The organism is Bacillus sp. YKCMOAS1 (assembly GCF_030268125.1).
GTDB lineage: Bacteria > Bacillota > Bacilli > Bacillales > Bacillaceae > Bacillus > Bacillus safensis.
On the sequence record NZ_BSEI01000005.1, the window covers coordinates 57,672 to 114,520 of the forward strand.

The 56,849-nt window shown below is 40.3% G+C and carries 60 protein-coding genes (2 of these 60 cut by a window edge); 31 read left to right on the forward strand and 29 right to left on the reverse strand.

Annotation, left to right across the window (positions count from 1 at the left end; all coding sequences use genetic code 11):
* The 4 genes from QSJ46_RS15220 to QSJ46_RS15235 all read left to right on the forward strand — a co-directional run.
* Positions 1–1,314 carry the 3' portion of a phospho-sugar mutase gene (locus tag QSJ46_RS15220; RefSeq protein ID WP_285604949.1) on the forward strand. 432 nt of this gene lie to the left of the window's left edge, so the window shows 1,314 of its 1,746 coding nt (coding positions 433–1,746); its start codon lies beyond the left edge, outside the window; its stop codon occupies positions 1,312–1,314.
* Between the two features lie 156 nt (positions 1,315–1,470).
* Positions 1,471–2,616: a GAF domain-containing sensor histidine kinase gene (locus QSJ46_RS15225; protein ID WP_285604950.1), complete on the forward strand. Its 1,146-nt coding sequence runs from the start codon at positions 1,471–1,473 to the stop codon at positions 2,614–2,616.
* Entirely contained in the window at positions 2,613–3,263 is a 651-nt protein-coding gene (locus tag QSJ46_RS15230) for a response regulator (protein ID WP_039177456.1), read from the forward strand. Before QSJ46_RS15225 ends, QSJ46_RS15230 begins: the two co-directional genes overlap by 4 nt.
* Before the next feature lie 250 nt (positions 3,264–3,513).
* Positions 3,514–4,323 carry a GNAT family N-acetyltransferase gene (locus QSJ46_RS15235; RefSeq protein ID WP_285604951.1) on the forward strand — a complete coding sequence of 270 codons (810 nt, stop codon included), beginning with the start codon at positions 3,514–3,516 and terminating at the stop codon, positions 4,321–4,323.
* 51 nt (positions 4,324–4,374) lie between these two features.
* Here the strand turns inward: QSJ46_RS15235 and QSJ46_RS15240 are convergent, their stop codons facing one another.
* Positions 4,375–4,623: a YhdB family protein gene (locus QSJ46_RS15240; protein ID WP_024425297.1), complete on the reverse strand. Its 249-nt coding sequence runs from the start codon at positions 4,621–4,623 to the stop codon at positions 4,375–4,377.
* A gap of 191 nt (positions 4,624–4,814) precedes the next feature.
* On the opposite strand from QSJ46_RS15240, the gene QSJ46_RS15245 reads away from it, so the two are divergent.
* A complete protein-coding gene (locus QSJ46_RS15245; protein ID WP_390273615.1) occupies positions 4,815–5,135 on the forward strand; it encodes a YqzG/YhdC family protein in 321 nt (106 codons plus the stop codon).
* Between the two features lie 144 nt (positions 5,136–5,279).
* Here the strand turns inward: QSJ46_RS15245 and QSJ46_RS15250 are convergent, their stop codons facing one another.
* Together QSJ46_RS15250 and QSJ46_RS15255 are read right to left on the reverse strand one after the other, a co-directional pair.
* The gene (locus QSJ46_RS15250; protein WP_039177466.1) at positions 5,280–6,755 is read right to left on the reverse strand and encodes a catalase; all 1,476 of its coding nucleotides are present in this window, start codon (positions 6,753–6,755) and stop codon (positions 5,280–5,282) included.
* Positions 6,756–6,915: 160 nt separating this feature from the next.
* The gene (locus QSJ46_RS15255; protein ID WP_047202875.1) at positions 6,916–7,347 is read right to left on the reverse strand and encodes an Rrf2 family transcriptional regulator; all 432 of its coding nucleotides are present in this window, start codon (positions 7,345–7,347) and stop codon (positions 6,916–6,918) included.
* A 183-nt stretch (positions 7,348–7,530) separates the two neighbouring features.
* Between QSJ46_RS15255 and QSJ46_RS15260 the strand changes: the two genes are divergently transcribed.
* Entirely contained in the window at positions 7,531–8,730 is a 1,200-nt protein-coding gene (locus QSJ46_RS15260; protein WP_285604952.1) for a globin domain-containing protein, read from the forward strand.
* A gap of 67 nt (positions 8,731–8,797) precedes the next feature.
* A complete protein-coding gene (locus QSJ46_RS15265) occupies positions 8,798–10,222 on the forward strand; it encodes a SpoVR family protein (RefSeq protein ID WP_483298740.1) in 1,425 nt (474 codons plus the stop codon).
* Between the two features lie 48 nt (positions 10,223–10,270).
* On the opposite strand, the gene QSJ46_RS15270 is transcribed toward QSJ46_RS15265, so the two are convergent.
* A complete protein-coding gene (locus QSJ46_RS15270) occupies positions 10,271–11,635 on the reverse strand; it encodes an alkaline phosphatase (RefSeq protein WP_285604954.1) in 1,365 nt (454 codons plus the stop codon).
* Between the two features lie 353 nt (positions 11,636–11,988).
* Between QSJ46_RS15270 and QSJ46_RS15275 the strand changes: the two genes are divergently transcribed.
* Entirely contained in the window at positions 11,989–12,819 is an 831-nt protein-coding gene (locus QSJ46_RS15275; protein WP_025093318.1) for a C40 family peptidase, read from the forward strand.
* Positions 12,820–13,270: 451 nt separating this feature from the next.
* Positions 13,271–14,671, forward strand: coding sequence for a branched-chain amino acid transporter BcaP (bcaP, locus tag QSJ46_RS15280; RefSeq protein ID WP_024425289.1), 1,401 nt, complete (start codon positions 13,271–13,273; stop codon positions 14,669–14,671).
* 63 nt (positions 14,672–14,734) lie between these two features.
* Here the strand turns inward: bcaP and QSJ46_RS15285 are convergent, their stop codons facing one another.
* The 3 genes from QSJ46_RS15285 to QSJ46_RS15295 are packed head-to-tail and all read right to left on the reverse strand — an operon-like array spanning position 14,735 to position 16,555.
* On the reverse strand, positions 14,735–15,025 hold the full coding sequence (locus tag QSJ46_RS15285; protein ID WP_024425288.1) for a hypothetical protein: 291 nt from the start codon (positions 15,023–15,025) through the stop codon (positions 14,735–14,737).
* Positions 15,013–16,071 (reverse strand): anti-sigma factor, encoded by a 1,059-nt coding sequence (locus QSJ46_RS15290; RefSeq protein ID WP_039177486.1) that lies wholly within the window; start codon positions 16,069–16,071, stop codon positions 15,013–15,015. The genes QSJ46_RS15285 and QSJ46_RS15290 overlap by 13 nt, the downstream gene beginning before the upstream one ends.
* Positions 16,064–16,555, reverse strand: a complete 492-nt coding sequence (locus QSJ46_RS15295; protein WP_024425287.1) for a sigma-70 family RNA polymerase sigma factor — start codon at positions 16,553–16,555, stop codon at positions 16,064–16,066. Before QSJ46_RS15295 ends, QSJ46_RS15290 begins: the two co-directional genes overlap by 8 nt.
* A gap of 370 nt (positions 16,556–16,925) precedes the next feature.
* On the opposite strand from QSJ46_RS15295, the gene QSJ46_RS15300 reads away from it, so the two are divergent.
* Positions 16,926–17,528: a lysophospholipid acyltransferase family protein gene (locus tag QSJ46_RS15300; protein ID WP_285604955.1), complete on the forward strand. Its 603-nt coding sequence runs from the start codon at positions 16,926–16,928 to the stop codon at positions 17,526–17,528.
* Positions 17,529–17,567: 39 nt separating this feature from the next.
* On the opposite strand, the gene QSJ46_RS15305 is transcribed toward QSJ46_RS15300, so the two are convergent.
* Together QSJ46_RS15305 and QSJ46_RS15310 are read right to left on the reverse strand one after the other, a co-directional pair.
* The gene (locus QSJ46_RS15305; protein WP_048238362.1) at positions 17,568–18,899 is read right to left on the reverse strand and encodes a hemolysin family protein; all 1,332 of its coding nucleotides are present in this window, start codon (positions 18,897–18,899) and stop codon (positions 17,568–17,570) included.
* A 58-nt stretch (positions 18,900–18,957) separates the two neighbouring features.
* Entirely contained in the window at positions 18,958–19,398 is a 441-nt protein-coding gene (locus QSJ46_RS15310; RefSeq protein ID WP_034667702.1) for a MerR family transcriptional regulator, read from the reverse strand.
* Between the two features lie 337 nt (positions 19,399–19,735).
* Between QSJ46_RS15310 and QSJ46_RS15315 the strand changes: the two genes are divergently transcribed.
* Positions 19,736–21,118 carry a hemolysin family protein gene (locus tag QSJ46_RS15315; RefSeq protein ID WP_285604956.1) on the forward strand — a complete coding sequence of 461 codons (1,383 nt, stop codon included), beginning with the start codon at positions 19,736–19,738 and terminating at the stop codon, positions 21,116–21,118.
* Between the two features lie 90 nt (positions 21,119–21,208).
* Positions 21,209–21,601 carry a transcriptional regulator gene (locus tag QSJ46_RS15320; protein WP_107163810.1) on the forward strand — a complete coding sequence of 131 codons (393 nt, stop codon included), beginning with the start codon at positions 21,209–21,211 and terminating at the stop codon, positions 21,599–21,601.
* Here QSJ46_RS15320 and crcB (QSJ46_RS15325) read toward each other — a convergent pair.
* Genes crcB (QSJ46_RS15325) through QSJ46_RS15335 form a run of 3 tightly spaced genes read right to left on the reverse strand, consistent with a single transcriptional unit; the run spans position 21,598 to position 23,081 of the window.
* A complete protein-coding gene (gene crcB, locus QSJ46_RS15325; RefSeq protein WP_047202882.1) occupies positions 21,598–21,963 on the reverse strand; it encodes a fluoride efflux transporter CrcB in 366 nt (121 codons plus the stop codon). The genes QSJ46_RS15320 and crcB (QSJ46_RS15325) overlap by 4 nt on opposite strands.
* Positions 21,964–22,359, reverse strand: a complete 396-nt coding sequence (gene crcB, locus QSJ46_RS15330) for a fluoride efflux transporter CrcB (protein ID WP_224927881.1) — start codon at positions 22,357–22,359, stop codon at positions 21,964–21,966.
* 5 nt (positions 22,360–22,364) lie between these two features.
* Positions 22,365–23,081: a glycerophosphodiester phosphodiesterase gene (locus QSJ46_RS15335; RefSeq protein WP_224927883.1), complete on the reverse strand. Its 717-nt coding sequence runs from the start codon at positions 23,079–23,081 to the stop codon at positions 22,365–22,367.
* 305 nt (positions 23,082–23,386) lie between these two features.
* On the opposite strand from QSJ46_RS15335, the gene QSJ46_RS15340 reads away from it, so the two are divergent.
* The 3 genes from QSJ46_RS15340 (at position 23,387) to QSJ46_RS15350 (ending at position 25,502) form a co-directional block, all read left to right on the forward strand.
* Positions 23,387–23,488 (forward strand): YhdX family protein, encoded by a 102-nt coding sequence (locus QSJ46_RS15340; RefSeq protein WP_264009245.1) that lies wholly within the window; start codon positions 23,387–23,389, stop codon positions 23,486–23,488.
* Positions 23,489–23,652: 164 nt separating this feature from the next.
* Entirely contained in the window at positions 23,653–24,741 is a 1,089-nt protein-coding gene (locus QSJ46_RS15345; RefSeq protein ID WP_285604957.1) for a mechanosensitive ion channel family protein, read from the forward strand.
* A 29-nt stretch (positions 24,742–24,770) separates the two neighbouring features.
* Positions 24,771–25,502: an NAD-dependent protein deacylase gene (locus QSJ46_RS15350; protein WP_064498568.1), complete on the forward strand. Its 732-nt coding sequence runs from the start codon at positions 24,771–24,773 to the stop codon at positions 25,500–25,502.
* Between the two features lie 40 nt (positions 25,503–25,542).
* On the opposite strand, the gene QSJ46_RS15355 is transcribed toward QSJ46_RS15350, so the two are convergent.
* Positions 25,543–26,397 (reverse strand): polysaccharide deacetylase family protein, encoded by an 855-nt coding sequence (locus QSJ46_RS15355; protein WP_285604958.1) that lies wholly within the window; start codon positions 26,395–26,397, stop codon positions 25,543–25,545.
* A 296-nt stretch (positions 26,398–26,693) separates the two neighbouring features.
* Between QSJ46_RS15355 and dat the strand changes: the two genes are divergently transcribed.
* The gene (gene dat, locus QSJ46_RS15360; RefSeq protein ID WP_107163815.1) at positions 26,694–27,551 is read left to right on the forward strand and encodes a D-amino-acid transaminase; all 858 of its coding nucleotides are present in this window, start codon (positions 26,694–26,696) and stop codon (positions 27,549–27,551) included.
* 45 nt (positions 27,552–27,596) lie between these two features.
* On the opposite strand, the gene QSJ46_RS15365 is transcribed toward dat, so the two are convergent.
* Positions 27,597–28,103 carry a universal stress protein gene (locus tag QSJ46_RS15365; protein ID WP_039177520.1) on the reverse strand — a complete coding sequence of 169 codons (507 nt, stop codon included), beginning with the start codon at positions 28,101–28,103 and terminating at the stop codon, positions 27,597–27,599.
* A gap of 556 nt (positions 28,104–28,659) precedes the next feature.
* Between QSJ46_RS15365 and bmrC the strand changes: the two genes are divergently transcribed.
* On the forward strand, positions 28,660–30,417 hold the full coding sequence (bmrC, locus tag QSJ46_RS15370) for a multidrug ABC transporter ATP-binding protein BmrC (protein WP_285604959.1): 1,758 nt from the start codon (positions 28,660–28,662) through the stop codon (positions 30,415–30,417).
* Complete coding sequence (locus QSJ46_RS15375; RefSeq protein ID WP_047202889.1) at positions 30,414–32,429, forward strand: ABC transporter ATP-binding protein; 2,016 nt, start codon at positions 30,414–30,416, stop codon at positions 32,427–32,429. Before bmrC ends, QSJ46_RS15375 begins: the two co-directional genes overlap by 4 nt.
* 117 nt (positions 32,430–32,546) lie before the next feature.
* Here the strand turns inward: QSJ46_RS15375 and QSJ46_RS15380 are convergent, their stop codons facing one another.
* From QSJ46_RS15380 to QSJ46_RS15410, 7 genes are all read right to left on the reverse strand, one after another.
* A complete protein-coding gene (locus tag QSJ46_RS15380) occupies positions 32,547–33,164 on the reverse strand; it encodes an NAD(P)-dependent oxidoreductase (protein ID WP_047202890.1) in 618 nt (205 codons plus the stop codon).
* A gap of 285 nt (positions 33,165–33,449) precedes the next feature.
* Entirely contained in the window at positions 33,450–33,653 is a 204-nt protein-coding gene (locus QSJ46_RS15385; protein WP_039177528.1) for an alpha/beta-type small acid-soluble spore protein, read from the reverse strand.
* Positions 33,654–33,889: 236 nt separating this feature from the next.
* Positions 33,890–34,996 (reverse strand): ABC transporter ATP-binding protein, encoded by a 1,107-nt coding sequence (locus QSJ46_RS15390; RefSeq protein ID WP_047202891.1) that lies wholly within the window; start codon positions 34,994–34,996, stop codon positions 33,890–33,892.
* Between the two features lie 145 nt (positions 34,997–35,141).
* Positions 35,142–36,017, reverse strand: coding sequence for a helix-turn-helix domain-containing protein (locus QSJ46_RS15395; RefSeq protein ID WP_107163817.1), 876 nt, complete (start codon positions 36,015–36,017; stop codon positions 35,142–35,144).
* Positions 36,018–36,037: 20 nt separating this feature from the next.
* Positions 36,038–36,247, reverse strand: coding sequence for a YheE family protein (locus tag QSJ46_RS15400; protein WP_003211787.1), 210 nt, complete (start codon positions 36,245–36,247; stop codon positions 36,038–36,040).
* 152 nt (positions 36,248–36,399) lie between these two features.
* Positions 36,400–37,758 carry a YheC/YheD family endospore coat-associated protein gene (locus QSJ46_RS15405; RefSeq protein WP_285604960.1) on the reverse strand — a complete coding sequence of 453 codons (1,359 nt, stop codon included), beginning with the start codon at positions 37,756–37,758 and terminating at the stop codon, positions 36,400–36,402.
* On the reverse strand, positions 37,715–38,827 hold the full coding sequence (locus tag QSJ46_RS15410; protein WP_285604961.1) for a YheC/YheD family protein: 1,113 nt from the start codon (positions 38,825–38,827) through the stop codon (positions 37,715–37,717). Before QSJ46_RS15410 ends, QSJ46_RS15405 begins: the two co-directional genes overlap by 44 nt.
* Before the next feature lie 215 nt (positions 38,828–39,042).
* Between QSJ46_RS15410 and QSJ46_RS15415 the strand changes: the two genes are divergently transcribed.
* The 5 genes from QSJ46_RS15415 (at position 39,043) to QSJ46_RS15435 (ending at position 44,932) form a co-directional block, all read left to right on the forward strand.
* On the forward strand, positions 39,043–40,176 hold the full coding sequence (locus QSJ46_RS15415) for a DUF445 domain-containing protein (protein WP_212040215.1): 1,134 nt from the start codon (positions 39,043–39,045) through the stop codon (positions 40,174–40,176).
* A gap of 121 nt (positions 40,177–40,297) precedes the next feature.
* A complete protein-coding gene (locus tag QSJ46_RS15420; RefSeq protein ID WP_024425750.1) occupies positions 40,298–40,654 on the forward strand; it encodes a YlbF/YmcA family competence regulator in 357 nt (118 codons plus the stop codon).
* A 448-nt stretch (positions 40,655–41,102) separates the two neighbouring features.
* Positions 41,103–41,969 carry a Cof-type HAD-IIB family hydrolase gene (locus tag QSJ46_RS15425; RefSeq protein WP_039177545.1) on the forward strand — a complete coding sequence of 289 codons (867 nt, stop codon included), beginning with the start codon at positions 41,103–41,105 and terminating at the stop codon, positions 41,967–41,969.
* 113 nt (positions 41,970–42,082) lie between these two features.
* The gene (locus tag QSJ46_RS15430) at positions 42,083–43,582 is read left to right on the forward strand and encodes a coproporphyrinogen III oxidase (RefSeq protein ID WP_285605032.1); all 1,500 of its coding nucleotides are present in this window, start codon (positions 42,083–42,085) and stop codon (positions 43,580–43,582) included.
* A 75-nt stretch (positions 43,583–43,657) separates the two neighbouring features.
* Positions 43,658–44,932 (forward strand): lysine N(6)-hydroxylase/L-ornithine N(5)-oxygenase family protein, encoded by a 1,275-nt coding sequence (locus tag QSJ46_RS15435; protein WP_285604962.1) that lies wholly within the window; start codon positions 43,658–43,660, stop codon positions 44,930–44,932.
* A 37-nt stretch (positions 44,933–44,969) separates the two neighbouring features.
* On the opposite strand, the gene QSJ46_RS15440 is transcribed toward QSJ46_RS15435, so the two are convergent.
* The 3 genes from QSJ46_RS15440 to QSJ46_RS15450 form a co-directional block, all read right to left on the reverse strand.
* The gene (locus QSJ46_RS15440; protein WP_039177552.1) at positions 44,970–46,193 is read right to left on the reverse strand and encodes a cation:proton antiporter; all 1,224 of its coding nucleotides are present in this window, start codon (positions 46,191–46,193) and stop codon (positions 44,970–44,972) included.
* A gap of 3 nt (positions 46,194–46,196) precedes the next feature.
* Positions 46,197–46,694 (reverse strand): cation:proton antiporter regulatory subunit, encoded by a 498-nt coding sequence (locus QSJ46_RS15445; protein ID WP_047202899.1) that lies wholly within the window; start codon positions 46,692–46,694, stop codon positions 46,197–46,199.
* 64 nt (positions 46,695–46,758) lie between these two features.
* Positions 46,759–47,085, reverse strand: a complete 327-nt coding sequence (locus QSJ46_RS15450) for a potassium:proton antiporter (protein WP_228285953.1) — start codon at positions 47,083–47,085, stop codon at positions 46,759–46,761.
* Between the two features lie 184 nt (positions 47,086–47,269).
* Between QSJ46_RS15450 and QSJ46_RS15455 the strand changes: the two genes are divergently transcribed.
* The gene (locus QSJ46_RS15455) at positions 47,270–48,040 is read left to right on the forward strand and encodes an enoyl-CoA hydratase (protein WP_039177561.1); all 771 of its coding nucleotides are present in this window, start codon (positions 47,270–47,272) and stop codon (positions 48,038–48,040) included.
* Positions 48,041–48,070: 30 nt separating this feature from the next.
* Here the strand turns inward: QSJ46_RS15455 and QSJ46_RS15460 are convergent, their stop codons facing one another.
* The gene (locus tag QSJ46_RS15460) at positions 48,071–48,259 is read right to left on the reverse strand and encodes a YhzD family protein (RefSeq protein ID WP_047202901.1); all 189 of its coding nucleotides are present in this window, start codon (positions 48,257–48,259) and stop codon (positions 48,071–48,073) included.
* 171 nt (positions 48,260–48,430) lie between these two features.
* Between QSJ46_RS15460 and QSJ46_RS15465 the strand changes: the two genes are divergently transcribed.
* The 4 genes from QSJ46_RS15465 (at position 48,431) to QSJ46_RS15480 (ending at position 53,805) form a co-directional block, all read left to right on the forward strand.
* On the forward strand, positions 48,431–49,645 hold the full coding sequence (locus tag QSJ46_RS15465; protein ID WP_285604963.1) for a metallophosphoesterase family protein: 1,215 nt from the start codon (positions 48,431–48,433) through the stop codon (positions 49,643–49,645).
* 16 nt (positions 49,646–49,661) lie between these two features.
* Positions 49,662–52,448, forward strand: a complete 2,787-nt coding sequence (locus QSJ46_RS15470; protein ID WP_285604964.1) for an ATP-binding protein — start codon at positions 49,662–49,664, stop codon at positions 52,446–52,448.
* 62 nt (positions 52,449–52,510) lie between these two features.
* Positions 52,511–53,458 carry a 3'-5' exoribonuclease YhaM gene (gene yhaM, locus QSJ46_RS15475; protein WP_024425447.1) on the forward strand — a complete coding sequence of 316 codons (948 nt, stop codon included), beginning with the start codon at positions 52,511–52,513 and terminating at the stop codon, positions 53,456–53,458.
* A 116-nt stretch (positions 53,459–53,574) separates the two neighbouring features.
* Positions 53,575–53,805: a sporulation YhaL family protein gene (locus QSJ46_RS15480; RefSeq protein ID WP_285604965.1), complete on the forward strand. Its 231-nt coding sequence runs from the start codon at positions 53,575–53,577 to the stop codon at positions 53,803–53,805.
* Between the two features lie 53 nt (positions 53,806–53,858).
* Here the strand turns inward: QSJ46_RS15480 and QSJ46_RS15485 are convergent, their stop codons facing one another.
* Entirely contained in the window at positions 53,859–54,737 is an 879-nt protein-coding gene (locus tag QSJ46_RS15485; protein WP_047202904.1) for a peptidylprolyl isomerase, read from the reverse strand.
* 161 nt (positions 54,738–54,898) lie between these two features.
* On the opposite strand from QSJ46_RS15485, the gene QSJ46_RS15490 reads away from it, so the two are divergent.
* Both QSJ46_RS15490 and QSJ46_RS15495 read left to right on the forward strand, forming a co-directional pair.
* Positions 54,899–54,985: a YjcZ family sporulation protein gene (locus QSJ46_RS15490; protein ID WP_008361129.1), complete on the forward strand. Its 87-nt coding sequence runs from the start codon at positions 54,899–54,901 to the stop codon at positions 54,983–54,985.
* A gap of 145 nt (positions 54,986–55,130) precedes the next feature.
* The gene (locus QSJ46_RS15495) at positions 55,131–55,220 is read left to right on the forward strand and encodes a YjcZ family sporulation protein (protein ID WP_017360317.1); all 90 of its coding nucleotides are present in this window, start codon (positions 55,131–55,133) and stop codon (positions 55,218–55,220) included.
* Positions 55,221–55,271: 51 nt separating this feature from the next.
* On the opposite strand, the gene QSJ46_RS15500 is transcribed toward QSJ46_RS15495, so the two are convergent.
* Both QSJ46_RS15500 and QSJ46_RS15505 read right to left on the reverse strand, forming a co-directional pair.
* Entirely contained in the window at positions 55,272–55,457 is a 186-nt protein-coding gene (locus QSJ46_RS15500; protein WP_072368131.1) for a hypothetical protein, read from the reverse strand.
* Between the two features lie 82 nt (positions 55,458–55,539).
* The gene (locus QSJ46_RS15505) at positions 55,540–56,061 is read right to left on the reverse strand and encodes a DUF3267 domain-containing protein (RefSeq protein ID WP_039177576.1); all 522 of its coding nucleotides are present in this window, start codon (positions 56,059–56,061) and stop codon (positions 55,540–55,542) included.
* 232 nt (positions 56,062–56,293) lie between these two features.
* On the opposite strand from QSJ46_RS15505, the gene QSJ46_RS15510 reads away from it, so the two are divergent.
* Positions 56,294–56,638, forward strand: a complete 345-nt coding sequence (locus tag QSJ46_RS15510) for a YhaI family protein (RefSeq protein WP_058838794.1) — start codon at positions 56,294–56,296, stop codon at positions 56,636–56,638.
* Here the strand turns inward: QSJ46_RS15510 and QSJ46_RS15515 are convergent.
* Positions 56,616–56,849 carry the final stretch of an HTH-type transcriptional regulator Hpr gene (locus tag QSJ46_RS15515; protein ID WP_039177583.1) on the reverse strand. The gene runs 387 nt beyond the window's last position, so only the last 234 of its 621 coding nucleotides appear in the window; its start codon lies off the right edge, out of view; it ends in the stop codon at positions 56,616–56,618. The genes QSJ46_RS15510 and QSJ46_RS15515 overlap by 23 nt on opposite strands.

Genomic DNA, 56,849 nt, shown 5'->3' on the forward strand with positions numbered 1-56,849 from the left:
GCAAGTCATAATCCACCAGAATATAATGGCTATAAAGTGTATGGTGAAGATGGCGGGCAGCTGCCTCCATTTGAAGCAGACCAAGTCATTCAAGAAGTAGATGCAATTGAAAATGAACTGTCAATTTCAGTTGATTCTGAAGAAACGTTGAAACAGCAAGGACTGATCAAAATGATCGGAGAAGGAATCGACCATGCTTATATTGAAAAATTAAAAACCATAAGTGTGCACCCTGAGCTGGCACATGAGGTTGATGTCAAAGTCGTGTTTACTCCGCTTCATGGGACGGCCAATCACCCTGTCAGAAACGGGCTTCAGGCTCTAGGTTATCAGCATGTCACGGTTGTGCCTGAGCAGGAAAAACCAGATCCACAGTTCTCAACAGTGACCTCGCCTAACCCAGAGGAGCATGCAGCATTTGAGTACGCCATCAAGCTTGGCGAAAAACAAAATGCCGATATCCTCATTGCAACAGACCCAGATGCTGACAGATTAGGCATTGCGGTCAGAGATCACGAAGGAGAATTTACTGTTTTAACAGGCAACCAAACAGGCGCCCTGCTGCTCCATTATTTATTGTCTGAAAAACAAAAGCTGGGTCAGCTGCCGCCTCGTCCTGTTGTGATGAAAACCATTGTCACAAGTGAGCTTGGGCGTGCTGTAGCATCAGCTTTTGGGGCCGACACGATAGACACACTTACAGGCTTTAAATTTATTGGAGAAAAAATTAAGCAGTTTGAAAAGAGCGGAGAATACACGTTTCAATTCGGTTATGAAGAGAGCTATGGCTATTTGATCGGTGACTTTGCTCGAGATAAAGATGCGGTGCAAGCGGCACTATTAGCCGTTGAAGTCGCTGCCTTCTATAAAAAACAGGGCAAGTCCTTGTACGACGCGCTTGTCGATATTTTCAAGCAGTTTGGATTTTACCGTGAAGGATTAAAGTCTTTAACCTTAAAAGGAAAAGAGGGAGCAGAGCAGATTTCAACGATCCTTCATACCTTTAGAACAAATCCGCCAGCTGCCATCGCAGGGCAGCGCATCACAGTGATCGAGGATTACCAATCAAGTCAAAGACATCTTGTGGCTGAAAAGAAAGAGGAAACCATTCATCTGCCGGCATCAAACGTGCTGAAATATTTCCTTGAGGACGGTTCGTGGTTCTGCTTAAGACCTTCCGGCACTGAGCCTAAAGTGAAATTTTATATTGCAGTCAAAGGCACATCTTTAACAGATAGTGAAGAAAAACTAAAGCATCTGTCAGAAGAAGTGATGAAAGTCGTTTATGATATTGTGGAAGAAACAGCGAAATAACGAAAGACAAGGCCATCGTGTATGAATGCATGATGGCTTTTTTCTCAGTCAAAAGGATGAGAAGAAATCATTCTTTTGGAGAAAGAGCCGCGTGGGGACTCATGGTATAATGAGCGTAATGATAAGTGAAGGCTGCAAATGCCGGGGGTAAACAGTATGGGAGAATACCAAGAGAAGGTTGAAACATTAAAAACGTTAAAAGAAATTGCTGAAAAGCTAAATGAAGGCATGGAAATGAAAGAAACGCTCCATGAAGTGCTCCATATGCTGATGGATGTCACAGGCTTTCATTCAGCATGGATTTATTTTATAGAAAAAGACGGGTCATATGAACTGATGGCAGAGGTTTCTTTACCTGAAGCACTCGCAAAGCATCAAAAACAGCTCATGTGTCAAAATGATTGTTATTGCATCAATCGATACACAAAAGGCTCACTGCAATCAGCCACCAATATTATGAACTGCAAACGGATTGAAACGGCGATTGAACAAAAGCTTGGAGATACAGAAGGGATTACACATCATGCTACGGTGCCGCTACAAGCATGTAAGCGTACGTTCGGCTTATTAAATGTGGCGGCAAAGGGGAAAGTCACATTTACACAAGAAGAGCTGAATTTGCTTGAAAGCATTGCGCTTCAAATTGGCACAGCGATTCAGCGGATGAAGCTTGTGCAAAATGAACAGCAGCACGCCCTTTTACAAGAAAGAAACCGGCTGGCACAGGATTTACATGATTCTGTCAACCAAATGCTATTCTCTGTGAGTCTGACTGCTAAGGCTGCACGGCAAATGACAAGCGATCAGAATCTAGGGGAAATGATTGATTTTATTCAACATTTGTCACAAGACGCTCTGATTGAAATGCGGTCACTCATTTGGCAGCTGAGACCAAGAGGCCTTGAAAAAGGGTTTACGACAGCAATTGAAGAGTATGCTCAGCTTTTAGGATTACGCTGCAATTTATCTTTATCAGGCTGTATAGAAATGGATCATTCTCACAATGAAACTTTGTTTCGGGTCTGTCAAGAAGCGCTGAATAACTGTCAGAAGCATGCGGAAGTAGAAGAAGTCGAGGTCAAACTTGAGCAAGCAAAAGATACGTTCGAGATGAAAATCATTGATCTCGGAAAAGGTTTTCAATATGACGAGCAGATGAGCCTTCCTTCACTTGGGCTGAAAGGGATGTCTGACCGCATCCGAAGAGCAGGTGGTACATTTTGTATCCATTCAGAGTTAGGAAAAGGAACAACGATTCATGTAAAAGTGCCATTTTCACAAGAAAGGAAGGGATCGTCATGAGAGTTGTCATTGCAGATGATCATCATATTGTGAGAAAAGGCCTGGTGTTTTTCTTACAGACACAGCCTGATGTGGACATCGTTGGTGAGGCGTCCAATGGGCAAGAGGCATTAGAGGTTGTCAGAGATACTCAGCCTGACATTGTCTTAATGGATTTGTCTATGCCTGTCATGAATGGCATTGAGGCAACGAAACAAATGACGCTGGAAATGCCGGACACCCGCATTGTGATCCTGACAAGCTATGCGGACAAAGATTATGTGATTCCCGCCATTCAAGCAGGGGCGAAAGCCTATCAATTAAAGGATGTAGCACCAGAAAAGCTGCTTTCGACCATGATTGAAGTACAAAATGGCACCTATCAGTTAGATGGTCATATCACGACTTTTCTTGTGCAGCATCTGACAGAGCCAAAAGAACAGAAATGGGCATTGATGAAAGAGCTTACCAATAGAGAGCGAGATGTTTTATTTGAGATTGCAAAGGGCAAAAGCAACAAAGAAATTGCCTCATCGCTGTTTATTTCTGAAAAGACTGTCAAAACGCACGTATCTCATGTATTATCAAAGTTAGAGCTGGCAGATCGAACCCAGGCGGCTCTGTATGCAGTGGATTATCAAAAAAATCAGCCAAAAGAGCTGCTATGACAGAAGGGGATTTAGTCGTCATGCTAAAACTTTTAAGCGCACATTCAATTCAATGAATTGAATAAAAAAGAGCACAGATGTTGGTTATTTGATGTGCGCTTTTGCTTAAAAAGAGAAGCATGGACAGTCTAATTTCTAATAGAAAAATGTAAAAGACTTGACGAGTGGATGCTCATCAAGTCTTTTTTTATTTTATAGGAGGTGATGAACTGGTCAATCACAGGTGAATTTAAAATGGGAGGGAATCAAAGTGGAAAAATATGAATTAGTAAGTGGTTATCGCCATGATGTCAAATTAAAAGAGAGCCTTAATAAGCTTGCGATCGATACATTTGATTTGGATTTTAGCGGCTGGTACGAAAGAGGCTATTGGGATGAAAAATACATACCTTATTCCTTTGTACATAACGGGAAGGTAATCTCTAACGCTTCTGTCTATCTTATGTCAGTGATCATTGATGGGCAAACGTATCGAGCAGTTCAAATCGGCACTGTTATGACAGATCAAGCCTATCAGCGCAAAGGATTAGCGGCAAAATTAATGCAGCATATCATGGATCAATACAAAAATGAGTGTGATGTCATCTTTCTTTTTGCTAATGAAACTGTGTTAGATTTTTATCCGAGATTTGGTTTTAAAAAGCTGACATTGGAGCAAGACCTCTCATTACTTGAACGTTTCGCAGAAAAGCGGCAAACTCACTCAATGAAGCTGGATGCTCAGCATCACAGCAGCTTATTGATGTTTTATTTTACATTAGTATGGCCGGATGCCATTTTTTATATTGAAGCATTAGATAGCATTGTGCTGATGAATGAAGAAAATGAAACGATGCATGTGTTCGATATCATTTCGCTTCAAACACCAAATGTACAAGAAGTTGTAGAAAGCATTGTGAAGGAAACAACGGAAAAAGTGATCTTTTATTTCACGCCTGATACGACAATTGAAGGTTTACACGCAGTTACGAAGCCAAATGACGAGGATGCACTATTTATTTACACAAAGGAACATTGGGCAAAAGGCCACTTTATGTTTCCCATCACAGCGCACTGCTAATTGTATGTAAAAAGGGAGGGCTAAAATAAACTTCATTCTAGCCCTTTTTCTTTATGTGTACATCGGTTGTGAATAAACTTCAGCAGCAGCAGCCTCTGAAGCGTGGTCAATGTACTGCAGGAGCCCATATAAACATTTTTCAACATCTGCATCGTTCCGGTTAAATTGATACGCATGTAAGAAATGCTCAATACGTTTCGAGAGCAAATCATCTTGCGTACGTACCATAAGAATAAGTAAATTATCCCATTGCGAGCGATGCGTATAATAAAGTGCTTTATCATAATCCGCCACATTCATTAAACCTTCTCCTTTCCCTTGAGAAGTCCTCATTAGTTTGCTCGGAACATATCGACTTTTTCAGGGGAAAAGTTGGTGTCCGCATGAATTGCGTACCGGGAATTATAGGCTGAATAATTGCTTCATGTATGAAAAAGGATCAGCCAGCTAAAGCTAAACAAAACATATATGAAAGTGAGATCAATGATATCATGCAGTCGAAATGGTGGATGCTTATTGCAGCAGGAATCGTTTTGCTTGGCAGTTTGATGATTCATCCTGCATCAAAAGCAGCGGTGCAGCCGTTTGAAAATTGGGAAAGACTCGCGTACACAGCGTTGCAAGATGAATATAAAGGTGCCGCTTTAAACGATTATCATTACATTGGCCGGACAGAAGTAAATGATGAGCAGACAAAAGATGTGTTTCGCGTAACTGTTAAGGAAGGCTCAACTCGCTTTGCCGCACATGCAGAAATTTATTTTCATCCGGTGACCGGTCATTTGATTAGTATTAACGTGTTTCGACTATAAAGAAGCACCTTTTTTTGTAAAAGGTGCTCGAGGTGTTCTAACAAACCCTCAATAACTGCCTTTACTAGCACGCTCAAAAAAAGACAAAGGGCCAAAATTAAGATCATTTTAGCCCTTTGTCCAACAATTTATTTCGAGATGGATTTACTTCATGCTTCCTTGAAGATAAGCGCGAATATCCACACCAAGTGAATCCGCTAATCGCTGGCCGTAATCTTCATCGGCACGATAGAAGTTGCAGATTGCAAGTAATTTTGTTTTGTCATTTACATCTTTCAAATCAGCTGTTAGGTTTTTAATCAATGCTTGTTTCTCTTCTTCAGAGTAGCTTCGATATCTTTCTCCAGCTTGTTTGAAATCGTTCGGTTTTTCAATTTTTTGTCTCACCATACGGTCACCGTGAAGAACTGGCTCACTTTCTTTGTAGTGAGGGTTTTCTTTTGGCTGATCGTCATAACGGTTTGGTTCATAGTTAATATGACCGCTTGGACGAGTCGTTGTCATAAAGCCATCCTGCTGGTTATTGTGTACAGGTGCATAAGGGCAGTTAACCGGAATGCGCATGTAGTTCGCACCAAGACGGTGACGCTGCGTATCAGGATATGAGAACAGACGGCCTTGAAGCAGTTTATCTTCAGATGCCTCAATTCCTGGAACAAATGCACTTGGCGTGAAAGCAGACTGTTCTGTTTCAGCAAAGAAGTTTTCAGGATTGCGGTTGAGTGTCATGCGTCCTACTTTTTGAAGCGGGTAATCTTCCTCGCTCCACGTTTTTGTTGGGTCACATGGATCATAATCAAGTTCATCATAATCACTAAGCGGCATAAGCTGCACATATAAGTCCCATGCTGGGAAGTTGCCTTTTTCAATGCGGTCATATAAATCTCTTGTCGCATGCTGGAAATCGTTCGCTTGAATTTCTGCTGCTTCTTCCATAGATAAGTTGTGAATACCTTCAGAAGGTCTCCAGTGATATTTCACATATTTTGCTTCGCCGTATTTGTTCACCCATCTAAATGTATGCACACCAGAACCGCGCATTTCAGCGTAGCTTGCAGGGATTCCTTCGTCAGAGAAGAGCCATGTGAGCATATGAGTGGATTCAGGTGTTAAGGTCATAAAATCCCAATAACGGTCAGGATCTTGAATATTGGTTACAGGATCTGGCTTGAGAGAGTGAACCATATCAGGAAATTTCAATGCATCACGAATAAAGAAGATCGGCAAGTTGTTACCAACGAGATCATAGTTGCCTTCTTCTGTATAAAATTTGACAGCAAAGCCGCGCGGGTCACGTAAGGTTTCAGGTGAACCTTTTGGATGAATAACGGTGGAGAAGCGGACGAAAACGTCTGTTTGTTTTCCTTCTTCACTTAAGAAGGCCGCTTTTGTATGTTTCTCCATGCTGTTTTCTACTTCAAACACACCGTAAGCGCCGGCGCCTCTAGCATGAACGACACGTTCTGGAATACGTTCACGATCAAAGTGTGCGAGTTTTTCAATCAAATGGTAATCATCAAGAAAGGTAGGTCCGCGGTGACCAGCTGTTCTTGAGTTTTGGTTATCGCCAACAGGAACGCCTTGGTTCGTTGTCAAATTTTTATGATTTGAATTTGTCATTCTTTTCTCCTCCTGTAAACAAAAAAGTGTTTTCTAGCAATCTATATACCCTAATTATATTGAATCAAACATGATAGTCAATATTTATTTATAATAATTTTAAATAAATTATTATTACAAGAAGGTAAAGAAAAAGACGAAAGAATAAAATTCTTTCGCCTTAAAGCAGGAGCTCTCTGAGAGCATCTTTGTTCTGTGTTAAATCTTTTAGTGTGTATCCGTCAAGAACGCTTAAATAAGCAGTGAGTGCTTCATGAAGTACATGCTTTAATGAACAAATCGGGGAGATGATGCAGCCATTTTTCTTTGGATCAAAGCATTCAACCATGACTAAATCATCCTCTGTATAACGGACAACCTCTCCAATGTTAATGCTTTCTGGGCTTTTTCCAAGCCTGATCCCGCCATTTCTTCCGCGAATCGTGTCTACATACCCGCGTTTTCCAAGATGATAAATCACCTTCGTCAGATGATTTTTAGAAATGCCATAAACATCGGCGATCTGCTGAATATTTGACAGTTCATTGTTTTCTCTTGATGCTAAATAAATGAGTACCCTTAATGAGAAATCTGTGTAATTCGTAAGTTTCATTTTGACGACCTCTAAACCTAATAGAGTTTTGTATCATCGTAACACATTTTAGACAAAAACTGTTCGAGAAAGTGTGAAATGTGACAACATTTAAAACATGTATTATAAATATTGCTTTTAGAGACTGTCTTCCATTACGATAAAGATGTATTTAAAATACTTCTTTTGAAAGAAGGAATGAAGATGTTATCTAAAGATCAAATGAATGCAATAAAGCAATCAGCTCCTCTATTAAAAGCCGAGGGAACCAAACTTGTCACTGTTTTTTATGAAAATATGATTCGCCAGCACCCGGAGCTACTCAATCAATTTAATAAAACAAATCTTATGAACGGAAGTCAGCCAGAGGCACTTGCTGCGACACTATATCAGGCTGCACTGCACATTGATCGATTAGAGGAATTACTACCTGCGGTCAAACAAATTGCCCATAAGCATGTCAGTGTCATGGTCAAAAAAGAGCAGTACCCAATTGTCGGGTATCACTTGATTGAAGCGATGAAAGATGTGTTTCGTTTAAGAGAAGAAGATGACACTCTATTAGCGTGGAAAGCTGCATATGACATCATTGCGAATATTTTCATTACCATTGAAGCAGAAATGATGGATGATAATGTGAAGCAGACAGGTGGATGGGCAGATGTGAAGCCGTTTGTGATAAAGAAAAAGAAGCAAGAATCTCCATCGCTTATCTCCTTTTATTTAGTACCAGAAGATGAATCAGAGCTGCCAATGTATAAAGCAGGCCAATACATTACGGTTCAGACAGATATGCCAGGAGAAGCCTATATGTGCAGCAGACAATACAGCTTATCAGACGAGCATCATCCATCTTATTACCGTATTACAGTGAAGCGTGATGGTCATGTGTCCACATTTTTGCATGATGAAATGGAAGAAGGGGACGTTCTTCAAGTGAGTATGCCGCAGGGAATGTTCTGCTTGCAAGATGACATAAAAGAGCCTGTTTATTTCATCAGTGCTGGGTCTGGTGTCACACCAATGATTGGTTTAGTGAAAACTGCAGCACAAAACAGCCAGACATTTACGATGATTCATGCTGATCGATTAGAGGATGTCATCGCTTTTGAAAATGAGTTTGAACGCGTTTTAGCTTCAGCAGCCCATGGGCGCATCATTCTATGTAATGAACAATTTGCGCAGTCTGGAAAGGGTGAGCTTGTTGAGAAAGCGGTTTCCCGCATTGATCGTCCATTTCTTCAATCGGTGATCGGAGAAGGGAAAGGCCAATTTTATCTATGCGGTTCCCCGGTGTTTACACAGGAGATCATTCATATTTTAAAAGAGCTGGGAATTCCAACAGACCATATTCATTTCGAAGCATTTGGCGGGCAATCCACGAAAGAAATGGAAGTCGTCTAAACGGTTGGAGGAACATCATGTTTTTTTACATACGCTCATATAGTAGGGATAAGTCCGATGAGGAGGGATGGTTTCCTTGAGCGTATCTGAACAACGTCTTTTACAAAGAGCGATTGATGAAATTACAGAAATTGCAGAAGGATTTGGTCTAGATTTTTATCCGATGAGGTATGAAATCTGTCCCGCGGAAATTATTTATACGTTCGGTGCATACGGAATGCCAACACGATTCAGCCACTGGAGCTTTGGGAAGCAATTTCATAAAATGAAGCTTCATTATGATTTAGGGTTAAGTAAAATTTATGAGCTGGTGATCAATTCAAATCCTTGCTACGCCTTTCTACTTGATAACAATACGCTTGTTCAAAATAAATTAATTGTGGCTCATGTACTGGCACACTGTGATTTCTTCAAAAATAATTGCCGTTTCCAAAACACAAAACGAGATATGGTCGAAAGCATGTCAGCAGCGGCAGAGCGGATCAAAGAATATGAGCATATCCACGGAACAAAAGAAGTCGAATCCTTTTTAGACGCGGTATTGGCTATCCAAGAGCATATTGATCCGTCTCTTGTTCGATCAAAATTAAGCTGGAGTATGGACGATGAAGAAGAATATGAAGAAGATAAACCAAAACGTCAAACGCCTTATGATGATTTGTGGGGAATGGATGAGCCGAAGACGCGTCAGAAAAAGAAAAACGTCAAACAATTCCCGCCAAAGCCTGAAAAGGATCTTTTACTCTTTATTGAGGCGCATTCCCGGGAGCTGGAGCCATGGCAGCGAGATGTTCTTACTATGCTGAGAGAAGAAATGCTCTATTTTTGGCCGCAGCTGGAAACAAAGATTATGAATGAAGGCTGGGCATCGTATTGGCACCAGCGGATTATGCGGGAGCTTGATTTGGATACAAGTGAATCGATAGAGTTTGCAAAATTAAATGCAGGTGTGGTGCAGCCATCTAAAACAGGCATCAATCCTTACTATTTAGGGCTGAAGATTTTTGAAGATATCGAAGAGCGCTATGACAACCCGTGTGAAGAATTAAAAAAAGCAGGGGTCACAGAAGGATCTGGCCGCAGCAAAATGTTTGAAGTCAGGGAAATTGAATCGGATATTTCCTTTATTCGAAACTACTTAACGAAAGACCTTGTGATGAGAGAAGACTTGTACTTGTTTCAAAAGCAGGGGAGAGATTATAAAGTCATTGATAAAGAATGGAAGGCGGTACGTGATCAGTTAGTCAGCATGAGAGTGAATGGCGGCTTTCCGTATTTGACCGTGATTGATGGCGACTATTTAAAAAATAATGAACTTTATATCAAGCATTGGTATGAAGGCATTGAACTTGATCTGAAATACTTAGAAAAAGTCCTGCCGTATTTATATCAGCTATGGGGAAGAAGTGTGCATATCGAGTCAGTTCTTGAAGGAAAAGAAGTCATGTTTTCTTATGATGGAAAAGGAGTTCATAGGAAATATCTCGCATAAAAAAAGACGAAAAAAGATGTCTCTTAGCAGACATCTTTTTTGCTCGTTTTATTGGTTTTTCAGCAGTTTGAAAATGTGTTTTGCTTGATCGGTGTTTTCCATCAGACCTTTTAGCTGCTCACTTGTTGGACCATATGCATAGAATGGAACTTCATCACCGGTATGACCTGATGTGGTCCAGCCTGTATGTGATCTCGTGTTGATCACTTCTTCAATCGCATCATCAATTTTAACAGCATCCTTTGTTTCAGCGGCCTTTTGAATGGCGGCTGTTTCCTCTTTTGTGAAATCAAGATTGATATATTGTTTCAGCGCTGACTCAATAGGCATGCCGCTGACAATTTTGTTTGCGATAAAGTCAGGCGTCTTTTTCGCTGCTTTGACAGGCTTGTAATCCCAGCTGCCCGAACCGTCTGCTCCGAAGGAAAGTCCGCCAGTTGAATGATCTGCTGTCGTGATGACTAACGTGTTTTTATCCTTTTTCGCAAAACGAATCGCTTCTTCAAATGCTTTCTCAAAATCCTTCATTTCGCTCATCGCACTGACAATATCATGATCGTGTCCAGCCCAGTCAATTTGACTGCCTTCAACCATAAGGAAAAATCCTTTTTTGTTTTTAGACAGCTGTTTGATGGCTGAGGATGTCATATCTTGCAGGGAAGGAGTCGTTTTATCACGATCGATGGCTTTATCTAGACCTCCATCAGCAAAAATGCCTAACACTTTTTCATTTTTGTTTTTTTGTAAGGCGGCTTTATTGGTGACATAATCATAACCGGCTTGTTTGAATTCTTTCGTCAGATCACGATCCTTCCGGACAAAATCGACAAGTCCACCGCCAAGCATGACGTCGACTGTATGCTGTTTTCCGATTTTCTCATCGAAGAAATCATCAGCGATGGCTGCTGTGTTTTTCCTAGACACATCGTGAGCGGCATACGCAGCAGGCGTGGCATTCGTTAATTCAGATGTCACGACAAGACCCGTTGACTTTCCTTTGCGTTTGGCTTCTTCTAAAACGGTTTTTAATTTTTTGCCGTTTTTATTTACACCAATGGCATTGTTGTATGTCTTTTTACCAGTGGCCATGGCTGTACCAGCCGCTGCTGAATCAGTAATGTTACTTTTAGAGTCGTCAGGGTATGTTTTATGCATGCCAGTGAGGTAAGGGTCAAACGCTGTTTGCTTTGAAAGGTCACCGTTGTGTTTAAATGAGCGGTAAGTTGAAAGATAAGGTGTTCCCATGCCATCTCCAATCAGCACGATCACATTTTGCACATCATTTTTCGGCTTCTTTTTAGCCGCAGCTTTGTCAGCTTGTCCAAATTCAATCCCTGAAAAAATGCCAATCGATAGCACAGATGCTGCTGCCACTGCAGCGATTTTCGTTTTTGAGTTTTTCAACACACTCATTCATTTTGCCTCCTCATTGTTTATGTATCGCTCTTACGTTTACAATGGTAGAGCAGAAGTGTGGATTCCTTTTTACAGCATCGTAAAGTTCACTTTAAAATTGTAAAGGTCCACTTTACATAGAATGAACCAAAAAGAGAAATGAATGTATCATTTATCCATGACAAGATGCGATTATTTTGTCATGATTGTGTAATGAAAATGAAATAAAAAGAACCCTAAAAAAAAATAAATTTTGCCGAATTAATAAGCATAATGTCGTAGGAAGTCAAGACTATTTCTTCTGGTATTTGATCCTTATAATAGGGAGTAGATAAAAAATCGGATCAGATAGATACATACAGGAGGAACAAATGAAAAAACAATTGATCACAGCTGCAAGTGCAGTTCTACTTGGGACGACATTATTTGCCGGAGCTGCCTCAGCACAATCAGTAAAAGTTCAAAAAGGTGACTCTCTTTCTGTTCTAGCGAAAAGATACAAAACAAGCGTGAGCAAAATTAAATCAGACAATAAGCTGAAATCTAACGTAATTTATGTTGGACAAACCTTAAAAGTAAATGGCACTTCTTCGAAAAAAGCAGTGAAAACATCAAAAACAACAACAAAAGTAAAAACGGCTTCAGCAACTGCCACTCATAAAGTTGTCAAAGGCGATACATTATCGAAGATTGGCAAAAAATATGGGATGACTGTGAAAGAGCTGAAATCGTTAAATAAACTAAAAACAGACCTCATTAAAATCGGGCAAAAGCTAAAGGTGAAAAAGACGTCTAAAGTAAAGACGAAACCTGTAAAAGAAAAAACAGTCTCTACTTCTTCCTTAAACACGTCTAAGCTCATAGCAGATGCTAAAGCGCAGAACGGTACACCATATAGATGGGGTGGAACGACACCGAAGGGCTTTGATTGCAGCGGATTTATGTGGTATATCATTAACAAACAAAAAAAGATTTCAAGACAAACCACTGAAGGCTTCTGGGGATCGATGAAAAGTGTATCCAAACCAAAAGTTGGAGATTTTGTCTTCTTTACAACGTATAAATCGGGTCCATCTCACATGGGTGTCTACCTTGGGAACAACAAGTTTATTCATGCTGCTTCTGACGGAGTAACGATCAGTGATATGACATCAAGCTATTGGAAGCCCATTTATCTTGGAGCGAAAACATTTGTAAACTAATTCATTTTAAGAGACTGCTATGAAGCAGTCTCTTTTTTCATATATCAATTGTGCCGCGGAACTGGTCTTTTCTCATAGATCACTATCAGTCTAAAGGCTTTAAAATAACATAATTGTGGACCCGCTTTTTAAAAAAGGGTCTAATTTTTGTTGCATAATAAGTATACTAAAAAAATATAATCTGCTATGTTGTATAATAAATAGAGAAAGACAAGCTATCAATTGAATAAGGAATGGAGAAAATCTAACCCACTTATTGACAAACATTTCGTTGATATATAAGAATTTTCACTCTATTTTTAAAAAAAGTGTTTTCATTTTTTAATTTTCATATATAATAATTTTACGCCACCAATTTATTGCGCTAAATTTAATCTAAATATTCAGAAAATATTGTGAATTACATGAATGTGGCGTCTTTAGACTGATACTAAGTTTTGGGAGTGATGGTATGAGCAATTCGTTGTTTAGAAAAAAGAGCATTTCAGAGCTCATTGCGGCAACACAAGGGGAAAAAGCATTAAAAAAGGAATTGGGTTCATTTGATTTAACCATGCTTGGCATTGGAGCCATAATTGGGACAGGGATATTTGTTCTGACAGGGACAGGAGCCGTCACTGCGGGGCCAGGACTTGTTCTATCATTTGTCATCGCAGGTCTTGCTTGTTTGTTTGCAGCACTGTCATATGCGGAATTTGCTTCCACAGTGCCTGTATCAGGGTCTGTGTATACATTTACGTACGCATCAATGGGGGAATTTCTAGCGTTTATCATTGGCTGGGATTTAATATTAGAATATATGCTGGCCGCTAGTGCCGTTTCAGCGGGCTGGTCAGGCTATTTTGTGTCATTTTTAAATGGGATAGGGATTCATATACCAGTTGAATTAACAGCAGCACCAGGTGGTTTAAAGGGGCAAGTGACATATTTTAATCTTCCAGCATTTATTATTTTAATGGTCATCACTTTCCTGCTGTACTTTGGTATTAAAGAATCAAAACGAGTAAATAACATCATGGTTATTATGAAAATTGCTGTGATTCTGCTCTTTATTTTAGTCGCTGTGAAATATGTAAAACCTGAAAACTGGACACCATTCGTTCCATTTGGGACATCAGGGGTCTTAAGTGCAGCAGCCCTAGTATTTTTTGCATTTATCGGGTTTGATGCAGTAGCTTCCGCGGCAGAGGAGACAAAAAATCCATCACGCAACCTGCCTAGAGGGATTATTACTTCCTTATTGATTTGTACGCTGCTTTATGTTGTTGTTAGTGCGATTATGACGGGCATCGTTCCTTTCATGAATTTTGAGGGAGTATCACATCCAGTGTCTCTCGTTTTACAAGTAGCCGGACAAAACTGGGTGGCGGGTATTGTGGATGTCGGAGCAATTCTAGGGATGACAACCGTGATGCTTGTCATGCTGTATGGCCAGACACGCGTGATGTTTGCTATGTCTCGTGATGGTTTGGTGCCGAAGGTTCTATCAAAGGTTCATCCAAAGCATAAAACACCTTACATCAATACACTGTTCTTCGGTACATTGTCAGCATTAATGGGTGGATTTATTCCACTTGATGAGCTGGCAAGCCTAGTGAACATCGGGACACTTTCAGCATTCATTTTGATTTCAGTGGCGGTCATTGTGATGAGAAAAACGCAGCCGGACTTACCGAGAGCATTCAGATGCCCAGCAGTTCCGCTTATTCCGATCTTGGCTATTCTATCTTGCGGATTGCTCATTTATAAGCTTGGTGCAATCACCTTTGTTCGTTTCTTAATCTGGCTTGCGATTGGGCTGGTTGTGTATTTCTTATATTCAAGAAAGCACTCAGAATTGAATAAAAAATAACTTAAAAAAGCCCGTGCTACTTGGTGCAGTCAAGTAACACGGGCTTTTGCTTTTGAGTACTGATTAAAAACCTAACTGAAGATCGACATCGATTGATACGATGGCATAGACACAAACAATGACAAAGATATTCAGTACGACACCGAGGAAACCTGGACCCGTACGGCCTTTTTTAATGAACAGTTCAATAATGCCAAATGGAACTGCGGCCATTGCAAAAGGTAGCATTTGAAAAGAATAAAATGTCACGTTGCTGATAATGGCGAGGTTTAGCATGAGCAGGGATAATATTGCTGTGCCGACAGAAATCCAGCCAAATACATTATGCTCTTTAAAGATTCTTACCAATTCCATAATTCCACCTCGCTCACTTTTGCCGTTTTGATGCGTTTTGTCTTCACAAATTTCTCAATTTCTTTAGAAGGTCCAGTGACCACAGAGCCATAAACCGTGACGCCATTTCGATCGATATAGCGTATACGATTAGACAGATCAAGATCAGGTCTGCCAGAGATCGTTGTTGCCCAGGTCGGGTGCTGATTGACATAAGCAAGGGCATCTTTGAATTGATCTACCTCAGTTTTGGATGTGTGCTGAAGCTCTTTTAAAAATTCAGAGTCTTTCCCAGGAAAGCCGATTGGCCGCTGATTTCCACTTAATGAATCCTCTGTTTTAATCGCATTCCACAGCACTTTCATATCGTATTTTTTAGCAAAGGAATAAACATCCTTTGGTGTGTAAGCTTTGTCATAGGATACATACACTTCACTTACTGTTCCTTCAGGAAGCTTGTCTAACGTAGTGAGTGTTTGTTTTTTTGAGGCATCTGCCTGCGCCGAAGGATGAGTAAAGAAACCTTCTGTTTCGCGTGCACTGTCACCATAATAAGAGATGGTAGGCTGCTTTAATTTATCGAAAAACATCTCGATTTGTTCACTGCCAATGGCTTCTGTTTTATTGCCAATTTGTTTTTGCAGCTTCAATTCGGTGTTCATCCCAAAAAGTTTGACCTGACCTTTTAAATCCTTCATATCTATAGCCACGTTTGGTTTGGTCAAAGCGACGGTGACAGCGGCTGTTTCCATGAAGTGATTGCCTTTGCTCTCGGCTCCGCCAACGCCGTAGTATAGATAACTTCCTAATGTACAAAGTGGTAAAATAATGAGTGTCGATATGACAGCAAGTACGGAAATACGTAAATATGACTTTCTTTTTCCGTATTGTAAAATGGCTTTTTGCTTCTCAGGACTGATGGAAAAATCTGTCCAATCCGAGTCGTTCAGTTCCTGACTTAAGCGCTTTTCATTTTCTTCAAGCTCTTCTTCAAACGCCATCATTTCTTCCTCATTCATCTCACCATTATTATATTGTTCCCATCGCTTGTTAAACTCTTCATTCATCATTAACACCTCTGTTGTAAAGTGCTTTTAGGCGCTGCCTTGCACGAAATAAAACACTTTTAAAATTTGCTTCAGTAATATTCATGACCTTGGATGCTTCCTTGTAATTTAGTTCTTTTAAATAATACAATGTCAACGCTTCCTTGTAGTTATCTGGAAGCTGCTCCAAATACATGGTGAGGACTTCCTTTATTTCAACCTGTTCAGCAGGGCTTTGTACAGACGTTTGTAAAAGGCCGCCAATGAGGTCATCCGATATGGTCACTTCTTTTTTATGTTTCCTGACATAATCAATAAAAGCATTTCGTGCCACCTGAAATAACCAAGGTTTCACTTTGCTATGGTCGTAGGAATGGATATGTATATACGCACGCATAAAGGTTTCCTGCAATAAGTCTTCTGCCAAATGTTTGTCTTTTGTCATGGAGAGCAGAAACCTGTAAACATCGTTCATATACATTTGATAAATTTCATCGATCGTCACTGATTTTTCTCCCCTCTATGTTATACACGCATAAGAAAGGCATAAAGTTGCACGAAACTTCTCATTACCGTACATTACTCATTTCTTTCGCCGAATCAAAATCATTTCTCCTTATCATAGCGAAATTTGCATCATTTATAAAGTATTTTCAATAGAACAAATCAGGAAAAAACATCGAAAAACGACAAAAATGGACACAATTCCTATTCTATTCTCCCCTAAAACCATGTGCTTGAATACAGTCAGAACGTTCATTTTAAACGAAAAAGACAGGGAGGATTAGGCTGCTCATAAATTTTTAGTACCAGGTAATAAAAAATTTGTTATAATAGAGACAAATCCTTCATTCTTCAAACAAAGGAAGTGCACTATGTATAAATTTTCAGGCTATACCGTCAAATTAATATTTGGTCTCCGAGGTGGAATCAAAGTATATCAAAAAGAGAATCTGCCAACTGATCGGGGTTTTGTCATTGCTTGTACACATGAGGGTTTTGTGGATGTTCTTGCATTAGGCGCAGGAATTCTTCCGTTTGAGATCCATTACATGGCGAAAAAAGAATTGTTTGCGAATAAATGGATTGGTGGATTTTTAAAAAAGATTCATGCCTTTCCAGTTGATCGAGAGAACCCTGGGCCAAGCAGTATTAAAACGCCCATTAAATTATTAAAAGAGGGAAAGATCGTTGGGATTTTTCCAAGCGGAACACGTACAACAGAGGATGTTCCTTTAAAAAGAGGGGCAGTGACCATTGCGCAGCTCGGTAAAGCGCCAATTGTTCCAGCCGCATACAAAGGGCCTTCAAATGCGAAAAGTCTTTTCAAAAAAGGGAAAATGCGCTTAATTATCGGTGAACCGATTGAACTGTCTGAATTTGACCATCTCCCGCCAAAAGAAAGATTAGGTGCCATGACGGAAGTATTAAACACAAGAATCAAAGAGCTAGAAGCTCAATTAATGGAAAAGGCATAAGAAAAACGACCGCTTGCTTAGGCAAGGGTCGTTTTTTTATTAAGAAGCGCCTTCTTCAGCTGCTTCTAATAATTGTTCATTTAACTTTTTTACTTCGATGTAAGCCACATGGTGTCCATCGACTTCATTAATAATAAATTCATAGCCTTGTTCACGAATGGCGTCATTTTTCTCTACTTCATATTTCTGAGTAAGGAACCAGCCGCCGATTGTGTCGACCTCTTCATTATCAAGCTGTATACCTAATAGCAGGTTGACTTGATCAACAAGGACCTTGCCATCAAAGATGTAATGGTCTTCTCCAAGTTTACGCACTTCGTTGATTTCATCAATGTCGAACTCATCACGAATTTCACCAACGATTTCTTCAAGGATGTCTTCAACGGTCACAAGACCTGCTGTACCGCCATATTCATCTGATAAAATGGCCATGTGTACACGTTCACGCTGCATTTTGAGTAGTAAATCATGAACAGGAACCGTTTCAATCACATGAATAATCGGATTTACAAACTTTTCGATCGTATCGCTTGTAGAACACTCACCGCTAATGCAGGCAGTGAGGACCTCTTTAATGTTTAGAACACCGATCATGTTGTCTTTATCGCCATCTTCAATTGGATAACGTGTATATTTCTCTACCTTAGTCACCTTCAGCATTTCCTCAATGGTAATATCATGAGGGAAGCTGACAACTTCAGTACGAGGAATCATAATTTCTTTCGCCAAACGGTCATCAAATTCAAAAATTTTGTTCACATATTTGAATTCAGACTGGTTAATCTCGCCGCTCTTATAGCTCTCTGATAAAATAATCCGCAATTCTTCTTCAGAGTGCGCCATATCATGCTCAGATACTTGCTGAAGACCAAACGCTTTTGTTAACAAACGAGCAGAACCATTTAATACCCAAATGAACGGGAACATCACTTTGTAAAAGATCATCAGTGGTCTAGCAAATAGAAGGGATACTTGCTCCGCCTTTTGAATGGCGAGTGTTTTTGGTGCAAGCTCTCCAACGACAACGTGTAAAAACGTCATGATACTAAACGCAATAATAAAAGTGACAATAGAACTAGCTGATTGAGGAATCGACAGCTCTACAAATAGTGGAGCAAGCATATGTGCAATTGTTTCTTCCCCTAACCAACCAATACCAAGGGCGGTAATGGTAATACCAAGCTGACAGGCTGATAAGTACTCATCAAGGTGAGTCGTTACATGCTTGACAGCAACTGCTGTTTTATTACCTTCTGCGATTAACTGATCAATTCTTGAGCTTCTTAAGCGAATGATCGCAAACTCTGATGCAACGAAAAACGCGGTTAAAGCTATAAGTAAAGCAACTATGAGTAAATTAACTATGTCCAATTAAGGCCTTCGTTCTGACTTTGAGAACGAAGGTAACACCTCCTGTTTAGTAAAAATTTTAACTTAACAGCAGTAAAAATGATTGGACAGCCGTCATTTTTTCAGGAGTAAGCTGCTCTTTTAGTTTTTCACGTTGTTCTGGCTGAAGCTGCTTACAACGTGCCAAAATGCGGTCCATATGCTCATTCATCCGATCGATATCAGAGGTTAAATGGACAAGTTCATCATGATCTTCCTTTTGAGAAGGAAATTGTTCATCTAATCTGGATTTGATGTCAGAAAGAGCCAATCTCTGCTGTTTGCAAAGAACGATTAATTGTAATCGTTTTAAAGCATATTCATCGTAATAACGATAATTTGAGCAAGATCTAACAGGCGCAAGCAAACCTAGATTTGTATAATAATCTACAGTTCGTTTCGTTACCTGTGCAATCTGTGCTAGTTCACCAATACGATACTTTTTCTCAGCCCCATCTGAACATCTCCTCCTAACCGTCACGTTATAGTTTATGAAAATAGTTTAATATAATTCTAGTCTGAAACACAAGTTAATTGTTCATATTTCCTGCCAATAAGAAGAAACAGAGGAGGATTTCCCTCAATTTAGTCAGTCATGTCAAAAACAGCATGATGATACAGGAATTTTCAGATTATTTATGGTAAGATAAAATGAATACCGTTTCATATATATGTAGAGAGGCGGAATTTTACGTGAACCGGAGGTGGTTAAGTGGGGCCCTCAAAGTCGTCTTATTTAATCAGTTAACCGTTTTGCAAAACATAACATCATCAATCAGGAGGTGACTCCTTGTTCTTCTAAGAAAGAGCAAGGTTAAATGGACGATATTGTTAATCTGAGTATAGTCGGTGTTTTGATTGCTTTAACAGCTTTCTTTGTTGCATCTGAATTTGCCATAGTCAAGGTGAGAAGTTCAAGAATTAATCAGCTTGTTGCCGAAGGGTCCAAAAAGGCCATCATGGCGAAAAAGGTGACATCAAGGCTAGATGAATATTTGTCAGCCTGTCAGCTCGGTATTACAGTGACATCCCTTGGTTTAGGATGGATTGGTAAGCCGGCTGTGAAAGAACTTTTGGTTCGAGGTTTTGGTTTGACAAACATTCCTGATTCAGCAATCAGCCTGATCTCAGCAACACTTGCGTTCTCTATTATTACCTTTTTACATGTAGTTGTAGGTGAGCTTGCACCAAAAACGCTTGCCATTCAAAAGGCGGAAAAAATGACGCTATGGCTGTCAGGCCCGCTGCATGCATTTTATATCCTTATGTTCCCTTTCATTTATGTGTTAAACGGGTCAGCCCGTTTGCTAACTAAAATGATGGGCATCGATATGGGGTCTGAAAAAGAACATTCCCATTCTGAAGAGGAATTGAAAATTTTATTATCTGAGAGCTTAAAAAATGGGGAAATCAACCCATCAGAATATAATTATATGAACAAAATTTTCGATTTCGATAATCGAATTGCCAGAGAGATCATGATACCGCGGAGAGAAATTTGTGCGATTCCAGAAGATATGCCGTTAGATGATATCCTCGCCATCATGACGCAGGAAAAGTATACACGTTTCCCTGTGTTTTCAGGAGATAAAGACCATGTTATCGGCATGCTGAACAAAAAGCAGCTCTTTGCAGATCTTGTGTATCAAGGAGAAAAAAATCAACTGAAAATTCAAGATTATATATATCCAGTGATTGAGGTCATCGACACGATTCCTATTCAAGAGCTTCTCGTCAAGATGCAGCGTGATCGAATGCATATGGCGATCTTAACTGACGAATATGGCGGAACGTCTGGGCTTGTCACAACGGAAGATATTTTAGAAGAGATTGTCGGAGATATTCGAGATGAATTCGATGAAGATGAGCAGCCAGTTATTCAAAAAAGAGCCGATCATCATTATGTTTTAGATGGCAAAGTGAGATTGGATGAAGTTCAAGATTTGATTGAGATTTCATATCATGATGAGGAAATTGATACAATCGGCGGGCTCATCTTAAAAGAGAATATTGATATTAGAGAAGGACAATCCATCTATCTTGATGATATTCGAATGAAAGTGCTGGAAATGGATGGACGTTACGTTAAAAAGATTGATTTAAAAAAAGGCGTCACATCGGCAGAAAAAGGCAGTGCACGCACTGGGCTTGATATAAAGGAGCCACTGCTAGTAAACGAAATGACCTTGAGCGAAAAATAAGCTCAAGGTTTTTTTAGGTATTTAGTCTCTTTTAAACGAATATACGTTCGGTATATAATAAGAACAAACGTTCGATAAAGGGGGATGGACATGCTTTGGTATGAAACAGCAAGTATCACGGAGAAAAAAACATCAATGAAACGAATTGAGTTTCATTTAAAGAATTTCAAAAATTATCAAGCAGCGATCTTAAATATCGAAAGGCAGCTTGAAAAAAGAAGCCCGCATCATCTCGACCACATGACACGGAAAAAGTTAGAAGAGCAAAAAAGTCAGTATGAACTCATCGTTGCTTGTATTGAAACGGCATTAAAAGAGTTGGATGAAATAGAGCAGCAGCTCATCGATTACAAATATTTTCGAGATTGGCGGATGGCAAAATGTGCAATGGAAATCGGCTATAGTGAAAAAACACTCTTTTTGATGAAGCGCCAGCTCATGAATCAGCTGCTCATCAGCTTAGCCGCCATCACCAATATTTAAAAAAGATGCTGTCCTATTTGATAAAACGCAGCAAACAGACATAAAGACCCGATGATGGTAACCAATAAGTAGACAGCAAGCTGTCCAATTTGCCGCTCATGCAGCATGGACGCAGCCTCTACACTAAATGTAGAGAATGTTGTAAAACCACCGAAAAACCCAGTCCCAATGATCATAAGCAGCGGATTATTGTCAGTCACTGCACCTGTCAGTAAACCTAAACCGGCTGCACCGAGTAAGTTGATAAGAATAATACTATACGGAAAACGAGTATGAAACTTGGTTTTCTGAATCGATTGACTGAGGAAAAAACGAAGGGCACTGCCCATCCCGCCAGCAACAGCTGTATAAAATACAATCATTTATCTGCTTCCTTTCGGCTGCTCATTTTGTTGAAAGAAGTGCTGAGCGGTGATCAGTCCACATAAGGCAGCGCCCACTCCAGCAATCACTGAGAGTAGAATGTATATGACACTTGATGTGAACAGTCCATTCTGTAATAAGAGAACTGTTTCTTTAGAAAAAGTGGACATTGTCGTAAAACCACCACAAAATCCTGTTCCGATTAAAGCAGCAAGATACTTTTTTCCCTTCCGAAACATAAAATACCCTGTTGAAAAGCCAAGAAGCAGACTGCCTGTAATGTTTTCAATCAGTGTTGCATAGGGGAATGTGTGGCTGACAACGGACTGGCTAAGTTCATATCTGCAAAGGGTACCAACCAGTCCACCGATAAATACGGCGAGATATGCTTTCATTTACATCATTTCTCCTTTAGAAAAAATGGCGGGTGATCCGTCACCACTCCATCAATGGGATATGTTTTGATCCTGTCGGCTGTTTTTTGGTCTTTCACTGTCCATATAAAGACATCCATTCCAAATGAGTGGATGCGATCAATCCACCATCTGTTGATCATCGTTTTCTTCATATTAAGGCAATCGGCAAAGGAGCTGTACTCCGCTAATTTCCTTTTCGTCAGTTTGAAAGCCGAGGGTTTTATAATAAAAGCTGTTCGAAGAGAAGGGGCGTAAGCTTTGACTCTTTGAAGGGCATTGGCATCAAAAGATTGAACCATGATGTGACGGGAATAGGCAAACCGGTTGATGATGTCGACAACTGCCTTTTCAATCCCAATCTGTCGTTTTGGATGCTTGATCTCAATCAGTATCCCGACACGCTGACTGTATCTTTGAAGGATTTCCTGTAAGGTGGGAATTCGTTCGTTGGCGTACTGAGAATCAAACCAGCTTCCTGCATCAAGTTTCTTCAGCCGATCAAGTGTATAACTTTTCACTAATCCGCTTCCGTTACTCGTTCGATCAACGGTATCATCATGGATAACGGCTACGTGCTGATCCATTGTCAGCTGGACGTCTAACTCAATATAATCCGCACCCTGCTGAACAGCTAAATCAAATGCGGCGATTGTATTTTCTGGGGCAGCGCTTGATGACCCTCTATGCGCGATAATATACACATGCTCCAGCTCCTGACATAAGTTCTGGTCTTATCATATCAAATTTTTGCTGTTTTTCCTTCTTTACTATATGGAACGAGGGAGAGCTGTATGTAATGGAACATGGCTTGTGGTGAGAAAGCATCGCGTATATAAGGTGAAAAGTTGCAGGAATATCCCAAGCTCTTATTGAGTAAATCTGAACTACATCATTTTTTCTTCGATCAATTTTGTCCAAATCGTCAGCGTTCGTCAAAATATTAGTGCTTTCGTCATGTTGACTGAAAATTCTGATGTTTTATAATGATGAAAAGGAGGCGAGATGATTGGGTAAAGGGAGAATTAGAGTGGAAGAACGTATTAAGGCCGAAACGGATGCTGAAATGTTTAAAGCGACTCTCCTTGATCAGACTCAGAAGAAAAAGTAGTTTGCTGCCCGTCGATATGTCTCTAGCCAAAATTTCATATTTGAACATCATGCCTCGGGATTACTCCCGAGGCTTTTTATGTAGAGGTCAGACATTTAAGAGAGGACATGAACGAAGGATATATTATAAACTAGAGAGGATTGTTTTAAAGGAGAGAGACAGACATGTTTACACAAAAATGGATGGATACATATTTCACAGTAGATATTGCGATCCAAATCGGTATTAGCCTTTGTATTTTATTGCTTTTTTTATTGCTTCGGAAAGTATTTACGAAGTATTTATTTCAACTTCTGTTTAGGTTGACAAATCGGTCTAAAACGGAGGTCATTAACCAGATTGTTGTGGCATTTGAAAAACCAGCCAGGCTGTTTTTCGTGGCACTTGGTTTATATTTTGCGTTAAGACAGGCACCATACTTTGAGCATCATATGGATGTCATCATCAAATTGTATAGATCCTCCATTATATTGATGCTGACGTGGGGACTTTGTAATTTAACCGCAGCATCTTCCTTCTTATTTCAAAAGGTCAATTCGAAATTTGAATTAGAAATGGATGATATTTTAGCACCGTTTTTATCAAAGGTACTTCGTTTCATTATTATCGCACTAAGTATTAGTATCATTGCACAAGAATTTAATTATGATGTCAATGGACTTGTTGCAGGTCTTGGTCTAGGCGGCCTAGCTTTTGCGCTGGCTGCGCAGGATACAGTGGCTAACTTTTTTGGAGGGATTGTCATCATTACAGAGAAGCCTTTTACGATGGGCGACTTTGTGGAGACACCAAGTGTTCTTGGGACTGTGGAGGACATTACCTTTCGAAGTACAAGGTTTCGAACACCTGCTGAAGCCGTTGTGACCGTTCCGAATTCTACGCTTTCTAAGGAGCCGATCACAAACTGGACTAGAATGAATAAACGTCAGATTACGTTTTCTGTTCGCGTTTCCTACAATACACCAAATGAAAACATTGATCAGTGTATTAAGCGTCTGAAGCAGATGCTTCACGAGCATGATGGTGTGCATAAGGAGACGATTATGGTGAATCTCGATGTACTGGCAGACAGCTATTTGAACTTGTTTTTCAACTTTTATACAAACACGACAGCTTGGTCTGAAAACCTTGATATTAAGCAGGACATTAACTATCGCATCATAGATATTTTCCACGAAGAAGGTGTAGAATTTGCTTTCCCTGGACAGACCATTTATATGAAACAAAAAGGCGAGAAACAGCTGGGTGAATAAAGGAGGAATGGTACGTGGATCAAAAAAAGGTGGAAGCGCTAAGAGAGAGAATATCGCAGGCTTCACATATCACAGTACTCTCAGGTGCAGGTATGAGTACAGAATCGGGTATTCCTGATTTTAGATCAACGGGTGGATTGTGGACGGAAGATACTTCTCGCATGGAGGCGATGAGCCGGTCCTACTTTTTATCAAATCCTCATCAATTTTGGCCGAAATTTAAGGAATTGTTTCAGATGAAAATGAGCGGGGAATACGAGCCAAATAGCGGGCACATCTTTTTAGCCAGCCTTGAGCAACAAGGGAAGCGTGTGGATATTTTTACCCAAAATATTGATGGTCTTCATAAAAAGGCGGGAAGCCAGCACGTATATGAACTCCATGGTTCCATTCAAACGGCTACTTGTCCATCCTGCCAGGCGGTATATGATTTGCCTTATTTGTTAAAAGAAGAGGTGCCTGTCTGTCAAAGGGTTTCCTCTGATGGCAGTACGTGCGGACGTGTGCTAAAAACAGATGTTGTTCTTTTTGGAGATATGGTCAAACATTTAGACCAAGTGGAGGCATCACTTCAGAAAACGGACATGCTCCTTGTCATGGGGACTTCCCTAGAAGTAGCGCCAGCAAGATATATTCCAGAAGACGCAGCTCATGATCCTTCCATCTTCATGGTGATGATGAATTTGAGTGAAACAGAATTCGATCCGCTTTTTGATCTTGTCTTTCATGAGCGAATTGGCGATCTCGTGAAAGCTTTATAAATCATTAAAAAACCCGCAACCTAAAGGTGCGGGTTTTTCTTTATTGCTGCAGCGGCTTCATTGTTTCATCAAGAACTTCAAATGTATAGCCCTTTGCCTTTAGCTGCGTGATTAAGCTGCTTAAGTATTTTGCTGTTGCCGGCTGATCATGCATTAAGATGATTTTTGGTTCTTTTGGATATTTTGTTTCCAGCACTTGTAGCTGATTTAATACCTCTGGTACATATTTTGAGCTTTTATATTTCCAGTCCAGACTGTCAATGGTCCAGTCCCAGTAGACAAAGCCTTTTTGTTTTAAACGTGCTTTTTGCTGATCGGTTAAATTGGGGGTGCTGCCATAAGGTGTTCTTACAAGATGGGTATACTCACCTGTGACAGAAGCCAAAATGCGCTGATCTTCCTTCATCTCGTTAACAGGAGAATCACTTTTTTGATAAAAGCGTTTCACATCATGGGTAATACCATGAAGCCCTAATTGATGTCCTTCTTGATGGAGTCTTTTCACAGCTGCCGGGTGTTGTTTAATCTGCGGCCCGAGCATAAAGAATGTAGCCTTCACTTTTTGCGCTTTTAGCACATCTAACAGCTGATTTGAAGTCGCTGATGGACCATCATCAAAGGTTAAAAAGATTGTTTGATCCGTTATATGTTTATTTGAATCGATCTTAAAATGTGCATCTAATGTTTTCCGAGAAGCATCTTTTGCTTTCATACTAGTGCTTGTGTCCCTAAATTGACTGCTCGCAGACAATTTCGCCGGCTGATCTGCTGCCTGCATATTGGTTTTGGACATATCCCAAATAAAAAAGAGGATCAGTGTCAGAATGACAAAACCAATCGCCTTTGAGAGCAGCATTGTGTTTGAAGGTGTCTGTTTTTTTTTAACCCGTTGCATTACAATCGCTCCAATAAATCAAAAATTTGTGTCGAATCATGTAGTAGATTCTGTCTTTTTCCGCTGTTTTTTGTCATGTTTATATGGTGTCAGTATACAGGAAAAAAGAGCCTATGAATATAGAAGATGCTAAAAAATTGGAATCTTTTTGGTTATGAATCTATATTTGTTACAATAGAAAGTTATCCATTTTATATGATGTGAAATAATTCTGAATAATCATTGAAACGTACTCATTTATCCGCTAAGATAGCATCAGATTCAACCATTATTGCAAAGCGAAGGGGAGATTCCATATGAAAGTATTGTACAATGGAGATTTCATTGAAAAAAAGGATGCACATGTTGATATTGAGGACAGAGGCTATCAATTTGGTGACGGAGTCTATGAGGTCATCCGAGTATACAATGGTACTTTGTTTACGTTAAAGGAGCATACAGAGCGTCTGTTCAAGAGTGCAAAGGAAATTGGTATTCATCTGCAAGGTACAGTATCTGATATGGAAGAAAAGTTAAAACAGCTCGTCGCTCACAATCAATTAACAGATGGCGGTGTATATATTCAAGTCACGCGGGGAGTCGCCCCTCGTAAACATCAATATAGCGATTCTCTCACTCCTCAAATCACGGCATATACGTTCCAGGTGAAAAAGCCTGTTCAAGAGCAGAAAGCTGGTGCAAAGGCCATATTATCTGAGGATCTTCGCTGGTTAAGATGTGATATCAAAAGCTTAAACCTTTTATATAACATCATGGAAAAGCAGAAAGCATCTGAAGCTGGTGCGTTTGAAGCAATCCTGATAAGAGACGGCTTTGTGACCGAGGGAACCTCCTCGAATGTATATGCCGTGATTGATGGCGTGATTCGCACTCACCCTGCAAACAATCTCATTTTAAACGGCATTACCCGTAGAAAGCTGCTGGAGGTATGTGAGGCAGAAGGATGTACTGTTGAAGAAAATCGAATAAGCAAAGAAGAACTGCTGCGCGCGCAGGAAATCTTCATCAGCTCGACGACGGCTGAAGTCATTCCGATTGTTGAAATAGATGGCGAGCCAGTAGGGAAAGGTGTTCCAGGCGAGCTGACAAAGCGCGTACAGGAAGGCTTCCAGCAAAAAATTAAACATGAAAGTGAAGCATCGATCTCTTCATAAATAAAAAAGGCTGTAAACATTAGTTTACAGCCTTTTGTGATGCATTTATTTCACAATAAGCACAGGTATATCTGATTTTGCTGATAACTTTTCACTCACACTGCCAAATAGCATTTTTTTCAATCTGCTTTGGTCACGTGCTCCCATGACGATGAGGTCTGCTGAAATTTCCTCAGCATATTCGATAATCGCTTCTGCTGGTTCTCCCTCCACAATTTCAATGGCAGCCTCAAACTGCTCCTCATTTAAAAGCATTCTTGCTTCTGCGACGACCTCTTCTGTATGGTCTTCAAAAATCAAGGGACTTTGCTGTTCATCATGAGGCACATACACAGGGGGTGTTTGAAGATCTGCCATGCCGCCGCCGATATAAGCCCCGCCAGTCATTGGGCGCGGTGCATCAAACACCTGTCTGCCTGTTTTGCCATCATGGGCATAGGCAACGGTCAGCTTGGCATGCAAGGTTTTGGCTAAAGCGATTGCCTTTTTTAATGCTTTCTTACTGTCTTCATGTCCATCAAATGCAACGACCATCCGATCAGCTTGAAACAATGTCCTCATTCCTTTCAAAAGGAGTCTTTACACTCATGGTATACCCGTTATTAGAAAAAGATACACATAAGGGAGATTGATTTTTGTTAGAAAATTTCATTTATTGAAAAATATTTATTGACAAAATGGTGACAGCCACTATAAGATAAAAAAAGATTCAAGAGCCAAAAGGAGGAAATGTCATGTGCAACATTGGAAGAATGAAATCAAATTGCATGAATGGGTTGATTCACGTGACAATTACACCTTCATTGGTCATTGAAAAGGAACTCGTATGTTCCAATTGATCGGATGAATCAAGGCGTATGTTGCGTATTTGTCAACATGCGCCTTTTTACATGACGAAAAGAGGCGTACCAGCCAGCTGGTGGCCTCTTTTTTTGTTGTATTCATTTAGCAATCCGAAATAAAGAGATGGAAAACACCAATTAAATGAAGAGGAGTGAAAGCATGTGAACATGCCAAAATCAAGACAAATGATAAAAGCCCAAAAAACGAAACAAGGTGACTTGCAGGAAAATTTAGAAAGCGGCTAGCTTGAAAAGGAGAGACAAACATGTTTTCAGTATTTGCGAAATTAGGCTGGTTCTTTAAACAAGAGTGGAGGCGTTATACAATCGCTATTACGCTTCTGCTCATTGTGAATGTGCTTGAAATGCTTCCGCCAAGATACCTTGGCCAGGCAGTGGATGACATTCGTTCTGGTCAATTTACAACATCCAGTATTTTGTTTTATGTGACCATTTTTTGCTTACTAGGTGTCGTCGTCTATACACTTACATATTTTTGGATGTATCAGTTATTTGGCGGCGCAAATGTCATGGAGCGTGTGATGCGCGGGAAACTGATGCGCCACTTACTGAAGATGACACCGACCTTTTATGAAAAGAAAAAAACCGGTAACTTAATGGCATTAGGAACAAACGATTTGAATGCTGTGGCCTTAACGACAGGTTTTGGCGTTCTGACCTTGGTTGATTCCACTGCTTATATGCTGATGATCTTCTTTACGATGGGTCTGACAATTAGCTGGAAATTAACCTTAATGGCGATTATCCCTATGCCGCTGATGGCGCTCTTGATTGCGTTTTATGGCAGCAAAATCCATGAGCGCTTTACTGTCGCTCAGGATGCATTTGGTGATATGAACGATCGTGTTCTTGAATCAGTGGCAGGCGTTCGAGTCATTCGGTCTTTTGTACAGGAGAAACAAGATGTCGAACGCTTTCGCGAAATGACAGATGATGTATTCCAAAAAAACATGCGAGTGGCAATCATTGATTCCTTATTTGAACCGACAGTGAAATTACTTGTAGGAATCAGCTACTTAATCGGAATCGGCTACGGAGCCTATCTCGTATTCCAAAGTGATTTAACCATTGGGGAGCTTGTTGCATTTAACGTCTATCTTGGCATGATGATCTGGCCAATGTTTGCGATCGGCGAATTGATTAATATTATGCAAAGAGGAAATGCGTCGTTAGACCGGTTGAATCATACACTCAGCTACAAGCCGGACGTAACAGACGCTGCTCAGCCGAAAACATTACAAGAGCCTGGAGATATTGAGTTTGATCACGTGACATTCAGGTATCCAACTTCACCTAAAGATAATCTCATTGATGTGTCTTTTACCGTTCGAAAAGGGCAGACGATTGGGATTACAGGCAAAACGGGAAGCGGCAAAACGACCATTGTCAAACAGCTTCTGCGCCAGTACCCGGCAGGTGATGGGCAAATATTGCTATCAGGTGTTCCAATCCAAGACATTGAATTAGATCAGTTATTTCAATGGATCGGATACGTACCGCAGGATCATATTCTTTTCTCAAAAAGTGTCGAACAGAATATGCGCTTTGGTCATCGGGACGCGAAACAAGATGAGTTAGAACAAGCAATCAAAGATGCTTACTTTGAAAAGGATCTACACCTTCTGCCAGAGGGTTTGGAGACCATGGTTGGGGAAAAAGGTGTTGCGCTGTCAGGCGGACAAAAACAGCGAATATCCATTGCACGTGCTTTATTAATTGATCCAGACATTTTAATTCTGGATGATTCATTGTCTGCGGTAGATGCAAAAACAGAAACCGCTATCCTAGAAAATCTAAGACAAAACCGTCATGGCAAAACGACGTTTATCACGACTCATCGCCTATCAGCTGTTGAACATGCGGATCTCATTCTTGTCATGGAAGAAGGACGCATTGTCCAAAAGGGCACTCACAACGAGCTCATCCAGCAGGATGGGTGGTACCAAGAACAATTTTTGCGTCAGCAGCTGACAAATCAGCTGGAAGGAGGGGATGAGGCATGACAACAGGAAGAAGACTCCTTGCCTACGCACTCCTATATAAGAAAGTACTGTCTGTTGCCTTAATCTTTCTAATGATTGCAGTTGGTGCTGAGCTGACAGGACCGTTTATTGGGAAGAAAATGATTGATGATCATATTTTAGGTGTAGAAAAACCGTATGTCGAGGTCAATGAAAAGACAGACAAAACCGTTTATTACCAGGGAAATAACTATATACGAAGCGATCGATTAAACAATGGAATGGAATCTGGAAAGCAAATCAATGTGGTGCAAGTCGGGTTCGGTTACTATTTTGTGAATGAGCCGATTCGTTTTGATGGAAACAGAAAGATATCGGGAGATCAGCTCACCATTGATAATGGGAACGAGCGTGAGACCTATGAGGTACAGCGTTTATCAAAAGAAGAGATTTTTGCTTTTTATCAGCCAGAAATCAGTGGTTTGGTGCAGCTTGTTCTATTTTATCTAGGGCTGCTCATCGTTGCGATTTTCTTTCAGTATGGGCAGCATTATTTGCTCCAGAGGATTGCAAATCGAATTATTCAAAAAATGAGGGTAGACGTCTTTGAGCACATCCAAACGCTGCCGATCCGATATTTTGATAATTTACCGGCTGGAAAGGTTGTCGCGAGGATCACCAATGACACGGAAACCATTCGTGACCTATATGTAACAGTCCTTGCTAATTTTGTGACGAGTGCCATTTACATGATTGGGATTTACATTGCCATGTTTTTATTAAATGTGAAGCTGGCACTCATTTGTTTGGTCGCAGTACCAATTATATTCCTATGGTCGATGACTTACAGAAAGTTTGCATCCGTGTACAATCACCGAATTCGTTCGATCATCAGTGAAATCAATGCCAAGTTAAATGAAGCCATTCAAGGGATGACCATTATTCAAGCGTTTCGTCATGAAAAAGCGACGAAAGAGGAATTTGATGAGCTGAACAACAATCACTTTCGGTATCAGCGAAAAATGCTGCATTTAAATTCACTTCTTTCACATAACTTGGTTAACCTGCTGCGAAATTTAGCATATGTGGCGCTCATTTGGTATTTTGGCGGTGCGTCATTAAGTGCGACAGGCATTGTGTCCATTGGTGTGCTCTATGCGTTTGTCGATTATTTAAATCGATTGTTTCAGCCGATCACAGGTATTGTGAATCAATTCTCTAGGTTGGAGTTAGCAAGAGTTTCATCGGAAAGGGTGTTCCGATTATTAGATGAACACGGTACAGAAGTGGAAGAACCTGTTCAGAAGAAGCTGGAGGGACACGTTCAGTTCAAAGATGTCACCTTTGCTTATAATGAAGGGAAAAATGTCTTAAAGAATATTACGTTTGAAGCTAAGAAAGGTCAAACGGTTGCACTTGTGGGGCATACTGGTTCTGGGAAAAGCTCGATCATGAACTTGCTGCTGCGTTTTTATGACATTCAGCAAGGAGACATTCTCATAGATGGCGAAAGCATATATGATCAGTCGCGTCAAACGCTGCGTAAACAAATGGGCATTGTGCTGCAAGACCCGTATTTATTTTCGGGAACGATTGCCTCCAATGTCAGCTTAGGAAATGAAGACATCAAAAGAGAAACCATTGAATCCTCATTAAAGCAAGTAGGCGCAGCAGAGTTATTGAAGCATCTGCCGAAAGGCTTTGATGAACCAGTCGTTGAAAAGGGAAGCACCCTTTCCTCAGGGGAACGTCAGTTGATTTCATTTGCGCGCGCATTAGCGTACGATCCAGCGATTTTAATTTTAGATGAAGCCACCGCCAACATTGATACAGAAACAGAAGCGATCATTCAGCGGGCGCTTGATGTAGTCAAAGAAGGACGAACGACTTTTGTGATTGCTCACCGATTATCCACGATTAAGAAAGCCGATATGATCTTGGTGTTAGAAAAAGGTGAAATCGTCGAGCGTGGCAGTCATGAACAACTCATGCAGCAAGAAGGGCTGTATGCGCAAATGTATGAACTGCAAAAAGGCGCTGTTGCAAACAGTTGATGAATAGTAGAAAAAAGAGCCTCTTCAAATTGAATGAGGCTCTTTTCCTTTGCATGAAAAAGTCGAGGACAGACTCCACGACTTTTCCTGGTTATATTGTTTGGACAGGCTGCATCATCAATAAGCGATGCCGACGCGTTGATGCACAAATTCCTTCGAATTTAACTGCTGATATAAAAAGTGTGCGGTATCTTCAACTGAAATTTTCTTTCCATCTATAGGGAGAAAATCTTTCTCATAGCGATATGACCGTGTCACTTCTCCATCTGGTAAATAGGTTGGACAAATAATGGTCCAATCTAGATCAGTCGATTGAAGGATTTCAAACGCTTTCGCATGCTCTTTAGCTGCTCGGGAAGTAGTCCGCTTTGATTCATTTGTTTCAAAACGGTAAAGCTCCGGCTGCTGCCTTGCTTTTAAAATACCTGCTGTACCAATTGTAATAATTCTAGATGTATTTGTTTGCTTCATGGCTTGTACGATATGCTCCATTGAAACAGATAATGTATCATCACCATCTGTTGATAGACAGCTCACAACAATATCTGCTCCTTTAATTGTCTCAAGCACATCTTCTCGATTTCTTGAATTGCCGGTGACTTGAAACATACCCGCAAGCATTTCTTCCCGGTTTGTCCGAATCAATGAACGAACCATGTAACGATCATCTACTTGAACGAAACGAAGAAATGCTTGTCCTACACGTCCATGAGCACCGAAAAGAGCTATTTTCATCTGTTCGATCCCTCCACTACATACTATAAGTGAAAAGAACCCAAAATGGTACAACTTTTATGTGATGCTTTTTTTATAAAGGTGAAAGGACCGAATACTATGACCATATTCACATAATAGAGAGATCCCTACAAATTGTAAAAGTTCAAAGTTCATACCAGAAATAATGTCCATGAAGATCCGCTCCTTTCTACTACATGATATGAGCTGAAAGGAGTTTGGTGAGGGATAAAAACAAAAAAAGAAGACACCATAAGAGGTGCCTTCTATGATCCAGGTATGAAATTAAGCTTTTGTTCCGCCAAGGTTTTGTTGAGCGTAAGACACAAGACGTTTTGTGATTTCTCCACCAACTGAACCGTTAGCACGAGCTGTAGTTTCTGCTCCAAGGTTTACACCAAATTCAGAAGCAATTTCGTATTTCATTTGATCGATTGCTTGCTCTGCTCCAGGAACTAGTAATTGGTTTGAACTATTAGAATTTGCCATGATGTGATTCTCCTTTTTGTATATGATTTATTTTTTTGGTTGGGTTTGCTGGAATCGCACCAGCGAAATGATCAAGTCATTTGCCACTTGGCGAAACCCAATGCAGTAACTGCTTTGTACTAAGTATTATGGTTATTTTCTAAAAAAACATACGAGAAAAGAACATGGTAAATGTTGTGTGAACATACAAAAAACCATCACCCAATAATGAGTGATGGCGCTGCTTATATATCTTTTTATTCAGCTGAGCGGATGCGCAGCTCTGTATCTGAATCAAAGAAATGGGCTTTGTTCATATTAATCGCAAGAGGGATAGACTGTCCGGCCTGTACATCGGTACGAGAATCAACACGTGCAATAAACGATTGATCATCGATAGAAGAGTAAAGCATCGTTTCTGCTCCCATTAATTCAGCTACTTCTACGTTAGCTTTAATTTTTGTGCCTTCAGACGCCTCTATAAATACTGGTTCATCGTGAAAATCTTCTGGTCTGATGCCTAGTATGACATCTTTTCCAATATAGCCTTGGCTGCGTAATACTTTCATTTTCCCCTCTGGTACACGAATATGTGTTTTTCCAACCGCGATGGCGCCGTCAGAGAGCTTTCCTGTAAAAAAGTTCATCGCTGGTGAGCCAATGAATCCACCTACAAACACATTCTCTGGGTTTTCATATACATCTTTCGGTGCTCCAACCTGCTGAATAAAACCATCTTTCATCACAACAAGGCGGGTTGCCATTGTCATGGCTTCAGTCTGATCATGTGTCACATAGATAAATGTCGTTTGCAGACGCTGATGAAGTTTAGAAATTTCAGCACGCATCTGAACACGGAGTTTTGCATCTAAATTAGAAAGCGGCTCATCCAAAAGGAAAACCTTTGCATCACGTACAATCGCTCTGCCAAGGGCAACACGTTGTCTTTGACCGCCAGACAGTGCTTTTGGTTTTCTGTCTAAATATTGCTCAAGTCCCAATATTTTAGCGGCATTTCGAACCCGCTCATCAATCTCTGCTTTCGGAAACTTCCGAAGCTTTAATCCAAAAGCCATATTATCGTACACATTCATATGAGGATATAATGCATAGTTTTGGAAAACCATTGCGATATCCCGGTCTTTCGGCGCTACATCATTCATCCGTTTTCCATCTAACAGAAAGTCTCCTTGTGAAATTTCTTCTAGACCTGCAATCATGCGAAGGGTTGTTGATTTTCCGCAGCCTGATGGACCAACAAACACAATAAATTCTTTATCTTCTATATGTAGATTAAAGTTGTCTACTGCTGTTACCTTGTTATCGTACACTTTATAAATTTGATTCAGCATTATTTCAGCCATTTGATGTCAGCCTCCCCAGTCTCTCTTTTTGAAAGCGCTTTACTATTGATTAAAGTGTATAAAATGGGGAAGAGTCTGTAAATGGACAACGTGCACAACATCCTATTTTCATTTTTGGGCAGGGTGCTCATCTTTCGTTCTTTCTTTATGAAAGATCAAGTAGAGTCATCATCAAATAAGCAGCTGATGCTTCTGGAAAATGTCGTATATCTAGCCCAGTGCGCTCAATAAATTTATCAATTCGATATTGAAGACTGTTTCTGTGAACATATAATGCTTTTGCTGCTTTGGATGCGTTTAAATTACATTGCATATAGGTCATGAGAGTGCGGTAAACATCTCGGTCAACAACCGCTTCTTTAAAAGCATCTGATATAGCATGAGAGAGGGCGGATGCATCATAACAAATGAACGATGGCAGGCATTGATAAAATGTGGAGACCCCTGATCTAAGCTTTTCTCGCTGCATGTGGCATACAAAGAGCTGTTGTTCATTTAATAATCTCATCTGTAAATGGTCATTTGGCAAATGCAGTTGCCCTTGTATAAAGACTGAGTCTGTTAAAAAATCACTTGTAATGGCTAGAGACAAATCGTTTAACTGATTTAATTGACTATTTTCTGATGTAGCGTTTGGTTGAATCAGCATAGCTGTTTCAGGGCCTGTCCATATGAAATGAGTATGTTCGAGGCTGTTATTCACAGCCTCTTTTATTTGCTGTCTTTGTTCCTCTTGATGGATCATTTGAAAATAATAAACACGGACGGGATGTTGGACAGTTAGTGGTTTGTTTTCAAAAAGATAGCTGAACCATCTTTGTTCACCCTCGGTCTGCGCTTTTTGAAATAGATCAATCGGTGTTAGAAAAGAGTTGAGAAGAAGTGTCTCTCTTGCTGTAAGCTCCGATTTGTCTACTCCGAATATTTCGCCTTCGTCTGTTTGATACCAAAGAATTTGTTTGTCATGAGTAGGTGTACTGATGATATGGTCTCCGTAAACAAGTTTTAATTTTTCTAACATGGCGGGGCTCCTTAAACAGTTTAATCATAGACATGGAATAGCATTAATTCGTGGATTTCTTCTTTTAAGGTTGGTTCAACTTCATGGGGCGGAAGCTGAGAGCCCCATTCAATGTCACCTGTTTTGTGGTAGATGCCTTCATAGTGCGCTCCATTGTGGAAAAAGGATATTTTCCAGCCTGGCAATTGTGCTTTCTTAAAAAGAGGTTTCCATTGAAAATGAGAAATCATATCATCATTGCCTCCTTGCTTTTATTGATGAAACAATAAACAAACACGACAACACGGAAACAACCTTGAACTTGATTTTATTGTATCTCATCTCATGAAAAGAGCATAGAAAAAGCATAAATTTAAGAGCACAACATGTGGCAAAAATGTAGTCAGTAGACGTTCGCGTGATCTGAAGTGGTGAGTGCCGTTTCTGAAAGGTAAGATGCGTAACCCATGATTCTTTTCCCAATCAGCCATTCTGATTTTTTCAAAGAGACATGCTGGAAAATCTCTCGGCCAGGGCGAGAATTGGCCTCAAACATCCAAATTGCGCCTGTTTGATCAATGCCTAAGTCAAAACCGATTTCACCAATATGCCCGGTCATTTTTTTATCTATTACTTGGCTAAGCGTGATGGCAGTTTGAGAAAGCTGCTGTAAAATCTGCAAACGTTTCTTTTCTTCTGGAAAGACAGCATAAAGTGTTTTCACCGTTCCGCCGTGTAACTGGTGAGTTGTGATGGTGTGATCTCCAGAAATTTTTGCTGCTGCTGCTGTGACTGTCCAATCACCGTCTTTATTTTTATTCGTATGAACTCTGAAATCCATCGGCTGATTGTCTATTTGAAGAAGATCAATGCCTTGTTGTGCAATAAAATCATGAATTGCATGATCTTTTCGCAGCCTTTGAACAAACTGATCTATTGAATCATATGGAATAGCCCTTCCAAAATTTGAGCATACAGTGATTCCGTGATTTTCCTTTTTTAACCGATAAATACCGTCTCCATGACTTCCGTTCGTCGGTTTTAAGTATATAACTTGATGAAGGTGGAGAAGTGTTTCAATTTTACTTAGAGCGTCCATGGGATCTAATTGTACAGAATGTGGGAGAAAGGACCATGTTTTTTCATCTGTTAATAGCTGTTCATGAATCTCCCATTTATTAAAAAAGTAAGGATTGAACCAAGGGATATTATAGTCTTGGGTGAGTTTTCGCTTCGTTTCTTGAATGAGTGCTGACTGAGCAGCTTTTCTATTTGGAAGACGGTCATAAATGACTGACGGCAGGGGAAGCTGTTTTTTAACCCATGAACCTTGCTGGTACAACAATCCTTCTACAATTCCTTTTTCCCAATCAATAGAATGTGACCCAAAAAGATAGGCAAAACCAGCATGCTGTCTGAAAGAATGCAGCAGTTTGATAAAAAGTTGTGTTCTTGTTCCTAATGGCTGCGTGCTTTGCTCAAAACCTGCAGTGAAAATGCCCATCAACGGCCCTATAAAAAGTGTATGGTCAATGATGATCACATCAGCTTTTGATTGGTAAGGAATCAGTAAATCTCTGTATAGATCTTCAGATAATAATATTTTCTTTGGATGCTGATGATAGGAAATGTTGAAGTCATCGACTAAACGAGACCCTAGGGCAAGAGAATGGATGGCCTCCTTCTGTTTATAATGGTCGGGAAGATGAATTGTTTTTTCACTTGTGAGGTGTGGGGCGATGATGCAGCGATTTTTGTTCATAAGAAACCTCCTTCGGTTGAGACATCATCGATTGCGCATGTTCAAGAATGGTACGAATCAACTGATGTTCCTTTTCAGGGTAAGCTTTTAAAAAAGCGGATCGTCCTGGCTTTGATCTGACATTTGATATGAACAGCCTGCCTTCACTTGTATGAAGCAAGTCTACTGCGAATTCAAAGCAAGGAGAGTAGGTTTTATCTATATAAGCTGGAATTGATGCCTGAATGGACGCAAGATCGTCTAAAAGGAGCTCCTTGATGTGTGGCTGCAATGTATGTAGATAGTGTTCAAAGCCTATCACAGGATCTGATTTTTGTGTAAAACTTAAAAGACTATTTTCTGCAGGTGATTTTGTGTGAATCCCCATGCGTTTCCATTGATTTTGTGAATCTTTCATAAGAAAAATCCTGATTTCATTGAATAAAGGTTCTTTTTGATCACTTGTGTTGAAAAATTGAAGGAAATACCGGCCTGCATATTTTTGGCACCAGCGCTCCATCTCTGACGCGCGAGAAAATGTAATGGTTTGATTGGAACTTAGCTGAACGGTGAATGTTGATTTGCCATCAAAGGAAATGAAGTAAGTAGATGCTGCGTGCTGCTGGGAGAGAGGCTGCATTCTATAATAACCGCCAGCCCCGCACTCCCTTACCATATTGATCAGGTCTGAGGGCTCTTTTAATAAAGAGCATCCAGGTAAATATGGCTGTAAAGCAGAGAGGAGACGGAGCTGCTCAAATAGCACCATTTTATTTGAAATGCCGGTATTCAAAAAATCTGTTTTTGGATACTTTTTTAGCCATTCCATGATGGGTTTTGCTTTTTTAGATTGTGCGTCATGCCGGTAAAGACATCGATCGTAAATCAAATCGGGAATCGGAAACTGTGCGTCGGCAAACCCTTGGTCATTCATATATGTTTGACCTTGTATCAAATTTGAAGCCGGCTTTAAATCAAGTGGTGTAAAACGAACAACCTTTAAACGATAAGAAGAGGCAGCTTTGGCGAGCTGACGTGTAAATGTCTCTTCATACTGCGGAGAAAGGGTTACAATACCTAATGTTTTCATTAAAAAACACCTTCTTTTCAACTTCTTTTTTTACCATTCACAAAAACGTTTTTTTATGATTTTACATAAAACTTGCGCTCCTTTATCATTACGACAGATCGCTTGATCATATGTCTCGCTGCATACTTCATTTGCTTGGGAACTTGACAACAACTATAATACGTATAGATCAAAACAATAAACATCGGGTGTTGTTTGAAAGGTAGATGACGACTTTGAATATATTCACAACGTTTATCTTTATGATTGTTATCGGCGCAGTCATAGGAGCAGCGACAAACCATCTTGCAATTAAAATGCTTTTTCGGCCTTATAAACCATATTACTTATTCGGAAAACAGCTTCCATTTACACCGGGGCTTATCCCTAAAAGAAGAGACGAAGTAGCCAAGCAGGTTGGTGTCATGGTTATGGAGCATTTGCTCACGCCAGAAGGTATTCAAAAGCGATTTGAATCATCCGAGGCAAAGCAGGAGATCCTGCGTACAGTCCATCGATATATTGACAAAGGCGCAAATATGGAGATAACCGTATTCTCCCTGCTAGAAAGGTTCGGCGTTACAGAGGCTGATGTCAAAGCAGATAAATGGCTCCATCAGTGGTCTGATCAGAAGCTCAAATCACTGCTTGAAACATATAACCAGCAAACTTTATCTGAATTGCTCCCTGTAGAAGTGGAAAACAAAATATCATCGAAAATTCCAGATGCAGCAGATTATATTTTAAAGAGAGGCATTCATTATTTTGAAAGTAATGAAGGCAAAGCAAGGCTCGGCAATATGATTGATGATTTCTTAAAAGAACGGGGAATGCTTGGCAGTATGGTCCAAATGTTTCTAGGGAATACAAGCTTAATTGATCGTGTACATCCCGAAATCATCAAGTTTTTAAGAAACGCAGAAACAAAAAGATTTTTATCAGATTTGCTTGTTCAAGAATGGGACAAGGTGAAGCAATTTTCTCTTCATGAGCTTGATGAAAAATGGAATGTGAAGGAACTTATTTTTAGTGTGAAAAACCAATTGCTTTCTCATTTCTCTACAAAGCTGATATTAGACAAACCTGTTGGGACATATGTCAGTGCTGTCGCGGATGATCTTAAAACACACTTTGCGCCAGTGTTGATTGATAAGGGGATCGGAGCGGCTTCAAATGCTTTAGAGGGTCTGCTTGCTAAGCTGCAATTTGAAGATATCATTCGTGAACAAATTGAACTTTTCCCGCTTGAAAAAATGGAAGAGCTTGTAGTCAGCATCTCCAATAAGGAGCTGAAGATGATTACATTTCTAGGCGGTCTTTTAGGCGGGATGATTGGTGCTATCCAGGCTGTTTTTGTGGCGCTATTCTAAGACAAGCTAGAGAAATTTTAGTGAATTCATTGTATATATGTGAAACGAAAGCCATAGTTTGTTATAGTGGAGTGGTGTCCGCCGATCATATCGGTGATAACGGATAGAAAGGAGACATAACATGTCTGTAAATCTTTACGATGTTGCATATGACCTTGAAAAAGCATTGCGTCATAGCGAAGAATATTCAACTTTAAGAAATCTTTATGATGAGGTAAATGCGGATGAGTCCTCTAAAAGAATGTTTGAGAACTTCCGTGACATTCAAGTAAACCTTCAACAAAAACAAATGACTGGTCAAGAGATCACACAAGAAGAAGTGGAGCAAGCTCAAAAAACAGTTGCGCTTGTTCAGCAGCACGACAAAATCTCTCAGTTGATGGAAGCAGAACAACGTGTGAGTGTTCTTATCGGTGAATTAAATAAAATTATCATGAAGCCACTTGAAGAGCTTTATGGGAATCCAGAAGAAAACTAATGGAAAGGGCGATGTCATTCGCCCTTTTTTGCTTTAACTTTTCTCCTCAATATCTTTTAAAAAAAGGTTGTCGAAGCACATAAATTCTGCGATAATACTTATATTGAAAGTGCTTTCAAAAAGGCGCTCTCAAGGGACAATTGGGTGCGTTTCACTTGGGATTTAAGGCAGTGAGCCAAACGAGAGAGAAGCGCTTCTGGGAGAAACGCAAAGCATAAGGGGATCTGATATAAGCAATGCTTTGGTGTGTGAAAGATAAGGGGATCATGGGGAGCTTCATCACTCCATTGTAACGCATCCAAACCATACATAAAAAAAAGCCTAGGGGTAGGCTTTTTTTATTTATCAATCATTCATAACCTGTGGCTCTTTCAACTGCATGTTCTAAAGCACCAAGCTAGGGCATATCCTCATCGTAAGTACAGTCATCAAGAAGGGGGATGCCTCAGTGTCAAAAAAACTACTTGCACTCAATATAGATGGGACGTTACTTCGTTCCAATGGTAAAATCCATTCCGCTACAAAAGAAGCTGTGGAATATGTAAAGAAAAAAGGGGTTTACGTGACGATTGTCACCAACCGGCATTTTCGTTCCGCTCAAAAAATTGCCAAGGCGTTGAAGATTCCAACATCAACCCTTGTGACGCATAGTGGTGCATTTATCGCGGATAAACTCGATGAGCCGCTTCATGTGAAAAAATTAACGGAAGAAAAGACATTTAATCTTGTGCAAATCCTTGAAAGCTTCGATTGTAATGTTCGCTTGCTGCATGAAAAATTCTCGATCGGCAACCGGAAAAAAACGCAGTCTCAGCTGATGGGAAAGACGCTCATTCATCCGTCTGATCCAATTTTCTATCCCGTTCAATTTGTTGAATCGTTAAGTGATATGCTGATGGATGAACCGGTCAGTACACCAGTGATTGAAGTATATTCGACAGCGGAGCTTCAGCCTGAGATTCACAGGACCATTCAACAAGCATTCCCATCTGTTGATCTTATTAGGATCAGTGATGAGAAAATGAATATTGTCTGCAAAGGGGTTTCGAAAGAAGCGGGACTTTCTCTCTTAACTTCTGCACTCGGTTTTACTTTAGAAGATACGGTCGTTATTGGACATGGAACAGATGATATTCCAATGCTTGAATTGGCTGGTTTAGGCGTTGCTATGGGAAATGCCCCCAATGATGTCAAGCGCAAAGCCGATTGGGTGACCCGCTCGCACGATGAACAGGGTGTGGCTTATATGATCAAGGAATACTTTAGAATGCAGCAAAGAGAAGGATTTTTACATCAATTTGATATTAAAAGATAATACAGTGAAGGCCCTGTCAATCAAGAAATGGCAGGGCCTTCGTCTGTTCCCTTCATTGCTTTTCCTACATGAATTTTGTAAAATGAAACAAGTTTGAAGATAAAGGTGATATGATGCGAATTTTAATTAAAGGGCTGTCAGATGAACGATTTCATCGCCCGCTTGTCAATATAGCCAATTTATTTGAAGAAGATAGTGAAGTGATAATTGAAACAAGTGAATTTGATGATGGTTTGGTCATTGAATTTAGTTGTAAGGAAGAAAATGGCATGGTGGAAGCGTCTGGCCATATCGATGGGTCAGATATCACCAGTCGTTTTTCACGGGATCTCCCAAAGAACTTGAACGATAAGGAGCGCTGGAAGCAAATCAAAAACACAGTGCTGTCTGTTTATTTACACTTGCTTCAGGAGCACACGGGAATGACACAAAAGTGGGGGATTCTCACAGGAATACGTCCTACGAAATTGCTTCATAAGATGCTGAGAGAGGGCATGTCAAAGGAAGATGCACATGCGGCATTAAAGCGTGATTACTTGATTCATGATGAAAAAATCAATTTGATGCAGGAGATTGTCGACCGTCAGCTTAAAGCCATTCCAGATCTGTATGACCTTCAGCAGGAAGTGAGTATTTATATTGGCATTCCTTTCTGTCCCACAAAATGTGCTTATTGTACGTTCCCTGCTTACGCCATTAAAGGACAAGCTGGTAGAGTGGGAACGTTTTTGTTTGGTCTGCATTATGAAATGCAAAAAATGGGCGAATGGCTAAAAGAACATGGGATCAAAGTGACGACCGTTTACTTTGGCGGAGGCACGCCAACGAGCATCACAGCGGAAGAAATGGATTTGCTGTATGAAGAAATGTATCGCTCGTTCCCTGATGTGAAGCATATACGGGAAGTAACTGTCGAAGCAGGGCGTCCGGATACGATTTCCCCTGATAAGCTAGAGGTGCTAAACCGCTACAATATTGATCGGATTAGTATCAACCCGCAATCGTATGAGAATGAAACATTAAAGGCTATTGGCCGGCATCATAGTGTGGAAGAAACGATTGAAAAGTATCATTTATCAAGACAGTACGGCATGAATAATATCAATATGGACTTAATCATTGGATTGCCGGGAGAAGGGCTCAAAGAATTCCAGCACTCCTTGCAGCAGACTGAGGAACTCAAGCCTGAATCTTTAACTGTGCATACCCTTTCCTTTAAAAGAGCATCTGAAATGACGCGCAATAAGGAGAAATACCAAGTAGCAGACCGAGAAGAAATCACACGTATGATGGATGAAGCAGTCACTTGGACGAAAGCACATCATTATCACCCATATTATTTATATAGACAAAAAAATATTTTGGGAAATCTCGAAAATGTCGGGTATTCATTAGATGGACAGGAAAGCTTGTATAATATCATCATCATGGAAGAAGTACAGACAATCATTGGCATTGGGTGCGGTGCAGCAAGTAAATTCATTGATCCACGGTCAGGGAAAATTACGCAGTATGCCAATCCAAAAGATCCAAAATCGTATAATGACCGCTATGAACACTATACAGAAGAGAAAATTCAATTCCTTGAATCATTATTTGTTTCTCACGTTTAAACACTGCGATGACGCAGTGTTTTTTTCATTTGTAAAAGGGTATATAAGTGATAAAAAGTTAAAGCAGGTGTACATATGATAGATGTGATCGGAATTGGGATTGGGCCTGCCAATTTAGGATTGGCCGCTTTGTTAGAGGAGTATGAGGATGTCTCATGCTGTTTTTTTGAACAGGAGTCTGAGTTTGCTTGGCATCCCGGTATGCTGATCAAAGGAACGGATTTACAAGTTTCCTTTTTAGCAGACCTTGTCACAATGGCGAATCCAAGGAGCAGGTATACATTTTTAAATTATTTACATGAATCAAATAGACTTCACCGATTCTATACATTTGAACAGTTTGATATCCCGCGGAGAGAATTCAATGAGTATTTATCATGGGTTGCAGGAGAGTTAGATAGCTGTCAGTTTGGGATGAAGGTAGAAGAAGTGACGGACTGCCAAGAAGGCTACCTTGTGAAAGTCAGACGATTGAAAGATGGTTCACTATCTGAGTATCGTGCAAAGCATGTTGTGCTTGGAACAGGAAGCAAACCGATGATTCCGGTCGATGTGCCTGAAGCAGCATACCCATATGTGACCCATAGCAGCCGTTATTTAGAACAGCAGAAATCACTTCACGAAGCTGAGTCGGTGGCGGTGATCGGTTCAGGGCAGAGTGCAGCCGAAATTTTCTTAGACCTGCTTCAGCATCAAAACAAAGGCCAGCAACTTTCGTGGTTTACGCGTTCTAGTGAATTTAGAGAGCTGGAGACGGCTGAGCTTGGCCAAGAGCTTTTTACACCAAAGTATGTCGAGTATTTTCATTCGCTTCCTTATGAAGAACGTATGAACACATTGCCTAGGCTGACAGGATTAAGAAATGGCATAGATGCATCGACACTTTCGCGCATTTATCAGGAATTGTATCATCGCTCTGTTTCAGGTGAAGAGCCATCTGTGATCATTCAGCCAATGACCGAGCTTGAAGCGATTCAAATAGGAGAGCAGCAGTCTTTGGAGCTGCACCTCAGACAGTGGCAGCTGAAGAAAGAAAAAAGCATAACAGCAGATCATGCCGTATTAGCTACAGGGTACACACCGAATATCCCTGAATGGTTTGATGCATATGAACCTTTGATTGAATGGGAAAGTGATGCGCATTTTAAAGTGACAGACGACTTCAGGCTTGTGTTCAAAGACAAGCGCTCAAATCATTTCTTTACATTCACGAATCTTGATCATTCTCATGGAACAGCGGCGACCAATTTAAAACTATCGATTTACCGCAACCAGAAAGTGATTCAAACCATTCGCGGGGTCGAGGAAGCGCCAGTCAAGCAAGAGACTGCATTTCAGCAATTTGAATAAGACATAAAAAAGGGCCCAAGCATAGGGCCCTTTTTTATTAGATCGTCGTTTCTTTTTTTACTTTTGGTTTTTCAGGTTTCCATTTGAAGATTTTGTTGAGGATTTGATAGATTTTCTTAGATTCTTTCGTTACGAGCGGTCCTAAAATCGCAAGAATTAAGACATACAATGCAGCAAAGGGCTTCAAAGTAGCGGCAAGTCCGCCCGCAATGCCAAGCTCGGCAACAATGATTGAAAACTCTCCTCTCGATACGATGGTTAATCCAATATTAGAAGAGGCTTTATGAGAAAATCCAGCTCTCCGTCCAGCAAACATTCCGGCAGTGAAGTTCCCAATTAAGGTAAGCATCACAGCGCCGATCGCAAGCCAGAAGGCATCACCCAATGTAAATGGATCAATACTGAGACCAAAGCTGAAAAAGAACATTGCTCCAAAGAAATCTCTAAACGGAACCACGAGGTGCTCGATGCGGTCAGAGTGCTCTGTTTCTGAGAAAACAAGACCAAGTAAGAGAGCCCCAATAGCCTCTGCTACATGAATCGTTTCTGAGAAACCAGCGACAAAGAACAAAGCCGCAAATATCACAATGATGAACACTTCGTTCGAACGGATATCAAACAACTTGTTTAATAGTTTTGGCAGCTTTCGCGCAATGATAAAGAAAAGCATCATATAACCAAAAGCGATTAAAATAGATAATAAGGCACCGCCAACAGTAGTGGCATCTCCTAGGACAAGACCTGATACGACGGATAAATAAACGGCAAGGAAAATATCCTCAAACATAATAATCCCTAGAATTAACTCTGTTTCAGGATTTGCCGTCCGTTTCAAATCGACAAGGACTTTGGCCACAATGGCGCTGGATGAAATGGTAATCACTCCTGCCATAATGAGAACCTCAAGGAATCCAAACCCTGTGATAAAACCGTAGAGCAGTCCTAAGCTGAAGTTGATCAAAATATAAATAGATCCGCCGACTGCAATGGATTTACCAGATTTAATGAGTTTTCCGACAGAGAACTCAAGTCCAAGATAGAAAAGCAGGAACAGGACGCCCATTCTGCCAAAAAACGAAATAATCTCGGTGCTTTCGATAAATTTTAAATCAATGATTCCGATAGTTGGAGCATGCGGCCCAACAATCATTCCGAGGACAATGAGAAAAGGGATGATAGAAAATTTAATTTTATTGGCGATTAAGCTGGCGATGGCGATAAGAATAAGCGCCGTCCCAACTTCAAAGACTAAATGATCCATTCATCACTCTCCCCCTCTAGAAAGAAAATCACGTATCAATCGCTTCAAGTGTTTTCTTTCGCCCGAAATGACCATCGTATCATTTTCTTGAATAATCGAATCGGCACCAGGGTTGAGTAATTTTTCATTTGTATGTTTAATGATCGCAATCACGGTGACTTCATAATTTTGTCTCACATCTAAATCACCGAGTGTATGTCCCACCGCTTTTGCACCTTTTTCCACCTTAAACCATTCAATGATCAAGTCATTGAAGGCCATTTCAATGGTTTCTAGTGCCTGCGGTTTATACACCATACCGCCGATAATAGCAGCGATTTGCCGGGATTCAGCATCATCGAGTGAAATGGTAGACAGCACTTCATCTGGATCATCATCGTCAAAACGATAAATTTCCCGTCTGCCATCATCATGAATCACAATCGTCATCTTTTCTCTATTTCTCGTTTCAATTTCAAATTTCTTTCCGATCCCAGGAAGATCATTTTCTTTAATGTTCATTTTATCCCTCCGAATTTGATAGGCTGTGTTTTTCGTATAGTAAATACGGATGAAATAAAATGAATCAGTAGAGGTAATTAGATTGATACATAACGGGGATCGCACACTTCATTTCCAAAAAACATAGATCAATGGATAATGCAGATGATGGGGCAAGCTTTGACAGAAAAGTTTTGGCATCCGCCATTGATAATCTGTCCTTCAACAAAAGAGATGAAGCATGTTTTTTTGAAAATGAAGGTGTCTTCACAGCATTGATTTCTTCATCATAGATGGATGGAGAAATCAGGCTAGGTGTGCTCGCTTCTGCTTGTGACGCAAAAACGACATTTGAAAAAGGAGAAAACATGACGATGAAGCTAACCAATATCATGATGGAACATCTGATCAATCATCCTCCTCCTTTCAAATTTATTTTCTTTCTTATTTTACTATATAAAAATATATTTCTTGTTTCAATGATTATGCTTATTTTAGTATCAATTGATCTTGAAATTTTTTGTTTAGAGAAAAAGGTTTTACTTGATGGAAATGGAAGTAAGTTATGAGCTTTTAAACAAAAAGGGGGATGGATGATGACATATATCAATTGTCAGTTAGACGGGGATGTTTTTGAAATCGTTTTCAATAGGCCTGAAGCTTATAATTCGTTTCATGTGGATATGTTTGCTGAATTCAAAGAAGCATGTGATGCAGCGGAGGAAAGCAGTGCTAAAGTCGTTGTCATCAAGGGAGAGGGAAAAGGGTTTTCAGCAGGCGGAGATATTGGGATGATGCTTAAGCAGGAAAGTGAAGAAGATTTCCATCGTGTGATGGATTTGATCGAGGGAATTACACTTTCACTAGCTAGTATGAAAAAAGTGACGATTGCGCTTGTCCACGGGTCAGCAGCAGGCCTCGCTTTTAGCTTTGCCCTAAGCTGTGACTACTTGTTTATGCATCACGATGCTAAACTTGCCATGAATTTTAATGGGGTAGGATTAATTCCAGATGGCGGGGGGCATTTTTTCCTCACAAAAAGAGTCAGTGAGCAAACCGCCAAACAATTGATTTGGAGCGGACAAAAGCTGCCGGCTGAAGAAGCGTTAAAGCTGCGCCTTGCCGACGGGCTGTTCCAAGAAGAGGTCGATACGTACCAAAAAGTGTGTGTGAAGTCGTTTATGAACATGCCGCTTCAAGCCTTTATCGAAACAAAGATGATCTATTTCCAGCAGTCAGAATCAAAGCTCTTAGCAGTTCTTCAAAAAGAGAGAGCAGCACAGGCAAGACTGAGAAAAAGTCATGATCACAAGGAAGGTATACAGGCTTTTTTAGAAAAAAGACGACCTGTCTTTCAAAAAGCATAGATGAACATAAGGCCGGCGAAAGCCGGCTTTTTAACGTTCAAATAAAAGCAGCTTGCCTGCTTGATTAACGAGTCGATGGGAATGCTTTGTGTATTGCTGTTCCATTAAGCGATGACGCCCTAATTCCTTTGCTTTCTCGTCACTATCCGCTGTGATTTTTTCATTTAATAAAGTCTCACCCGACCGATCAAATACGGTTAAAAAGTATGTCTTCTCCATTCCTCATCTTCCTTTCCTCTGTTTTTAATGTAATTAAACATGGAATAAGACAAAACCTCTTTTTTAGCCCTTAAAAATGTGTTTTGTAGAATGAGAGTGATAGAACGTGCATTCGTAAAAATGGCATGATAAAATATGGACAATGACAGTATCGGACAAGGAGATAGACGTTTGACTAAGCTCACCTTTATTCATGCCGCAGATTTACATTTAGACAGTCCATTTGTAGGAATGTCGACTATACCTAATTCCATATTTAAGCGGCTCAAAGAAAGTACATTTCAAAGTGCTAAGAACATGTTTGATCTTGCCGTTGCGCGAGAAGTAGACTTTGTGCTGCTGAGCGGAGATTTATTTGATGAATCCAATCGCAGCCTGAAAGCACAGCTCTTTTTAAGAAACCAGTTTGTAAGACTGCAAACAAACGGGATTGAAGTCTTTATTATTTATGGGAATCATGATCATTTAGGCGGTGAATGGACACCGATTGAATGGCCCGAGAATGTACATGTCTTTTCGAGCAGCACACCAAGTGAGCACTCCTATTATCGAGGGAATCAGCTTGTCGCGAGTATTTATGGGTTTAGCTACAAAGAGCGGGCTGTCTATGAAAATATGACATCTCATTATGTCAAAACGACAGATGCTACCTATCACATTGCGATGCTTCACGGCACATTAGCTGGGCAAGAAGGCCATGATGCTTACGCCCCATTTCAACTTCAGCAGCTCCTTTCGCAAGATTTTGATTATTGGGCGCTCGGACATATACATAAAAGAGCCCTTCTGCATGAAGATCCATATATTATTTATCCTGGTAATGTGCAGGGCAGACATATGAAAGAAGCGGGAGAAAAAGGCTGTTACTTGATTCACCTCTCCGAAGATTCTCACACAGCGGATTTTATCAGCTGTACAGATATCATCTTTGAGACACTGGCAATAGACATCACAGAAACGGCTCATATGACGGATCTTGTCACACTTGTGGAAGGCAAAATCAATGAGCTGAAAGAGGAAGGTATTCCTCATTTTGTCAGAATTGAATTGATAGGTGATGCGCCTTCTTACTTTGAGCATACACAGCTTGAGGTCCTCGAAGAGCTGATGACTGTTTTTCATGAGCAGGAGGAAGATGAAGACGTGTTCGTTTGGGTGATGTCAATTGACTGCCGAACAAATGAGGAAGTGATCTATCCAGAGGATTCTTTTTTGAAGGAACTCACTACAGAAATTGAACAGTTTGAGTCATATGAAGAGCTGCTTTCACCGATCAAGCGTCACCCAACCTACAGAAAGTCAGGAAAAGCGCTCACAAAAGAGGATGAAGTGGATATAAAAGAAGAAGCACAAAGGCTGCTGACGGAACAGCTGAAGCAATTATGAGAAAAGGAGAGGTATGATGAAAATACGTTCACTCCATATAGCGAATTTCGGGAAATTTTCAAATCGAACCTTTCACTTTTCTGATGACGGTTTTCAGCTAGTTTACGGCCTGAATGAATCGGGGAAAACGACATTGAAGGCGTTTATTGAGTCGATGTTATTTGGTTTTTCAAAAAACAAGATGTACAAGTCGAAACAAGGTTCTTTCTATGGCGGCTCTCTCACTTGCTTAGATGAGGAGTTAGGTGTCATTCACATTGAGAGATCGTCCGATCGAGGCGGTCAAGCACAGGTGTTTTTACCGAATGGTGAAGTGAAAGACGAAGTATTCCTGCGGACTCTTTTAAAGGGAACGGATCGCAGATTATTCCAATCAATCTACTCATTTGATGTGTTTGGACTGCAAAATGTCCAAGCCTTAAACGAAGATCAAATCGGTGAATTTCTGCTTTTCTCAAGTTTATTTGGCTCAGATGCGGCCTCCAAGATGGATAGCAGGCTGCTTAAGCAGCAGGAGCAGCTGTTTAAACCAAATGGACGCAAGCCAGAATTAAACCAGCAACTTGATCGTTTAAAAGAGCTAACTGGCCAGCTGAAACAAGCTAGATTGGCAGAAGGCCGCTATACAGAAAAAAAACGGGAGCATTCTGAATTCATAGAGACGATCGCAGCGCTTCAAAATGAAATGAAGCAGACAGAAGAACAGATTCAGCAGTTAACTGAATACATTCGACTTTATCCCATGATAGAGAAGAAGATGGAGTTAAAAATAGAATTAGCCCGTTATCCAGAACGAGTCAAACGCTTTAGAGCAGAAACAGAGCATGAATTGGATAAATTAGAATCACACCTTCACCCGAAAAAGGCTCATATGACTGCACTAAAGCAAAAATTAGATCATTTGCAAACCACGATGGCACAAGTTCAACCGCTTCATGACAAGGATACGTTACTGGAGATGAAGCGTGTCGTTGATGAATCATCTCATGCTGAACGTGTCAAAAATCGCTTAGCTGAATGTAAAGCAGAACGTGATTCATTGAAACAAAAAATGGACGAAGCCGCAGCGAAGCTGAAGTGGCAGCGTTCAGTCAAGCTCGATCAGATCGACGACTCCCTTGAATTTGAGTGGGAATTAAAGGAGGCTGTCAGCCAATATGTTCGTTTAATGGACAGAAAGGCACAGCTGGATGACAGGTTTGATCATGCAAGACATGAGCTGGAAGAAGCGGAAACCGCTTTAAAAGGATTAAAGGAACAGCAGGCCAAATCGCACAGTACAGTGGAAACTGGGGAAACAAGAACAAAAGAGAAACAGGTTCATTCCCGGGCGTGGTTATTTCCTGTGATGGTGATGTTTGATGCTGCATTTCTGCTTGTCCTTTTCTTTTTAACAGAATGGTGGATTACTTTCTTATTTGCGGGATTTTCTGTTTTTGTCTTCTTTGCCATTTATCCATTTTTGAAATCAATACAGGTGAAACAGGGAAGCGGCGTGGGAACATTCGATTCCTTCCAGGTGCAGGAAGCTTCAGCTGAAACGCTTGTGAGGCAGAAGGAGCTTTTGTACGAAAGGATTATCCGGCAATATGAAGACTGGGAGCTGGAGCTGGAACCTGTCCAGCAGCAAGTAGAGGAAAAGAAAAGACAGCTGGGCTTGTCCTCAGAGCTTTCTTTCCTTGTAGAAGCCTTCCTTATTCTGAAGCAATTAAAAACGGATACAGCGGGATATGAGGAGCTTAGCCGGGAAATAGGCGAGCTTGCCGGCCAGCAATCCAATTATGAGCACAGGGTGGAAGCGTTAAGCAGCCTTCTTCAACGAAAGGAAGGCACCATTCAAGAGAATATCTTGGCCTTTCAAGAAATATTGAAAGATGAGACGAAAAGAGAAAAAGAACGTCAGACATTGGATGTATCGATTCAACATGTGAAACAACAGATCACGACGCTAGAAGGGGAAATTGACTATTACGAAAAACAAATGGACGCGCTTTTTCGTCAAGTAGAAGCAGAGTCCAAAAAAGATTACCAAATCCTTTCTCATTTATCAAAAGAATATCGGGAACGGCTTTCCCATTTGCAGCAGCTGAATCAAGAGCTGCATAGAAGCGGCTGCTTTGATGAGGAAGAATCGATTGTTCGCAAAGGATTGCGTCTTCTTGAAGATGAGTGTGCAGAAGCGAAGCAGCACCTGAATAACGTACAATCGAATGCGGCAAATATGGAAAAACGCCTGGCAGAACGAGCAGTGGAAATCCGGCAAATAGAAGCTTCTGGTACGGTGTCTGATTTGACTCATCAGCTTGCAGCTGAGCAGGAGCATGCAAAGCACCTTGCGAAAAAATGGGCGGCGATTCAGCTTGTCCGCTCCGTCATTCGAGAAAAATTGAATGAGCATAAAGAAACAAGGCTGCCAGCATTGCTGCAAACAGCTTCAAGCTTTATTCAGCCGTTAACGAATGATCGATATGAAGCCATTTTATTTTCACCCGAGGATGACCGGCTGATCGTGAAAAGGGTGGATGGACGAATATTCCGCCCAGAAGAGCTCTCACAGGCAACATGTGAACAAATCTATCTGGCGATTCGTTTTGCACTCGCCTTGTCGCATCAGCAGGAGTGTCAGCTTCCGTTTATGATGGATGACAGCTTCGTTCATTTTGATCATGTACGTCTAGGAAGAGTGTTGGAGTTGATGAATGAACTCACACGTTTTGAAACACAGCTGTTTTATTTTACCTGTCATCAGCATATGGCGCAGGCAGCAGAAGATGGACAGATTACGAGTTTAGCAGTTGAATGATTGACAAATAATGACTTATGTTATACTTATATGAGCAGAAACATGGAAGGAGCTTTTATTGAATGGCTAAAGGGATCATGACCTATGATGTCGGCGAACAAGTTGACCTGCATTTATTAATTAAATCATCTACTAAAGGGATTGCAAGTAATGGCAAACCATTTTTAACGCTCATTCTTCAAGATCAAAGTGGAGATATTGAGGCGAAACTATGGGATGCAAAGCAGAATGATGAAATCACCTATGGCCCGCAAACCATCGTGAAGGTAGTAGGCGACATTCATCATTATCGCGGGAGGAATCAGCTGAAGCTTAGGAATATACGCCCTGTTGCTGAAAACGAGCAAATTCGAATTGATGATTTTCTCGAAACAGCTCCTATTCCAAAACACGATATGATGGATACGATTATGCAATATATCTTTGATATGAAAAACCCTAATATTCAGCGTGTTACAAGGCATTTGCTGAAGAAATATGGACAGGAATTTGCTGATTATCCAGCAGCGACAAAAAATCATCACGAATTTGTCTCTGGACTCGCCTACCACGTCGTGTCCATGCTGCATTTAGCAAAATCCATTGTTGACCTATATCCATCACTAGATCGAGATCTTTTATATTCAGGCATCATTCTTCATGATTTAGGGAAAGTAAAAGAGCTTTCAGGTCCAGTCTCTACCACATATACAGTGGAAGGGAATTTAATTGGTCACATTTCCATCATGGTGACAGAAATTGCGAAAGCGGCAGAAGAGCTTAGCATTGATTCAGAAGAAATTCTCATTTTACAGCACTTAGTCCTAAGTCATCATGGAAAAGGAGAGTGGGGCAGCCCGAAACCTCCAATGGTGAAAGAGGCTGAAATTCTCCACTATATTGATAATTTAGATGCGAAAATGAACATGATGGATCGTGCGCTTGAGCATGTGAAACCAGGAGAATATACAGAACGTATTTTTGCACTTGAGAATCGTTCGTTTTATAAACCAACCTTCCATCACGAATAATCATGTCAAAACGTCCGTTAATGCGGGCGTTTTTTTCATAACTTGTCTTCTTTTCGCATAAGCATGTAACACAAAGGAAGAGAGGAATGTCCTTAAGAAAAGGAGGCGATGAAAAAATGTTGTTTTTTCCGTGGTGGGTGTATGCCTGTATCATCGGCATTATTTTCTGTGCGTATAAATTAATGACAACAGCCAAAGAGGAGCAAGAAATTGATCAATCCTTTATTGAAAAGGAAGGAGAAATTTTTATCGAGCGAATGGAACAGGAAAGAGAGCGCAGACGTCAGGATCAGCAGGTGAAAAGATCACAGGATACTGTGGCACAAGAAGATCATTCGATTGCTTAATCTAGTCATACAAAAACCCCTCTGCACGATGATGGCAGAGGGGTTTTTTGTGATTACTGTTGAGTCTGCTGATTTTGTGCAGGCTGTTCAGATTTTTCTTTGAACGTTTTTTCAAGCTCTTTATCTTTTACTTTCACATCAGCATCTTTTACTAATTTGTTTAAGATGTTTTGGATTTCGTTTGTGTCTGCTTGTTTTTGGTCAAGCAGTTCTTTTTTCAAGTCCGCTTTCATGTCATCATATTTACCGCGTTCTTCGGTCTTTTTAATGATATGGTAGCCGAATTGGGATTTTACTGGCTTGCTGATTTCATTTACTTTTAGTTTAAAAGCAGCCTTACTGAAGTTCTCGTCCATTTGGCCTTCTTTTGCGAACCAGCCTACATCGCCGCCTTGTGCAGCTGAAGCAGTATCAGTTGAATATTCAGAGACAAGGGCATCCCATTTTTCACCTTTATCTAATTTCTTTTCCACTTCGTCAGCTGTTTTCTTATCAGCTACTAAAATGTGACTTGCGCGGATTTTCCCTTTTAGGTCATCGTAATACGCTTTGACTTCTTTATCAGTGATTTTGATGTTAGCTTTGGCAGCCTTTTGGGTCAGCAGCTCATATTTCACTTGATCTTTGATGTAATCTTTACCGAATTCATCTTGAAGCTGTTTTAAACGATCTTCACCAAGTGACTTTTTATATTCTTCCAATTTCTTATCAATTTCTTTATCGGATACTTTGTATTTGTCAGCAAGAACCTTTTGTTGAACAAGTAGGTTTAGAGCATCTCCACCTGCTTGTTTCTTAAGAGTTGTATAAAGTTCACCTTTTGTGACATCTCCTGATTTTGTTGTTGCGATTACATCTTTATCACCGCTACTGCATGCGCCAAGAGTTAAAACACTTACTGCTGTTACAGCTGCTAAAGCCATTTTTTTCATTCAAAAAACACTCCTAATCTTTCCAATTTATTTATCATTGCTTGTATCATAACATATTGTGACATGCTGTAAAAAGAAATGCAAATGGAAGGGCATTCGTCTAGTCAAAAAATTGCCCGCGACATACACATATAGTGATCACAAAAAGGAGGCTGAATTATATGGGAGCAGGATATTCTAATGGGTTTGCTTTATTGGTCGTGCTATTCATTTTGCTGATCATCGTTGGTGCAGCATATCTTTACTAATTAAATCGCTGTGACAGAAGGGAGCCGTCCTGCCGTGCGTGAGGGCGGTTCTTTTTTCAAACGATGACAGGTGCCTAAACGCTTTTTATTTTTCTGCATACACTGAGCTTAGAACAGAGGAAGAACTGGCAGGAGGTGTTTTTACATGGGAGGAGAAGTCTTTGCTGGCGGTTTTGCACTAGTCGTCGTATTATTCATCTTATTGATCATCATCGGTGCATCTTGGATTTGCTAATTAAAATATACACAAAAAGCTGCCCTCAAATTGGCAGCTTTTGCTTTGATCTTAAATGGAAATGGTAATTTCAACAAATGATGAGATAAGTAAGATCAGTATCGATACATTGATAAAGCGAAACACCTTATCTTGCCGTTCTTCAGGAATCTCTCTGACAAGGCATAATGTATTAGTAAGCCTGTTTATTGAATACACAATAAACGCGGCAAAGACGATGAAGTAAAATAAAACTATCGGAGATCCCCCCTCTCTATGCTATTCCCATACTACATTACCAAATTTTTTATGAAAAAGATAGAAGTTGGCTTTAAAAACCTCATGATGAGGAAGTTTGGTCAACTAAAATATCAAACTCGTCTTGAGCTTGATCGATGATGCAGGATTTAGGTGCTTTAAGCAGCTTCCATGCAAATAAAAAGTCAGGCAAACAATAGCCTGCATGTATACTTGCGATGATGATAAAATAGTGTGCATACATGGGAAACGCCACCCCTAATACAAAGTAAACCGGTGAGATGACACAAAACGGGCTGAGAAGTGAAAAAAGCATCACTTTTTTAGGCACGCGCTGCCAGCAATTTCGTTTCATAAATAGCGTCATTTTTTTCTTATTTTTCATCACTGGGATCAAGTGAACCACACGGTGGACAAGCAATGTCACAAGTAAGAGCACGGCAAAAAGCGGTGCGTTATGGCTGCTTAGCCTCGTTTCAGGATGAGTCAGTTGAAAACATAAAAATGCCATAATGAAAAAAAGGATAGCAAGACTTATGGCAGAAATCATCATTCTCGTATAACCATAATCCTTTTCAAGATTAATGGTCTTCCAACAATTCATTTTTCATCCTTCCAATCTAAAAATCGAATTGAATATCTCAAGATAATTTACTCTTCCTGAGGATAAAAATCAATGGTTTTGATGAAAAAAAATAAAATGCTGCCTTCAAATGGAATAAAGAGAGGAAACTTTGGATTTTTCAAGAAAAAAGAACAGAAGGGGGAGGTTCGTCTCTTTCGTCAATGAGTATTTTCGGCTAAAATAGAAGGACTAAGAGAAAGAGGGAACGTACATGAGTATTGAGGAACGAATGAGCCAGCTTGAATATTATATGGAACTTTTATTGACGGCAACCGATATGAGCCGTTATCCATATTATGCGTTATTGATCAGGCAGCGTGTATCGAAAGAAGAGGCAGAGGAAATTGAGCGTATTTGTGCTGAGCTTTCAGAGGAAATGGATAAGCAAAAAGCACAAGGCTACGTCATGTTTGACGATCTCCTCGCGCTTTTTGCGGGACAGTTAATTGAAAAGCTGGATGTTCATGAGACCATATTTGCTTTGCATGATCAAGGACTATTTCAGCCGTTAATGAATGAATTTATAAAGATCATTAAACAATTTGATTTGTGTTAGCCGCTTTTTCTGCTGCCTCAGCTGAGTTTTCAAGTTCCTCAGTCTTTTTCGTGACTTTTCCTCGCTCATTCAAAAAGTCCTTCTCAATGTTTGAAAACGATTTCTCAAAAATCTCCATGAAATCCTGACCATAAATGTTTCGGATGATGCACATCATTTCTAAAATCTCAGGGAATTTTCCGTAAATGTCATGAAGCGGCTGTGCGCCTTT

Excerpts from the sequence above, each read along its gene's own strand:
- QSJ46_RS15225 (WP_285604950.1), top strand. The coding sequence starts at position 1,471 with ATGGGAGAATACCAAGAGAAGGTTGAAACATTAAAAACGTTAAAAGAA.
- QSJ46_RS15230 (WP_039177456.1), top strand. The coding sequence starts at position 2,613 with ATGAGAGTTGTCATTGCAGATGATCATCATATTGTGAGAAAAGGCCTG.
- QSJ46_RS15240 (WP_024425297.1), bottom strand. The coding sequence starts at position 4,623 with ATGAATGTGGCGGATTATGATAAAGCACTTTATTATACGCATCGCTCG.
- QSJ46_RS15245 (WP_390273615.1), top strand. The coding sequence starts at position 4,815 with ATGCAGTCGAAATGGTGGATGCTTATTGCAGCAGGAATCGTTTTGCTT.
- QSJ46_RS15250 (WP_039177466.1), bottom strand. The coding sequence starts at position 6,755 with ATGACAAATTCAAATCATAAAAATTTGACAACGAACCAAGGCGTTCCT.
- QSJ46_RS15255 (WP_047202875.1), bottom strand. The coding sequence starts at position 7,347 with ATGAAACTTACGAATTACACAGATTTCTCATTAAGGGTACTCATTTAT.
- QSJ46_RS15260 (WP_285604952.1), top strand. The coding sequence starts at position 7,531 with ATGTTATCTAAAGATCAAATGAATGCAATAAAGCAATCAGCTCCTCTA.
- QSJ46_RS15265 (WP_483298740.1), top strand. The coding sequence starts at position 8,798 with ATGGTTTCCTTGAGCGTATCTGAACAACGTCTTTTACAAAGAGCGATT.
- QSJ46_RS15270 (WP_285604954.1), bottom strand. The coding sequence starts at position 11,635 with ATGAGTGTGTTGAAAAACTCAAAAACGAAAATCGCTGCAGTGGCAGCA.
- QSJ46_RS15275 (WP_025093318.1), top strand. The coding sequence starts at position 11,989 with ATGAAAAAACAATTGATCACAGCTGCAAGTGCAGTTCTACTTGGGACG.
- bcaP (WP_024425289.1), top strand. The coding sequence starts at position 13,271 with ATGAGCAATTCGTTGTTTAGAAAAAAGAGCATTTCAGAGCTCATTGCG.
- QSJ46_RS15285 (WP_024425288.1), bottom strand. The coding sequence starts at position 15,025 with ATGGAATTGGTAAGAATCTTTAAAGAGCATAATGTATTTGGCTGGATT.
- QSJ46_RS15290 (WP_039177486.1), bottom strand. The coding sequence starts at position 16,071 with ATGAATGAAGAGTTTAACAAGCGATGGGAACAATATAATAATGGTGAG.
- QSJ46_RS15300 (WP_285604955.1), top strand. The coding sequence starts at position 16,926 with ATGTATAAATTTTCAGGCTATACCGTCAAATTAATATTTGGTCTCCGA.
- QSJ46_RS15315 (WP_285604956.1), top strand. The coding sequence starts at position 19,736 with ATGGACGATATTGTTAATCTGAGTATAGTCGGTGTTTTGATTGCTTTA.
- QSJ46_RS15320 (WP_107163810.1), top strand. The coding sequence starts at position 21,209 with ATGCTTTGGTATGAAACAGCAAGTATCACGGAGAAAAAAACATCAATG.
- crcB (WP_047202882.1), bottom strand. The coding sequence starts at position 21,963 with ATGATTGTATTTTATACAGCTGTTGCTGGCGGGATGGGCAGTGCCCTT.
- crcB (WP_224927881.1), bottom strand. The coding sequence starts at position 22,359 with ATGAAAGCATATCTCGCCGTATTTATCGGTGGACTGGTTGGTACCCTT.
- QSJ46_RS15345 (WP_285604957.1), top strand. The coding sequence starts at position 23,653 with ATGTTTACACAAAAATGGATGGATACATATTTCACAGTAGATATTGCG.
- QSJ46_RS15355 (WP_285604958.1), bottom strand. The coding sequence starts at position 26,397 with ATGCAACGGGTTAAAAAAAAACAGACACCTTCAAACACAATGCTGCTC.
- dat (WP_107163815.1), top strand. The coding sequence starts at position 26,694 with ATGAAAGTATTGTACAATGGAGATTTCATTGAAAAAAAGGATGCACAT.
- bmrC (WP_285604959.1), top strand. The coding sequence starts at position 28,660 with ATGTTTTCAGTATTTGCGAAATTAGGCTGGTTCTTTAAACAAGAGTGG.
- QSJ46_RS15375 (WP_047202889.1), top strand. The coding sequence starts at position 30,414 with ATGACAACAGGAAGAAGACTCCTTGCCTACGCACTCCTATATAAGAAA.
- QSJ46_RS15380 (WP_047202890.1), bottom strand. The coding sequence starts at position 33,164 with ATGAAAATAGCTCTTTTCGGTGCTCATGGACGTGTAGGACAAGCATTT.
- QSJ46_RS15385 (WP_039177528.1), bottom strand. The coding sequence starts at position 33,653 with ATGGCAAATTCTAATAGTTCAAACCAATTACTAGTTCCTGGAGCAGAG.
- QSJ46_RS15390 (WP_047202891.1), bottom strand. The coding sequence starts at position 34,996 with ATGGCTGAAATAATGCTGAATCAAATTTATAAAGTGTACGATAACAAG.
- QSJ46_RS15395 (WP_107163817.1), bottom strand. The coding sequence starts at position 36,017 with ATGTTAGAAAAATTAAAACTTGTTTACGGAGACCATATCATCAGTACA.
- QSJ46_RS15400 (WP_003211787.1), bottom strand. The coding sequence starts at position 36,247 with ATGATTTCTCATTTTCAATGGAAACCTCTTTTTAAGAAAGCACAATTG.
- QSJ46_RS15405 (WP_285604960.1), bottom strand. The coding sequence starts at position 37,758 with ATGAACAAAAATCGCTGCATCATCGCCCCACACCTCACAAGTGAAAAA.
- QSJ46_RS15410 (WP_285604961.1), bottom strand. The coding sequence starts at position 38,827 with ATGAAAACATTAGGTATTGTAACCCTTTCTCCGCAGTATGAAGAGACA.
- QSJ46_RS15420 (WP_024425750.1), top strand. The coding sequence starts at position 40,298 with ATGTCTGTAAATCTTTACGATGTTGCATATGACCTTGAAAAAGCATTG.
- QSJ46_RS15430 (WP_285605032.1), top strand. The coding sequence starts at position 42,083 with ATGCGAATTTTAATTAAAGGGCTGTCAGATGAACGATTTCATCGCCCG.
- QSJ46_RS15435 (WP_285604962.1), top strand. The coding sequence starts at position 43,658 with ATGATAGATGTGATCGGAATTGGGATTGGGCCTGCCAATTTAGGATTG.
- QSJ46_RS15440 (WP_039177552.1), bottom strand. The coding sequence starts at position 46,193 with ATGGATCATTTAGTCTTTGAAGTTGGGACGGCGCTTATTCTTATCGCC.
- QSJ46_RS15445 (WP_047202899.1), bottom strand. The coding sequence starts at position 46,694 with ATGAACATTAAAGAAAATGATCTTCCTGGGATCGGAAAGAAATTTGAA.
- QSJ46_RS15455 (WP_039177561.1), top strand. The coding sequence starts at position 47,270 with ATGACATATATCAATTGTCAGTTAGACGGGGATGTTTTTGAAATCGTT.
- QSJ46_RS15460 (WP_047202901.1), bottom strand. The coding sequence starts at position 48,259 with ATGGAGAAGACATACTTTTTAACCGTATTTGATCGGTCGGGTGAGACT.
- QSJ46_RS15470 (WP_285604964.1), top strand. The coding sequence starts at position 49,662 with ATGAAAATACGTTCACTCCATATAGCGAATTTCGGGAAATTTTCAAAT.
- yhaM (WP_024425447.1), top strand. The coding sequence starts at position 52,511 with ATGGCTAAAGGGATCATGACCTATGATGTCGGCGAACAAGTTGACCTG.
- QSJ46_RS15480 (WP_285604965.1), top strand. The coding sequence starts at position 53,575 with ATGTTGTTTTTTCCGTGGTGGGTGTATGCCTGTATCATCGGCATTATT.
- QSJ46_RS15485 (WP_047202904.1), bottom strand. The coding sequence starts at position 54,737 with ATGAAAAAAATGGCTTTAGCAGCTGTAACAGCAGTAAGTGTTTTAACT.
- QSJ46_RS15490 (WP_008361129.1), top strand. The coding sequence starts at position 54,899 with ATGGGAGCAGGATATTCTAATGGGTTTGCTTTATTGGTCGTGCTATTC.
- QSJ46_RS15495 (WP_017360317.1), top strand. The coding sequence starts at position 55,131 with ATGGGAGGAGAAGTCTTTGCTGGCGGTTTTGCACTAGTCGTCGTATTA.
- QSJ46_RS15505 (WP_039177576.1), bottom strand. The coding sequence starts at position 56,061 with ATGAATTGTTGGAAGACCATTAATCTTGAAAAGGATTATGGTTATACG.
- QSJ46_RS15510 (WP_058838794.1), top strand. The coding sequence starts at position 56,294 with ATGAGTATTGAGGAACGAATGAGCCAGCTTGAATATTATATGGAACTT.